Genomic DNA, 57,671 nt, shown 5'->3' on the forward strand with positions numbered 1-57,671 from the left:
GATGGTTCCCAGCTTGGCTCGCAGGTCCATGATTTCGTTTTCCTGAATGGCTGCGTCAATGTCATTGATCAGCCTGATTTCAGCTTCCAGATCGGGGTTTTCTGCAAGCTCGGCTTCAAATGCGGCCAGTTTTTCATCGGTCAGTTCCAGGTTGATGTACTGATCGATTTCCTCCATTTTCTGAGTGGTTGAAGCCTCTGTTTGTTGGATGGACTGAAGACTTGCCCGAAGATCCATGATGTCGGTTTCGGCTGCCGCCTGATCAATTTCTTTATACAGTTCGATGTCTTTTTCCAAGTCGCTGCAGAGCAGAAGTTCCTGTTCGAAGTCAATGAGTTGCATTTCGTCGAGCTCGTTGTTGTTGTATTGCTCAATTTCCTGAGGGGTACGCTGATGCGCCGGGATGTTGGCCGCAATTTGCTTCAGGTTTGCTCTTAAATCCTGGATGTCTTTTTCCTGTAAAGCCGCCTGAACGTCTTCAAAAATGGCTTCGTCAGCGGGACTTAATGTAAATTCCTGGTCAGGGGCGGAATGTTGTTCCTGTTGTTCTTTGTAAAAGTGATGGATATTTTCTTTGGCTGCAATGTTGTGCTGGGCCAGGTGAATTTTGGGCAGGCTCTGGCTCAGATGCATAAAATCGTTAAGGTTGACCGGTTGACTGAATTCTTTGAAAGATGATAGTTCTTCGGAAAGCTCAAAGCTGAAGACTTGTTCTTCTGGGTTGGAGCGTGCCTGTTTGTCTGCCTTTTGCTCCTGGCTGATAATGTTTTTCAGGTTCTCACGCAGGTTTATGATGTCTGTTTCCTGCACGGCCTGTTGAATTTCTTCCTGTAGCCTGACTTCTTCGGCCAGCTCTGTATTGTAGGCCAGTTCAGCATTGAATTCGCTAAGCGCGTCGCCGGTCAACTCCCCGCTAAGGTACTTCTCAATTTGTTCGAATTTATTATTGCGTATCATCTTTCCCAAAATTAGTTATTCTAATATCCTTCTCTTTTTGTAAGAACTGCATCCGGATTTTTGTTCAGTGTTAGCTTTTAGCTATTTCCGGAATTGGTCTAATAATTACTCGTTCTTTGAAATCCGTTGATCTCAAGTCACACATGGTCCGTAAAATTGGTTGCTGAGCAAAATTGTAAGATTGGATTATCGAGACGATCATTTGAACAGGAGTGTCCTGCCGTTGAGACGTGCCGAAATCTTGCAATTCAATGTTCTTGTAGAATTACGTTGGAATCAGAAGCCACCAGTATTTCGTGGGAAATTACCGGATCGTGTATTTTATCATTTTCACTTCTTTATTCCGGAATTGCCCAAAAGGTAACCCTTGTTTTGAGTTTTTTTCGCTTGGATGCCTTTGTGGATTTGCTTTTCAGCTCATTGCATGTGAAGAAAAACTGACCTTAATCTGTAATTGAAGGTTAGTCAAAGCAATTAAGCATTGTCTTCCAGGATCTTTTTGTACTCAATATCCTGTTTGATGCTTTTCACCAAATACTCTTTACACTTGTACTTCCTTTTCTTGGCGTATTTCTCGCTTTGGTAGCCCATGACCTGTGCAATTTGTTTTAATGGTACTTTATCAAAAAAGAGCTGGAGTATTTTTTGACAGTCTTTGCCGAGATTTTTGAAATGCTTTTGATACAGCTTGTATTTTTCATTCATTTCAGCTGTTTCTTCAAAGCCACTGTCGTAAATGTCTTCGTTGAATTCGTGGTTGTCTTGAATCTTTTCACGCTCGTTTTTACGTTTTTCAAGTTGTTTCAACCACAAAAAACGGCAAACAGAGTAGATATAGGTTTCGAATGAGCAATCGAGCACGAGATCGTTGGCTTTCAATTTTCGATAGATGATAATAATCGCTTCCTGGAAGATGTCATTGGAATCTTCATCATCCCCGCTATTCTTTTTTATAAAGAAATTAATCTTATAAAAGAAATTCTTATAGATGTACTGGAGAATTAAATTGTCGTTCCTAAGAATTCCGTGAAGAAGTTCTTCATTCGTATAATTAATCATTTTCTCTATTTAATTCTTTATAATGTCTTTCCAGCTCGTTTTCTCATTCTCTCGGGTTTTCTGAAGGTGTATTATAGCATAGTTAATGCGTTCTGAAAACTTCCGATTTCGTGTTAAATATGCTTATAAAATGTTGAAAATGCAAATAGGTACATGGGCGTTCTCTGCTTCATATATTGGCGTTTGGCTAATTGTTTTAGTTGAGACTGAGAATAAAAGTACAAAATTAGTTGACTCAAAATGCTGAGGGTTTAAAATAATTTGTGTGGTCTTGAAGGGCCTGGGTTGAATTGAACGAATGTGATAATATGGCGGATTTGTCGTTTTATTTTTAATGAGGATAATTCGGGATAGCCTTGTTGGATGAGGTCGATTTGTGTCGTCGAGAAACTCCGGAGATTTAATTGCAGAAAGTGACTTTGAATTGGAGGAGTGGAAATTTCAAAAGGGGATAAAAACAAAAAGGTAGACCCTCTGGCCTACCTTTTCTCACTAAACTAACTAACCTAACTAAACCTAAACTTATGAAAAAAAACGTACTACAAAGATATGCTTTAAAACATTAACTCGAGTTAAAAATCTGTTAATTGATGTTAAAAAATTGTTTTATCTTACAAAATTCCGATTATTGAGCCACAAAGGTGTAAGAAATGGTGCCTTTTTGTTGGGCGGGAGCCGACTTATCTGTGTTAAAAACAGTTCGTTCTGCAGCTTGCTTGGCGTAAACCTCCAGCATGGGGTCTTTGAGGTTTGCATTTTTCCTTACTTCGGCTTGAATGACTTTGCCTCGTGGATTAACAACAATATCAACCACGACAAGTCCTCCTCCCTGTGCCAGATAAACCGGAATTGGCAGACGCAGGTGGTAACGATTCTCAAGAAAATAGTGAATGTTGCTTTCGCCGGAGTAAATGGTATTTTTAATGGAGTCCGGATCCATGCCTTCGGTTGTTTCTTCAGGCATCGCAAATTCCTCCAGTTGCTTGACTTCCTTGGCAAGTTGTTTATTTACATCGGCTACGAGTTTCTGTGCCTCTGCAATTTCTTTCTGGTACTCTTCATCAAAAAACGGATCTTTCATTGGCGCATCATTCACGGCTTGGTTGCTTCTGGAGGACGCTTGCGTCTGCTCAGTTTCATTAGCAGGCGTGTTTTCATCTTCTTTTTCTTCCGCCAACTCTTCAACTACTGGCTCTTCCAGTTCTTCCATGTCGGTAAAATCAAGAATGATGGGTTCTTCCTTCACTTCGCCTTTTAAGTTTACCTCGGCTAGTAAAAAGCTGCTTACCAGTAAAATGTGGAAGCATAATGTTCCAATTATACCGTAAATGTTTTCTTTGTATAGTTTCTTAATCTTTGACATGCAAGGGCAAAGTTAATAACAAAAGAGCCTTGTCGTGCCTTCCGGTATTGAATTTTGATGCATGTTTTTTATCTAAATATATTTCGGGGTTTACTGATGTGTCATTTTTTAATGTATTTTAATGGAAGATAAAAGACTGGGGATTTATTACTGCTCTGTTGAGCATTAAAAGATAATTCGAACCCAATTTTATCGTTTGGTAATAACTAGGAACATGATTCTAAAAAAAGGTTTTTGTGAATTGGCAGCTTAAATGGATATTATTTGGTGGGCTCTGGTTGTTTGTGGCTGGGGGATATGCACAGGAGCAAAAGCAGGATTCTGTTTTGAAAGCAAACACTTCGGAGCAGTTTTATGACAGTTTGAAGCATAAAGCCTATCGTCATCGGTTTACCCGGCTGATGTATGATAATTTAATTACCGATGGGAAGACGAAAGATCAGCAACAAATAGAACAAGAACTTTTACGTATGGGGGCTTTGGAGGGAAAAACCATCGCCTCTGTGAAAATTAAGCAGTTGGATATTATTGGCCCATCTTTCTCGGATACAGCAAGGGTGAGTCACAGCTGGCTAGGACAAACAGCCAATAAACTGCATACGCAGACCAATGAGCGGATTATTCGGAAAAACATTCTGGTACATCCGGGCGATACGCTGAATGTAGATTATTTGTTGGACAACGAACGGATTATCCGGAGGTTGCCCTTTATTAAAGATGTTCGAATTTTGGTTGACCAGGATTCTTTAATTCAGGATCACGTTCATGTGACAGTGTTGACCAAAGATGTCTTCTCATTTGGTGTGGGCGGCTATTTGGACGGACTGCGCGCTGCCAGTCTTGAAATGTATAATCAGAATATTTGGGGAATCGGTCATCAGTTGTCAGCTAAGGTCGTCGGTCATGTGGAGGAGCAACCATATATTGGCTTCGAGGGATTTTATACGATTAATAACATCGGCGGTAATTTTATGAATATCTCGCTAGGGTATGCAGATACATACCGCCGGAAAGGATTGTCCTTCGTTTTTGATAAAGAGTTTCTGCGATCGACAACCAAGTGGGGAGGCGGTTTTACAGCTGCGCGCTGGAATCGGGCTGACCGGCTGATTGATGACGGCCCGATTATCGTGAACTTTGATGAGCTGGATTATCGGTATTACGATGTGTGGGCCGGTTATGCTTTTCAGTTATTTGAAGGCGAGTTAAATAGAAATAAGCAGCTTGTTTTTTCCGGGCGGGCGCGTTTTTACGATTTTTTCAAACGCCCGGAGCCTGATCCGATGAATAATCAATATTTTGCCGATTCAAAATTCTACCTGGCAAGCCTGAGCTTGTCCAAGAGGCGCTATTTTCGCGACCACTTAATTTACAGCTATGGAATTACGGAGGATATTCCTAAAGGCTACCTGCATGAGTGGGTGTTGGGCTTTGATGACAATGAGTTCAACAATCGTTGGTATTCGCATTTGTATTTTTCTTCTGGAAATTTCATCAAATACAAACCATCCTATTTGCATGCCTCAGCTGGAATTGGTGGCTTTTTTCGATCGAACAGGTTTGAGCAGGGCCAGATTGAAGTTGACGGAAGCTATATTTCCAGGCTTTATGCCTTCGGGAATAAAGGGTTCAGACAGTTTATCAAGCTGAATTACCTTTTAGGTATTCGGCGTTTTGAGCTTGAAGAGTTGTCATTAAGAGGTGAAGACGGGATTCGGGGCTTTGGAAGCCGATTACCTCTAGGAAAGCAACGTTTGCTTCTCTGCTTTGAGTCTGTGGTTTTTCCGCCCAGGCACGTGCTTGACTTTAATTTTGCGTTCTTCAGTTTTGTTGATCTCGGAATTATCGGATCAAACAAGCACTTAATTTTTACCCAGGATTATTATGCCGGTGTTGGGGCTGGTGTGCGCATTCGAAATGAAAACCTGGTTTTTCAGACGTTGCAGCTGCGTTTGTCCTGGTTTCCTAATCACCCGGCAGATATTGGAACGTTTGGCTTTGAACTTAATGAACGGACCAAGAGCCAGTTTTATAATTTTCAACCCCGAAAACCAGACATGCTTCGCTTTGAATAGTTCTCATAGGATGATTGGAAGGTACGGTTGAGCTTATCCGAAAGCCGGTCTTTCAAAAGTGGTCGATCCATGAAGACTATCGTGTCATAGTCTTCATGGATCGATTGTATTATAAGTAGTCGAAAAAATACTGGCTTATTTTATTCATCAGGTGAAGGCGGTCTTTGCCGTATACATTATGCTCATGTATCGGGTAGGGGAAGAAGTCAACTGGTTTGTTTTGTTTCACACATTCACGTAAAAACTTCATGCTGTGCTGCATCACCACCGTTTCGTCTTGTGCACCATGAATCAGCAATAATTTGCCTTGCAGGTTTTCAACATGGTTCACCATATTGGTTTCCTGGTAACCTTCCGGATTTTCCTGGGGAGTGTCCATGTAGCGTTCGCCATACATAACTTCGTACATGCTCCAGTCGACAACCGGACCACCGGATACACCAACCTTAAATGTTTCGGGATGGCGCAGCATCAGGTTTAAGGTCATAAAACCGCCGTAACTCCATCCATGTACTCCGATTCGGTCGGCATCAACATAGGGAAGGTTCATTAGGTAGTTGGCTCCTTCCATCTGGTCTTCGGTTTCTGTCAGCCCCAACTTGCGGTGGATAACATTTTCAAAGGCTTCACCACGATTGGCAGATCCCCGGCTATCCACCGTAAACAGAATGTAGCCATTGGATGCCATATAATATTGCCACCAGCTTACGGCATTGTGCCAGGTGTTGTTTACCAGTTGGGCGTGTGGGCCACCGTAGACGTAAATTATGGCAGGATATTTTTTAGACGAGTCGAAGTTGGGGGGCAAAATCATTCGGCAGTACAAGTCTGTTGAGTCATCGGCTGCTTTGATGGTGAAAATTTCATTTTTACCAAAGGCGTAGTCCGCAGCCGGATCTTCGGCCGTATGAATGTTGCTCACGAATCGTCCGTTAGTGGCAATCAGGTCTGCCTTGCCCGGAACTGCATACCCGCTCCAGTTGTCAATGAGGTAGTTTTTATCGGGAGAAAAGCTGCCGCGGTGTGTTCCTGCTGCTTCATCCAAGCGGGTCATGACTCCATTGGAAATTTTCACGCGGTATAAATGACGCTCCGTCGGATTTTCCTTGGTGGCTTGAATATAAACAAACTGGTTGTCGGCTCCATAAAAATCAGTTACCTCCCAGTTGCCACGAGTGATTTGCTTGATTTGTTTCCCAGTGGTGTCGTACAGGTAAAGGTGAAACCAGCCGTCTTTCCGTGACCAGTAGTAAAACTGCTCCGGATTTTTTTCAGAAAAGACAATCGGGTGCTGAGGTTCAACGTAAGTTGTGCTTGTTTCTTCAAATAATGTTTTAACCTTTTCGCCACTTGCCACCGCGTATTGGTTTAGCTGCATGTGGTTTTGTTCGCGGTTAAGCTCGGCCAGGTAGATGAAGTCATCCTGCGGCCCCCAGCTGATGTTGGTGAGGTAGTGGTCATCGGGTTGTCCAGTGTTAAAAAAATGAGTTTTTCCGGTTGTCATATCATAGATGCCCACGGTTACCTGGTGGCTGGTCATGCCGGCCATGGGGTATTTTACAGGCTTGTGTTCGGCTTGGCGGGCCATGTAATCAACCAGCGGATAATCCTTTACCATGCTTTCGTCTTTTCGGTAAAAAGCAATTTTGGTTCCGGTGGACGAAAAGAAAATACCTTTACTAATGCCAAACTCCCGACGATGAACGTAATGTCCATTCAGAACTCCTTCGGCTGTGTCAAACGTAATTTGTTTCTCGCCTTGAGCATTTTTCATATACAGGTTTTGCCCTTTTGTATAGGCCAGGCTGAGACTGGCGTCGCAAAAATCAATGTTTTGAGCCGTTTCGGGAAGCGACAGCTTCTGATCAATTTTCTTGTCTGCGAGATTGAAAAGAATCATCTGGCGCGACTTCCAGAAGCGAATGGTATTGGAGTTTACAAATGAAAAAGACGGAAAGCTGGAAAAAGACCAGTCTTCCTGATTGGATTCTGCTTGTGTCAGGTCGTTCAGTGTAAGTAAAACTTCTTTTTGGTTTTTGGGCACCGAATACTGAAACAGCGTGTCGTTTTCAACCAGGACATAGTGTTTGCTGTCCTGCCATTGCAGTGACCTCGGAGATTCGGGGCGTAAGTAACTTGATCGGCCAATTACGGCATCTTCCAGGGTTAATGACTTTTTCTGAGCAAAACTCAGTGTTGAAATCAGAAAAAATAAAAGGGTGTATTGTACTATTTTCATTATTGATTGGATTTTAGTCGTTGAAATGGCAAAACTATGGCTTTTTTGTTTTGTTGATCATGAGTTCGCTCAGGCTTCATTTTGTTACACGGATCCTGAAAAATTAGCTCAAAAGGTTCATGATCTCTTTTTGAGTAATGGCCTGGAATGGGTTATTGGAATTGATAAACTTCTCGGCCAAAGACGATTTTCGTTCTTTTAAAAGTTGTATTTTTTCTTCGATGGAGCCTTCGGTGATGAAGCGGTAAACGAAGACTTTTTTGTCTTGCCCAATGCGGTGAGCCCGGTTGATGGCCTGGTTTTCGGCGGCCGGGTTCCACCACGGATCAATGATGAAAACATAGTCGGCCGAGGTGAGGTTTAATCCAACTCCGCCTGCTTTTAGCGAAATAAGAAAAATCCGGTTTTCGGGATCTTCCTGAAAGCTTTTAATGACTTCCTCCCGTTTGCTGGTTTGGCCGGTTAGCAAGGAGTATTTCCACTTTTGAGCTTCAATTTTTTCTTTTAAAAGATCTAAATGTTTCACGAAAGAAGAGAAAATTAGCACCTTGTGTTTTTCAGCCATCAGGTTGGATAAGCTGCGGAAAATCTCATCGAATTTACCCGATTCAGCTTGCTCGTCATCATTCAGCATGGATGGATGATTGGCTAATTGCCGGAGCTTTGTGAGCCCCTGAAGAATAACAATGGCCGACTTTTGGATGCCTTCCTGTTCAATGTTCTGCAAAATGTTGTTGCGAATAATTGACTTTTCCTTGTCGTAAAAACGTTGTTGTTCTTTCGACATCCCGCAGTAACGTATTTGCTCGGTCAGGGGCGGAAGATCGCGGGCCACATCCTCTTTTTTGCGTCGTAAAACAAAGGGGCGAATAAGGGTTTGAAGTTTTGCCTGTTTGTCCGGATCGTTTTTCTTCTCGATGGGCGTAATGAATTCACGTTTGAAATAAGCCTGATTGCCCAGCAGACCCTTGTTCAGAAAGTTGATTTGCGACCATAAATCTGAAAGCGAATTTTCAATGGGAGTTCCGGTAAGCACCAGCCGGTGTTTGGCTTTTAGCTTCGTGATGGTTTGGTAGGTTTTCGAACCTGAGTTTTTAATATTCTGACTTTCGTCCAGAATCAGGTAGAAAAACTCATGTTCTCTTAACAGTTCGTGGTCGTTGCGAACCGTTCCGTAAGTGGTCAGTATAATATCGTAGTACGAAATCAGACCTTTCAGGTTGAGTGTTTTTTTGCGTTGAATACCTACATGTTTATATACCTTTAAAGAAGGTGTAAATTTTTTAATCTCATTTTCCCAGTTGTGAACCAGCGAAGTGGGCATCACAATCAGCGAGGCGGCCTGCGTTTCTTCTTTAGGGGGCTGTTCGTTGTTGAAAATAGCCAATTGCTTGTCCGATTCTGTTTGTTCTGGAACAATGATTTGTCGTTTCATGCGCTTAAGCTTGAGCAGCAAAGTCAGTGTTTGAAGCGTCTTTCCCAACCCCATGTCGTCGGCCAGGCATCCGCCAAACTGGTGTTCGTACAGGCGGTACATCCACGAAAAACCTTCTTCCTGGTATGTGCGAAGTTTGGCCTGAATGTTGGCCGGAACCGCCACCGGCTCGGAAGCTGACTCACTGATTTTGTCCAGGCGTTGAAAAAAGCTTTTATCAATGCCTTTCACCCTTTTTTTGAGCAACTGGTAATGGTGCTTTTGCAGCTGCATGGCGTGCCCTTCCTGTTTTACAAATGGAAGCAGGTCTTCATATTCGGCGAACCATTCCTTGGGTAAAATTGCGACTTCACCATTGGGAAGTTCAAACTCGCGAATGCCGTTCAAAATATTTCGCTTCAGCTTAATGAAGGGAATTTCGTAGTCGCCAAAACGAACCTTGGCATAAATATCAAACCAATCTTCTTTGGTTTTTATTTCGACTTGCAGGTCCTGGCTTTCGGTCGAGTAGCGCTTCTCGTATTGGTTTTGTTGTAATTCGAATCCAGCCTCCAGGAGCGTCTCTTTGTGTTTGTTCAGCCACTTGAGGAGTTCAAACAGCCGGTCGGTGCCATCAAGCAGGTCAGCCCCTTTGGGGAAATAAATGCCATCCTTTTCCTGAAGCCCCAACTCCTGAAGCAGATGTAGCAACTGACCTTCCCACGAATGATCACGCATGTATTTTTTGAAGGTGTAGTTATCCTGTTCTTTTTCGAGGGTGACAGACACCGATGATTTGCTGTTGGCCAGGTACTCCGTGTCGCCGTAGTTGAATTTGGGCAGAAACACCGCTTCCAATTGAAGGTTGGGCTCCAGCGATAACAGGGCTTTTTTGTTGCCGGAACACTCCTCGATACTAAAACCCGAAGCGCGTACCGGGTAGGTTTTAATCATGTTCAGCACAAAGGTTTGGAAGTATTTTTCTTCCACGGCTTTGGGGATGAAGATAATGTCCTTTTCCATGAAAGGAACCAGCTTTTTGGCACTTATGTGTTGAAAAAGGTAAAGCTGGTTTTGCAAAACAAAGCTGCAGGGCTGGCTGGTTACGATGGTCAAGTTTTTATGAAGAATGTTCAGTGGCTTGTTGTTGTGCTTTATTTCAAGCGAATAGCGGGTACCTTCGGCTGTCCGGTCAAAACAAAAGGTCGCCCTCGAATACTGTTCGGGCACCTTGATCTGATCTTCTTCATACAAATTGGCATATTTAGCTTGTTTGAAAAACAGCCGTGTATTTTGCTCCATTAACAAAAGTGAAATTTGCCGCATGTATCGGTCAATATAAGGGCTGATGTGTTCCTGAAAAAGCCCCTGATCCATCTGTTGAAAAAACTTAGAGGATTCTTTCTTCTTCGAGAATTTTTTAACCAGATTCTCATCACTGTACCGGTCGGTTAGCCGCACCAGTTCCTGCTCCTGGCTGCTTAGTGTCAGGTCATTCAGATCATGCGGTTTTATCAATTTGATGATGCTGTAGAAGGAGACTTTTTTTTCGATTAAAAAAGCCTGGTATAAGTAGCCAAATGTCCGGTGTTCGGTGAGTCCAATGATTAATTCTTGTGCCATCTAATAAAAGCGGATTAAAAAGAAACAGCCTGTTTTTGAAAAAAACGAACCTCAAATATACATGAATTTTGGGCAGCCCTTTTGCTTTATGGGCAGATTTTGCAATAAGATTAATTTAAACGCCCAATCCGTTGGTTAGTCATTGTAAGAATGAATATAAATTAGCATGAAATGGCCAGGGGGCCCCCTGATTTTACGAAGACATTACTATTTTTGACCTGCCAAATTAGGCTTAAAAATAAAAATAGTGATTTAACGATGTATCAAATAGTTGAAAAAGAGTCGTTTTCGGAAAAAGTTGTGAAATTGGTTGTTCATGCTCCGCGGATTGCCCGTGCACGAAAGCCGGGACACTTTATCATTTTGCGGATTGATGAGCAAGGAGAACGAATTCCGCTGACGATTGCTCAGGCAGATAAGAATGCAGGCACGATTACCCTGGTAGTTCAAAAAGTAGGCGTAAGTTCTACCCGTTTGTGTGAAATGAATCCGGGAGACAGCATCCTGGACTTGGTGGGGCCGCTGGGAAAAGCAACACACATTCACCAGGCCGGAACCATTCTGGCTTGTGGCGGTGGGGTTGGTATTGCGCCTTTGCTGCCGATTGTGGAAGGGTTTAAAAAAGCAGGTAACCGCGTTGTAACCGTGTTGGCAGCCCGCTCCAAAGATTTGATAATTCTGGAAGATGAAATTCGTCAATGGTCCGATGAGGTAATTATTATGACCGATGATGGATCATACGGAAATAAAGGGTTGGTAACGACTGGTGCCGAAGAAGTCATTAAGCGCGAGCAGATTGATGAGTGCGTGGCCATTGGACCAGCTGTGATGATGAAATTCACTGCCTTACTCACCAAAAAATATAATATTCCAACACAAGCCAGTCTGAATGCGGTGATGGTGGATGGAACAGGTATGTGTGGCGCCTGCCGAGCCAATGTCGGAGGTGAAACCAAATTTACCTGCATTGACGGACCTGAGTTTGACGCCCACAAAATTGATTTTGATGAGCTGATTCAGCGCCTGGGCGGCTATATGGCCGAAGAAAAAGAAGCCTGGGAGCAGGCCAATGGATGATTGCACGACCATCCAGTTGCTGGGTGAGTCTTTGTTGGAATTGCATTAAACGGAAATTGAAATGAAAGAATACTTAAAAATAGAACGCGATACAGAATGGCGTGTAGAGCTCCGTTCACAACTTAAAAATAAAGAACGGACCATGCGCGAGCGGGTAGTGATGCCCGGTCTTGATCCGTTGGAACGAATTAAATACCAGGATCGTGAAGTGAACCTCGGGCTGGACGAAGCCAGTGCCCGTGCTGAGGCCTCACGCTGTATGGACTGTGTAAACCCAACCTGTATTGAAGGTTGCCCGGTTAGCATTAACATTCCAAAGTTTATTAAAAATATTGAGCGTGGCGAAGTGCTTGAAGCAGCTAAAACGCTTAAGGAAACTTCGGCCCTTCCGGCGGTGTGCGGACGTGTTTGTCCACAGGAAAAACAATGTGAAGCCCAGTGCTTTTACACGCTGAAACTGAAAAAAGAACCGGTAGCCATTGGTTATCTTGAGCGTTTTGCGGCTGATTATGAGCAAAACAGTGGTGCGGTTTCTGTGCCTGAAACGGCAGCTAAAAACAACATCAAAGTGGCTGCGATTGGCTCTGGACCAGCTTCCCTGTCTTTTGCCGGCGACATGGCCAAATTGGGATATGATGTAACTGTTTTCGAAGCGCTGCACGAAATTGGTGGCGTATTGAAGTACGGTATCCCCGAATTCCGTTTGCCCAACCGCGTGGTGGATGTGGAACTGGAAAGCCTTGAAAACATGGGTGTGAAATTTGAACGGAATTTCATCGTTGGACGTACGGCTTCTTTTGATGATTTGAAAGAAGAAGGTTATCAGGCGTTTTTCGTGGCCAGTGGAGCAGGCTTGCCTCGCTTTATGAATATCCCGGGAGAAAACTACAATGGAATTTTGTCTTCCAACGAATACCTGACGCGTGTGAATTTGATGCATGCAGCCGAAAAAGAATTTGACACGCCAGTCCTTCGCGGTAAGAACATTGCTGTAGTAGGTGGTGGAAATACGGCCATGGACTCGGTGCGTACTGCCAAGCGTTTAGGTGCCGAGCGAGCCATGATCATTTATCGTCGTTCGCGGGAAGAAATGCCGGCCCGGGTTGAAGAAGTTTTGCATGCCGAAGAAGAAGGTATTGAGTTTTTGAACCTGACCAATCCGGTTGAATATTTTGCCGATGAAAACGGACGGGTAAACCGCATGCGTGTTCAGAAAATGGAGCTGGGTGAGCCCGATGCCTCAGGACGTCGTCGTCCGGTGGTGGTTGAAGGATCAGAATATGACATCCCGGTGGATGTGGTTGTGGTTGCTATTGGCGTTTCGCCGAACCCGCTGGTGCCATCTGAGTTGCCTGAACTGAAGGTGAGCCGTTGGGGAACCATTGAGGTTGACCCGGAAACCATGCAAAGCTCTATTCCGGAACTGTTTGCCGGTGGCGATATTGTACGTGGAGGAGCCACAGTAATTCTGGCCATGGGCGACGGACGTAAAGCGGCTGCCGGCATGAATAACTACCTTCAGGGAAAATTGAAGGAGCGGGCAACAGAAGCTTCCGGCAATTAACTGGAGCAGGTAAATAATAAGGTCGGTTTTTGCTTGCTAAAAGTCAGAAACCCCAAATATGAATCAAGAAAAAACAAGCATATGGCCAATTTAACAAGCCAATTCTTCGGATTAGAATTAAAAAGCCCGGTGATTGCTGCCAGCAGCAGCATGACTGGAGATCTGGAACAAATCAAAAAACTGGCTCAAGCCGGTGTGGGAGCGATTGTCCTTAAATCGTTGTTTGAAGAGGAGATTGATGCCCAGCTTCAGGAGGAGTTGTCCAAGCGCAAAGCTTTGGAACCCGATCCGGAGTACATGGATTATTTTGATTATATCATCAGAGATGAAAATCTGAAAGATTATACCAGCCTGATTCGTCAAGCCAAGCAGGCGGTTGATGTGCCCATTGTGGCTAGCGTAAACTGCGTTAGCACGGTTGATTGGGTTGTTTTTAGCAAGAAGCTGGAAGAGGCCGGAGCGGATGCCTTGGAGCTGAACCTGTTTGCCTTGCCTTCGGATGTGACGAAAAGCAATGAAGCCAGCGAGCAGTTTTATTTCAAAACAATTGCTGAAGTATTGAAAACAGTGTCTATTCCGGTGTCGATTAAAATCAGCCATTATTTCTCCAACCTGGCCGGAATGATTCAGCGATTGTCTGAAACAGGCGTCAGCGGAATCAGCTTATTCAATCGTTTTTATTCGCCTGACATTGATATTAACCAGGAAGAAGTGGTTGGTGCCGATGTCCTCAGCAACCCGAGCGATTACTTAATGCCTTTGCGCTGGACCGGAATTATGGCCTCCAAAACGGCTTGTCCTTTGGCGGCAACAACCGGTGTTCATTCGGCCGAAACAGCTATCAAGTTTTTGCTGGCAGGTGCGAATGCTGTTCAGATTGCTTCGGTATTGTATACCAACGGAGCGGCTGTGGTGACGGAAATGAACCAGCAAATTGCGGCCTGGATGGATGAAAAAGGCTATTCTTCAGTTGCCGATTTTAAAGGGAAACTGGCCGTTGGCGAAGCCGATGCCACCCTGTATGAGCGTGCTCAGTTCATGAAATATTTTAGTCAGAAGAGTTTCTAGCAAGGCGGTGCGAACGTACAATTAAATGCTTTTTAACACGTTCTTGGGGTGAAGATCAATCGAGAAATCTTATTTTTGTGAAATTGCAAAAATGGGTCATTAAGTTTGACCATGCTAAATCGAATTTACAACAATGAAGAATCGCATTATAATTACCCTTCTAGTATTTTTCTTAGGATTTCAGCTTTACGCACAAGAACGACGAATTCAGGAAGATGGTCAAACCTTCCTGATTCATGTGGTTGAAAAGGGAGAAACGATCTTTTCGCTTAGCAAAGCTTATTCGGTGGATCGCAAGGATTTGCTCAATGCGAATCCGAGTTTGATTTTTGGCCTGAAAACCGGTCAGGAATTGCGCATACCGGTGGCTGAAAGCACCGAAACGGTTGCCCCAAAAACGGAAGAGCAGCCCCAGTTGGACGAGCTGCCTTCGTTTCATTCTTACCGGGTGAAGCGGAAAGATGCCTTGCACTTTATTGCCAAAAGCTTCAACCTGGAGGTGGCCGATATCGTGAAGTACAATCCGCAGTTGGAAGAAAAGGGCTTGAAAAGAGGACAAACCTTGCTTATTCCGGATGCGAATGATTTGAAACGAATTCGTGAAAACCGGGAAGCAAGACGTGCCAGAGCGGAGCAGGAAGTTACCGCACCAGTAACCAAGCATCGGGTGGTGGGTGATGAGACACTTTATTCGATTGCCAAAAAATACAACTGTTCCATTGCTGATCTGATTAAGGCTAACCCGAAGGTGAAGGAAAGCCTGCGTATTGGCATGGAGCTCACCATTCCGGAAAAAGCGTTCGAAGCGGTGACTGATGTTCCGGCAGGCGAGGAATTCTTTATTCATTTGGTGGAATCGGGAGAAACCTTTTGGAGGCTGGAGCGTGAATACCATGTGACGCGCGATGTGCTGGAAAAATACAACCCGGCACTGGAGCATGGTTTGCAGGCTGGCTTACGCATTAAGATTCCGGTTACCGAAGAGGTGCCCGATATTCAGGTGGCACCGGTTAACGAGGAGGCCTTCACCAAGCACGTGGTTGCCCGTGGCGAAACGCTTTACAGCATATCCAATCAATACCAGGTCAAGATTACTTCCATTAAAAAGAGCAATCCGGTGTTGGGCTACCGCGGCTTAATGGCCGGCGAAACCATTTTGATTCCGAATGAAGTGGAAGCGGCGCCTCAGCCAATGGTTGCCGAGGAGGCGCTTGAGGAGGAGGAGCCGGAAGAAATGCCGCGGGAAGAAGCTCCGGCAAGGCTACAGCCTTTGGACTACTCGGTGCAGGTTGTTGCTCAGGAGCGTCCTTTAGCTTGTGAGGCGAGCGACCAGGCACGGTTTAAAAAATACGATGTGGCTTTGCTTTTGCCCCTGTACCTGGAGGCCAATGATACGGTAAACCGGGTACGCATGACCAAAGAGCAAATGCTGCAGGATGCCGATTTTATGAGTCAGTTTGCCAGCCCGGAAGAGCTGCCGGCTGATACGTTTAAAATCCGCAATGAAAAGATTATTTATCCCCGTTCAGAAAATTTCGTTCATTTTTACGAAGGCGTTTTGCTGGCGGTTGATAGCTTGCAGCGGGCCGGCATGAATGTGCAGTTGCACGTGTTTGACACCAATCAGAAACAGGCGGTGGTGGATTCGCTGATTCGCCTGGACGTGTTTCAGGAAGTGGACCTAATCATTGGGCCGGTTTTCCCGGAGTTGCAGGGACCGGTTGCTGATTTTGCCCTTCGGAACCAAATCCCCATGGTGTCGCCGCTGTCATCGGCAGGCGATTTTGAAACCCGCAATCCGTGGTACTTCAAAATTAACCCAACCAAGGATTACCTGGTGCGGGAAACCGCGGATTACATCGGAGAAGAATATTTCAACAAGAACCTGATCGTGCTGGAAATGGGGGAGTATAAGCATTTGCCCGAAGCCACGCTGGTTGACCTGTGCCGGGAGAAATTTTTTGCGTCGGCCTTTTTAGAGGGCGACCGCGATGTACGTTTTCAGGAATACAATTTCAGTCGGGAAGGCTATTGGGGCTTGCGCCGCATTTTGAGCAAAACGCGCGAGAATGTCTTTATCATTCCATCGGCCACAGAGGCGCAGGTGAGTGTGGCGGTGTCCAACATCAATTCGCTGGCCGAAGATTATCCGGTGACCCTGGTTGGCTTGTCCAACTTTCAGCGATACAACAGTATTCAACCCGAGTATTTTCATCATACCAACCTGCATTTGCTGAGCCCGTATTATATCAACTACCAGGCTCCGCTGACGAACCGGTTTGTTGAAAGTTTCCGGCGTAATTTTTCAGCCGAACCCAACCAGTTCAGCTTCCAGGGGTATGATGTGGCTTATTATTTTATGTCGGCCTTGTTTCAGTATGGCGAAAACTTTACCGATTGCCTGCCTTATCATCATGTGGCCTTGAACCAGGCGGAATTTTATTTTGACCGGGTGAGTCGCTATGGCGGATTTATGAACCGGGGCTTGTACATTCTGAATTACAAACACAATTACGAAATTGCGGTGGATGGGCTGGAAGGTATTCCAAGCTTGTTGCTGACCGAAGAATAGGTGCTTTTTGAAAAGCATTGGGCAGGGCCTTGTTTCTTTTTTGTTGAAACAAGGCCCTGTTCTTTTGGCAATGTCCCTGCGGTGTGAGGCCGAAAAAAACCTGCAGAAGGTAAAATCCTGCAGGTAAAACAAAAAGAAAATCAACTAAACTCAATAATTCTCCTAAACAGATTGTCTTTTCCCAAACATCAAATTATTTAAACCTCTTTCATTTTTTCTTTGGCATCCTTACGGCCACTGCGGGCAGCCAGTAGGGTTTTGTATGCTTTTATAACCACATTGAGTTCTTTTACCAGGTTTTGGGCTTCGGGCGTGGCCACATTCAAAATGATGGCGGCATTCAAGGTATCTACCAGTTCCTGGTAAATCGGATCAACGGTTAGGCGGATGCCCCGCACATCGCCCTCCTTACGATCGGCCAGCTCACTCACCCGTTCCTGGGTAATGGCCTGAAACTGGTCATTTTCATTTTTTAATGCCGTCACCCATGACTGAATGCCCAGGCGGTTCAGGTGTTCCTCGTTGACCGGTAACAGCAAATCGCTCACCAGGTTGGTAAGGGCCGAAGTTTCTTCCTTATAGGCCATTTGCCGAATGTTGCCGTACAAGTCGATCACCCGCATCAGCACCTTGGCACTTTCCGATTCTTCGGCAACCGGGCTTAGCAGGGTCGATTCCACTCGTCCACGCAGCGCACTCCAAATCTGGTCGCGCCGGACATCGCTTTCGCCAAGCGTTTCGGTTTTCAAGCTGCCTTGCTCCACCCGCAAAGCCTCATCTTCTAGGGTCAGGGCCTCTTTAAACCGGGGATACACGTTATTCAGAGGAAGTAATTCGGTAGGAACAACGGTGACCAGCTGATCCACTTCGGTCATAAATTGAAAGTGCTCATTGTTGCGCAGATTATGTGGGGTGAAGGGAATAATTTTAGTCATTGTCGGAGAGTTTTAAATTAACTACTTGCAATTCTTATGCAAATTAGAGGATTGAAAAACGAAAGTCAATACCAAAACTATGTTCATCAACATATTTTTCGAGGAGGCTGATGATTTTGCATCTGGTCCCCGAAAAATAAAATGAAGACTGAAGCTCATGGCAAAGGCTCCCGGTAAGCCATGCGAACAAGCATGGCCTGTGGAAGGAATCCGCAGTTACGGAAAGCTTCCCCATGGCGTGGGCAACCAATCCGCAGTTACGGAAACCTTGCCCATGGCATGGGCGGACAATCCGCAAAGCCGGAAATCGTGCCCATGGCATGGGCGGAGAATCCGCAAAAGTGGAGCAGCTGCGCAGGGTATGGGCCTGATTTTTCGGGAAGCGGGAGGGCGTATTCAGGGCGATGAAGGTCAAATCCACACGGTTGGAGAGTGGGGGGATGGCTTAGATCATGCATTCCGGCGGTGTTGAGGTATGTTTTTAGGGATTGGAGGTAATTCGCTGGAAAACAATTGCGTTGAGCGTTTGTTTTTTTAGCATCATAAAAATAGTTGGATTGATCTTTCAGATTGATTTAAAGTGTAATTTTACTTCCGGAATAAATGGGTAATCCACTTGTTCGTTTATTTCAATATGAACCTTTTAAAAGGAAAAATTATGGCAAAATCACACGATGCTAAGAAAAGCGAGAAGAAAGAACCTCTCAAAACAGCTAAAGAAAAGAAAGCCGAGAAGAGAGAAAAGAAAGCAAAGCGCTAAGTCGTTTTGATGTAAATAACATTAAACCCGGAGCCAGCCTTTAAAAAAGGTTGGCTCATTTTTTTTATAAAAAAAAGGGAAGCACCCAGCTTCCCCTTCAACATGAATACATGTTGTACACTAAAAACCAAACTCGTCAAATGTTTTTTTGATCCGCTCAATGGCTTCCGTCATCTGCGCTTCATTAATAATTAACGGCGGTGTAAAGCGGATGATGTGCTCGTGGGTGGGCTTGGCCAAAATCCCGTTTTCTTTCATGGCCAGGCACACATCCCAGGCGGTTTTGCCTTTGAGGGGCTTAATGGCAATGGCATTTAATAAGCCTTTTCCGCGCACGGTTTCAATCATTTCAGAAGGAATAGCGCGCATGGACTCGCGAAAAATCTCGCCCATTTTGGTGGCATTCTCCGCCAGCTTTTCTTCCTGAATAACATCCAAAGCCGCCATGGCTACCTTGCCTGCAATGGGGTTGCCGCCGTAGGTCGACCCATGTTCGCCGGGTTTAATGGTCAGCATAATTTCATCATCGGCCAGCACACACGACACCGGAAACATGCCTCCGGAAATGGCTTTGCCCAGAATTAAAATGTCGGGGCGCACATTTTCGTGGTCGCAGGCCAGCATTTTGCCGGTACGGGCCAGGCCGGTTTGTACCTCGTCGGCCACAAAAAGAACCTGGTACTTTTTACACAGCTCGGAGGCATTCTTCAGGAAACCATCCTGAGGAACATAAACCCCGGCTTCGGCCTGAATGGGCTCCACTAAAAAGCCGGCCACATTGGGATCTTGCAAAGCTTGCTCCAGGGCCTGCAGGTCGTTGTAGGGGATGTTAACAAAGCCCGGAGTGTAAGGACCGTAGTCGTTGTAGGCATCCGGGTCGGATGACATGGAAACGATGGTGATGGTGCGTCCGTGGAAATTGCCGTTGCAAACCACAATTTTGGCTTCATTACGCGGAATGCCCTTGACCTTGTAAGCCCATTTGCGCACCAGTTTCAGCGCGGTTTCGTCGGCTTCGGCTCCGGAGTTCATCGGTAGCATTTTGTCGTAACCAAGCAGCTTGCACATGTATTCTTCCCATTCGCCCAACACATTGTTGTAGAAAGCACGCGAGGTGAGGGCGAGGGTTTCGGCTTGCTGGCACAGGGCTGCTACAATTTTAGGATGGCAGTGTCCCTGGTTAACGGCCGAGTAGGCAGCCAGAAAGTCCATGTAGCGGTTGCCTTCCACATCCCATACGTAAATGCCTTCGCCACGCTCCAGAACAGCCGGTAGCGGATGGTAGTTGTGTGCTCCAAATCGTGCTTCACGATCGATGAAAAATTGTGCTGATTGAGTTTTCATAACGACTAAGAGTTAATGCATTTATTTTTTAACAGATTTACGGATTATCCTTTGAACCACAAAGCGTTTTAACCTGTTAGAGAAAACCTGTCGGTATGACAAAACTATTTCCGAATTACATATTTTTTACTTTTGCCTGCTTGCTGCTATGATTTCAAAGATTCTATTCGGTTTTGTTTTATATTTGCATTCGATTCAGTGTAACCTGCTGTCCGTCATGAATAAAAAAGTAATTCCTTTTCTGCTTTTTATTGTTTTTTCGCTCCCTGTTTTTAGCCAGTATGCACCTATCGATTCCTTGAAAGCTGCTCTTGCTGATAAAAAGGCGAACCGGCTTGAGCTGCTTTTAGAAATTGGCGATCAGTACCTGGATTCGATCCGCTACCATGATTTTGTGGTTTCGTGTTTGCAGGAGGCTTTCGATGAGGCCGTAAGCCAGCAAAACGACTCGGTACAGGTGGTTGCCTGCAACTGGCTGGGACTTGCTTGTTTCAATGTGGGCAACTATGAGCAGGCTACCAATCATTTTTACCAGGGGCTGAAGTTATTGGAACAGGTTCCCAATGAGGTGTTGCAGGCAAAAGTGCTGAATAATCTGGGGATGATTTTTAATGAGCTGGAAGATTACGAGCGTTCGCTGGAGTTTTACCAGGAGTCGTTCCGGATAGACAGTTTGGCTAACAATTCCGTCGGGTTACTGAGCTCCTACATCAACCTGGGGATTAGCTATCAGAACCTGAAGCAGTTTGACCGTGCGCGCGATAATTATGAGATGGCCTATCAACTGGCCAGGAACCAGCAAGACCGTTTGGCGATGATTCATGTGTTGAATAATCAGGGAACGCTGGAATACGATTTGGAAAACTACCCCAAGAGTTTGGCCTATTATCAAAAGGCTTTGGATTTGTATCATGAAGCCAGAGATAAGGAAGGAATTGCTTTTGTTAAAAGCAATATGGGACTGGTTTATATTGAACTGGAAGATTTTGAAAGGGCCAAAGCCGCGCTTGATGAATCGTTGACAATTGCCCGCAAATTGGACCTTTACAGTTTAAGTGCCGAAATTTTGGGTTATTTGTCAAATTATTACGAAAAAACTGGCGATTACAAGCAGGCTTTTGAGTATTATCACCAGTACAACCAGGTGTACGACAGCCTGCTTATTGAGAAGCAAAATAAAATGATTCAGAAGCTGGCAGGGCAATACCAGTTTGAAAAGAAGCAACGCGAAATTCTGGAGTTGAAACAGCTTACTCATGAACAGGAGGTGTTGTTGAACGATACCCGGAACCGGGAGGGCTATCTGTATGTGATTATATTTCTGGTGGTCATTTTTTTGGCTGTTTTATTTTTACTCCTGAAGAAGGAAAGACAGCTGGCCCGCGAGTTGCAGGAAAAAACCAGGGAGCTTAAAAAACTGAATGTTTCCAAAGACCGTTTTTTCTCCATCATTGCCCATGACTTGAAAAATCCGTTCAATGCCTTGGTGAGTTACACCAACCTGCTGCGCTTCAACTTCGAGTCGTTTAGCAAGGAGGATTTAAGTCAGATCATCAACGACATGAATGATGCGTCGGAACAAGGCTTTGCTCTGCTGGAAAACCTGTTGTACTGGACGCGTTCGCAAACCAACCGGATAAAGGTGTATAAAACCTTCTTTAAGCTGAAGCTGATTGTGGATGATGTGGTAAGTCTGGCCAACCCAAATCTGGCTGCCAAATCGCAAACGGTTAACGTTGAGATTGAGAATGACCTGCAGGTTTTTGCCGATAAGGATATGATTGCTACCGTACTTCGTAACCTGGTTTTCAACTCCATCAAGTTTTCCTATCCCAACACCGAAATCCGGATCGAAGGCCGGAAAGTGGGTAACAGCATTCAGGTTTCGGTAATTGATCAGGGTGTAGGTATTGATGCCGATAAACAGCAGAAGTTTTTCAACTACGAAGAAAATACCACCACAGTCGGAACTGCCGGAGAAACCGGTAGTGGCTTGGGGCTAATCATCTGTCGTGAGTTTATTGAAAAAAACAATGGGCTTATCTGGGTGGAGAGCGAAGCCGGAAAGGGGGCAACCTTCCGGTTTACCATTCCTTATGTTGAACCTAAAAAGTAGGGCAAAACAATTTATCTTGATTTTTATGTTATTTCCACAACCTGGCAATCAGTGTTTCGGCGGCCAGAAAAAGCAATGTTAACACTAAAAAGTACTGCCACAATTCAACGCCTTTGTTCGTTTCCTGGATTGCTGTCTCAAAACTCGATTCCTTTTCGTCAATCACCTGCATGAAATTTAAATTGCTTGCTTGCAGCTTATTGGTTAGTTCTTCTGCAGGGATTGTGGGGGATAAGGATTCTTGCCGGTTGTAATTAAAAGCCAGCGTTTGCGTGTTTTCAGGGCTAAGCGTTAATCGGTAAAAACCCGCTTGCCGGATGATGTTGTGCAGGTCGATTCGAACTTGATTGGCGTAGTTGTTTAAAACTGAAAGCTGAACGGGCTTATCCTCATGGAATGGGCTGATGGCTATTTTTTTGGCAATCGGTGCAGACCCGTTTTGCGGGATGGTTAAAACCATGTTGTTGCTAATTTCATGCTGAATTTCCTGCGGGGTGAAACTGTTGAGCGCCATATTATAAAGCAAAGGAACAAAAAGAGCTTGTTGGGCAAAGTCTGTTACGGTTTCGTCCAGCGGAAAACTAAAGTTCAGCAAACTTCCTAAGCCCACCGGGAAACCGGATAAAGCAGCTTGCTTATTGTTGAACCCGATGACTTGGGTTTGTTGGCTCTGGCTCGACCGGGAAAACCGGTAGCTGTAATTGACCTTAGGGAGATCGAGGTTCGATTCTTCATGAAGAAACACCTGCTGCAACAGGGGATGGTTGTAGTTTAGTGCTTCCATGCGCAGGGCTGCCGAATCCGCTTGCTCAATCAGGTCGGTTTTTAGCTGACGGTACAAGGCATTGTAAGAATTGATGTTGGCATTGATCCCCGGAAAAATGGCCAGAGAGCCGCCCCGTTTGACAAATTGATCCAATGCATTGATCAAGCCGGAGCTCATCTCCTTGAGGTTAAGCAGGAAAATGCATTGGTATTCGGGAAATTGACTGAGCTGGATTTGTTTGGAACCCGTTTGTTCAAAGTCAATGTTTTCATCATTAAGAAACAGGGCTTTCAACTTGTTTATAGCCGGGTCTTCTTGTTGGTAAATCGCCAGTACCTTATTCTTAGCCCGAACGTCATAGCTAAAAAAGAACTGGTTGTCATACACCACCGGGTAATCGTCCAGCTCCACCAGCCCACGATGCGTGCCAGCCCGGTTGTTTTTATAGCGAAGTTCAAGATTTTGACTGGTTTCCGGGGCAATGCTTATGTTGCTGATTGCTTTTATAGTGTCGTTAATTTTTAAACGAACCGGCAAGTTCTGGTAGCTTTGCCCGGATTGGTTCTGAATACGAACCCAAAGCGCCTCTTCCCGGTTTTTCTGACGTCCGGGAGTTTCAAACCAGCAACTGTCGATAAGCAGGTTGTTGGTGCTTGTGGTGCTGGGAAGTGGAATAAGGATGGTGCTACGATTGGTATCGTTCTCCATTTCCGATAAATCGCTTGTGTATTCCTGAAAGTCGGAGATTAGATAAATGACTTCTTCTGCCTTTAGCTTTTGTTTGTCCAGGTGGTTGATCAGCAGTTTTTGAGCTTTTGACAGGGGAAGCGACTCGGGGCTTTCGCTGATGGCTCCCAGTTGACTGATCAGTTGGGCTTGGGTAAGCAATTGCTGCTGGCTTGGCAAATTTTGGTTGGTCAGCAGCAGAAAATTGGTTCCGGGGCCATAGCTGTTTGCAATGCTCAAGGCTTTGGATTTGGCCTGCTCCAGCAGCATGCCGCTGGCCGTTTCCCGTTTCATGCTGAATGAGTTGTCCACATAAATGGCTATCAACTGGCGGGCTTTATGGCGTTCCTGCTGGTTGACGGGGAAATAGGGCTGTGCAAATACAAAAACCAAGGCAATAACCGCCATTACCCGGCATATTAAAATGAGCAATTGTTTCAGGTTGTTTTTTTTCCTGGTTTCTTCCTTGATGGTTTTCAGAAAATTAACTTGGCTGAAGTAAACGGTTTTGTAGCGTTTGAAATGAAGAAAGTGGATAAGTATGGGAATACTTATAAAAAGCAATGCCGGTAAAAATTCAGGATAGATAAACCTCATTTCATACTACTTAGGATTGAAGATCAAAAATAGTGGAATTGTTTAATCCCGAAAATTATTTCAGACTTCTGTTTTCCACCTTTTAAATCCTATTTTTGTGTTTATTGTTTTTGCGCGATGTTTAAACAAAAGACCCCTAGCCTTGTTAGATGTATTAATTTTGCTAGTTATTTCAAGAGCTAGTCATTCGATGATTCTCTCGCTTTTCAAAGCGATTGTTTGAGCATTTTATATTTAAATCAGTTGGTCCATGAACTATTATACGATAAAGGATTTGGAAACGCTTTCCGGTATTAAGGCACATACCATCCGGATTTGGGAAAAGCGTTATGGCTTGCTCGACCCCCAACGATCCACAACAAATATCCGGTATTACAGCGATAATGAATTGAGAAAGTTGTTGAATGTGTCGATGCTGGTCAAGCACGGATACAAGATTTCCAAAGTTTCCGTATTTGAAGAAGAACAGATTCAGGAAGAGGTGCTGAAACTGAATGAAAAATCCCTGTCTTCGAAGGGAGTGATTGATCAGCTGATTGTGCATATGGTGAACTTTGATCATCAGAAATTTGAAGAAGTGTTGGAGCAGGAAATTGCAGCGCTTGGCTTCGAGGACACTTTTATGACCATTGTTTTTCCCTTGTTTGAAAAGATTGGCATTTATTGGCAAATCGGCTCAATTTTTCCGGCACAAGAACACTTTGTTTCCAACATCACCCGACATTTATTGGTTCGCGCTTGCTCTAAATACACCAATTACGACGCCACGGCTTCCGTTTTATTTTATTTGCGGGAAGGTGAAATGCATGAACTGAGCCTCCTGTTTTACCAGTACTTAGCACTTAAAGCCGGGTACAGAACGGTTTATTTGGGGCAGAATGTGCCACTTGACGATTTACTTAAACTGGAAGGGCTGCAGAAGATTGACCGTGTGTTTACAGCTTTGATCAATGGCATGGAATCGGAAGAACTGGAAGCTTATGTGCAGCGAATGAGTCAGGTTTTTAAACGCAAGAAAGTATTTCTTACCGGTGCCCAGGTGGCACAAATCAAAGGCAAACTGCCATCAAACTTCAAGGTGATATCTGACGTAAGGGCCTTTAAAAAATACTTTGGCTCTTTTGGAAACAACGATTGAGTGATACCACTGGTTTAAAATAGTCATTTGTAAAAGTCCGGTTAAAAATGGATTCGGACTTTTGGAGTGGGTGCCCCAGGTTGTTCTCCCGTGTTTCGAGCTGATTTGTACTTCGTTTTTCTTGATAAAAAGTCCCGGATTTTGTAACTTAAAGACAGTCGTTTCTTGCTTTTAAGTGCTCATGAATGCGGTGGTTTTTCTGCTGTTTTGGTTTTTGTAAATCCGGGCGAATTGCCATCAAAAGAAAAGGGAGGTTGTCATGTCAATCGTTCATCAGTTGGATCAAATCGCGATCAATGTTAAATCACATCGATTATTAAACCGGTTACTGAAAGAGAATCCGATACTCGAAGAGCTTATGCGAAATTCGCGCAATGAAACGGAAGCATTGATTGGAGTTCGTAATTGGGTCATGGAAGAACTGCGGCAAAAACCGAAAGCTTTTCAGTTTTACCGTCAGGGCGGGGAGGCTGTTTCTACTGATCAGTTGGATTGGCCGGATTTGGCAGCAATTCGAATTCTGGACTATATCGATTATGCCGGGCACGAATATGAGGACCTGAACTTGCATGGTGAGGTGGCCGTTAGTAATCCGATAAAAATGATCTGGCTGGCGGTAAATTATGGTACGGGTGGGGCGAAACCTTTCTTCTTTGAAGATATGCTGGAGCTTTTTCGCCAGTACCGAGGAGAACGCGAGCGCCAAATCCCGTCCCGAAAGCAGGTTGAAGCGTGGATGGAACGGTTTCCTTCGGGGCTGGACCCCCGGATTGTGAAGCTACGGGAAGAAAACCGGGATCGCATAATTAGGGTCATTATAAAACAAGTGGAAAAGGGGCTGGTAAAAAGTGATCAGTTCAAATTTCAGGCGGGCCTGTCTGATGAGCAGAAATACTTGCAGGTGCTGGACTGGTGGAGCGATCCTCGTTTTCATTTGAAGTTTGCCGTTCGCACCCCTGAGTTGCTCAACGAAATGCTTGGCTATTCGCTTGACCCGGATACCATGAAAGTACTTTATGATGCTTATCAGGCGGGTATTCCCTTCTTTGTCAATCCTTATTACCTGTCCTTGCTTCATGTTCGTGTGCCGTATTTTGCAATTGGTGCTGACTTGGCAATTCGCGACTACATTGTTTATTCCAGACAGCTTGTTGACGAGTTTGGGAACATTTCGGCCTGGGAAAAAGAAGATGTTGTTCGACCGGGAAAACCCAATGCTGCAGGCTGGCTGCTACCCTCTTACCACAATGTGCATCGACGCTACCCGGAAGTAGCTATTTTAATTCCGGATACGGCCGGCCGGACGTGTGGTGGTTTATGTGCTTCGTGCCAGCGGATGTTCGATTTTCAGAATGGGAACCTCTATTTTGATCAGGAGAAGTTGAGGCCCGGCGAAAAATGGGATGAAAAGCTGGAGCGATTAATGTCCTACTTTGAAAACGATTCGCAGTTGCGCGATATTCTGATTACGGGAGGCGATGCGCTGATGAGCTCAGATCAGGCGCTGGAGCAGCTTTTTGATTCGGTGTATGCCATGGCCAAGCGGAAGCGGGAAGCCAACCGAAAACGGAAGGACGGGGAGAAGTACGCCGAAATTGTGCGGGTGCGGCTGGGCACTCGTTTACCAATCTACTTACCTCAGCGAATTACTTCAAAACTTGTTGCTATTCTGGCCGAGTTTAAGCGTAAGGCATCTGCAGTTGGCGTGCAGCAATTTGTTATTCAGTCGCATTTTGAATCACCTATGGAAGTTACTCCGGAGGCCAATGAAAGTATTCAGAAGCTCTTGTCTGCCGGCTGGACCATTACCAATCAGCTGGTATTTACAACGGCTGCATCCCGTCGCGGACATGCCTCCAAATTACGACAGGTATTAAACGCTATTGGTGTGCTTTCTTATTACACTTTTACCGTGAAAGGCTACATGGAAAACAACCATAGTTTTGCGGTGAATGCACGTTCTGTTCAGGAGCAAAAAGAAGAAAAGGTTATTGGTCAGATTCCGGAAAAATATTACGATACGATTCGGAATTTACCTATGGATGCCGAAAATATGGTGGATAAAATCAGCCAATTGCAGGAGCAGGCCAACCTTCCTTTTTTAGCGACAGACCGGAATGTACTCAACCTTCCGGGAGTGGGCAAGAGTATGACTTTCCGGGTGATTGGAATAACCCGCTATGGGCGTCGAATTCTGCAATTTGAACACGATTCAACGCGAAAGCATAGTCCCATAATTCATAAAATGGGGAAGGTGATTATTATCGAGTCCAAATCAATCAAAGAATACCTTGACCAGCTGGAGGGGATGGGCGAAATGGTGAGCGAATACGAAGGCTTGTACGGGTATTCCATTGGCGAAACTGAAATGCGCATGCCAATTTATGAATACCCGGCTTATGATTTTAGGCCTACCGAAGAAATGACCAACCTGGAGCTGGGATGATGATTAAGTTTTTTAGTGGGTGGCGATGGCGTAAGCTACAGCCAATTTAAACCGATAGAGCGAATAGCTGGCACCGCTTACGGCATCCAGTTCCTGCAGGTTTTGTTGTTCCATCAAGGCATTCTCATAAATGGGATAAGCAATGGCTGGTGTTGTGCCCGAGGTGCTCATCTTTTCACCATACTGCTCATCGGCTTCCTTGGCATGTCCATCTGCATGAATTTCATCGTAATCAAGCTGGCCGAGTTTCCCGTTTTTTACTTCGAACCGAATTACGTGCCGATAGCCAAAATCATCAGCCGGTGTTTCTCCGTGGTAGGTGCCATCCGGTAAATTTAGCTTTGAAGCCGGCAGACCGGTTGCCTGCATTGTTTTGAAGTATTCTGTTTCCAACTGGGCAACGGGCGAGTGCTCGATGAAAGCATGCAACTGTTCTAGTTGTTTGATTACCTGATGCTGATTGCTGTCCTGTGCGGTGGTGCTGGCCATGAGTGAAAACACGACGAGAATGAAAAGGCTCTTTTTCATGAGAATAGGTATTGGTTTTTCAGAAAGACAAGCGAAGGCCACTTTTACCCTTAATCCGGAGATTGCATCTGGGTTTCTTATCCTTTCCTGCGGTTTGAAATGATGGCTGAAGTTGTAAGTTGTTTCGTTTTTGTGTGCGCAAACATTATCTTTATGAAAGTAGAATGAACTTTAGAATAAATCATTGGTTGGACGAAATATGACGGAGTATAAAAACATAAGAATCAAGGATATTGCTCAAATGGCCGGGGTTTCGGTGGCAACAGTCGATCGCGTGTTGCATAAAAGAGGTAAAATTTCGGAAAAAGCCTTTCAGAAAGTGATGGAAGCCTTGGAGAAAACCGGCTATAAACCCAATTTAATGGCCAGTACCCTTGGTGCAAAAAGGAAATATAAAATTGCCGCTTTGGTTCCCAACCCGCTACAGGATGATTACTGGAACCAGTCGGCTTCCGGAATTTTGAATGCTATTTCGGAATGGGAGCAATACAATGTACAGATTGAAACATTTTACTTTAACCTGTACGACCGGACTTCCTTTATTGCCATGTCAAGAAAGGTGCTGAGCCAGCGGCCTGACGGAGTTTTGCTGGCACCAATCTTTCATCAGGAGGCCAACGAGTTTTTTGACGAACTGAAAGCCAGTTCAATTCCCTATGTGCTTTTCAATACCAATATTCCCAATGCCACTCCGATCAGTTTTATTGGACAGGATTTGTATCAGAGCGGTCGGGTAGGGGCCGAAATGTTGCATACAAAATTGTCCGAACCCGGCAACATTGCTGTTCTTCATGTTTATGAAGCCATCCAGAATGGGGTTCATTTAAGTGAGAAAGAAAAAGGATTTCGGGATTTTTTCAGGGATAACCGGCTGGATGATTTTACGATCCTGAGCTATGAGTTTGAAAACACCCATGAGTCTGAGTTTAGTCGCGAACTGATGACCATCATCACCCGTGACAAGCTAAAAGGAATTTTTGTGTCCACTTCGAAAGGAGCTTATTTAACGGCCTCAGTTATTGATCAGGCCGGAATCAAAGGCATAGCCTTGGTTGGCTACGATTTGTTGAAGAACAATATTCACTATGTGTATGATCGGGTGATTAATTATTTGATCAACCAGAACCCCCGGAAGCAGGCTTTTTTAGGAATCAGTTACTTAGTTAACTATTTGTTGTTTCGAAAAGTACCTCCGGCTAATGTCTTATTTCCCCTTGAAGTGATTTCTCGGGAGAATATAAAATCGTACCTGAACTCAGGCTTGAATTAAGCGTTGATATGGCTCTGGAAATCGTATTTTGATGAGAACATTACTTGTGCATTAAACGTTATGTGTGCGTACACACTTTGAGTGATGATGATGGAGCAGTCGGTGGAAATAACCGGGCCTTTAGGCGCCAAAGTACCGCTTCACGTAATTACAGATGATTACTTAAATAATGAATCCAATGAATAAAACATTTAACTACATCGAGAAGACAGTTGAAAAACTGCCTGTTCAAGTCGTTGACAATCCACAAGAAGGCGCGCTTCTTATCGCCAAAAGGATTGCGGAGCTGATTAAAAAGAAACAAGCAAGCGGCCAAAAGGCTGTGCTTGGTTTGGCAACAGGTTCATCTCCGGTTCAGATTTACCGGGAGTTGGTTCGTATGCACAAGGAAGAAGGTTTAAGCTTCAAAAACGTAATCACGTTTAACCTGGATGAATACTACCCGATGGATCCGAAAAGTGAAAAAAGCTACGTTCACTTTATGCACCAGCACTTGTTCAACCATATCGATATTCAACCGGAAAATATTCACATCCCTGATGGAAGCTTACCGCTTGATCGGGTTGGCGAATTTTGTGCGGACTACGAAGCTCAGATTGTGGCTTCAGGCGGTATCGATATTCAGTTGCTCGGAATTGGTCGTTCAGGCCACATTGGATTCAATGAACCGGGCTCAACAGCCAATTCAACCACACGCCTGGTAAAACTGGACAGTGTGACCATTGCTGATGCGGTTAAGGATTTTGGAAACGAGGAGGCGGTGCCACACCGTGCCATTACAATGGGAGTGGATACGATTTTGGGCGCTCGCGAAATTATTTTAGCCGGTTGGGGAAAACTGAAGTCCCCGGTTTTGAAAGCGATGATTGAAGGGCCTGTTACAAGCAGCTTGCCTGCTTCGTTTTTACAATTGCACTCTAAGGTTTCGGTTTACCTCGATGAGCCGGCTACGGCTGAGTTTACCCGTACAAAAGCACCGTGGTTGGTTGGTGTTTGCGAGTGGACACCCAAAATGGTTAAACGAGCTGTAATCTGGCTAAGTCAGAAAACTGAAAAGCCGATTTTGAAACTTACCGATGATGATTATAAAAAAGAAGGACTTCGTGACCTGTTGGCTCAGTACGGCGGAGCTTATGATTTGAATATTAAAATATTTGGAGAAATACGGGATACCATTACCGGCTGGCCGGGAGGTAAACCGGGAGCAACAGAAAAAACGCGTCCGGAACGCCCGGAGCCTGCCGTGAAACGATCCCTGATTTTTAGTCCACACCCGGATGATGATGTGATTTCAATGGGTGGAACGTTGCTGCGCTTGGTTGATCAGAAACACGATGTGCATGTGGCCTATCAAACTTCCGGAAACATTGCGGTATTTGATGATGATGCCATTCGCTTTTCGCAATTCACCATTGATTTACTGGAAAGCCAGGAAGTGAAAAATGAAAAGCTTATCGAGGCACACAAAGGCCTGATTGAATTTTTGAAAAACAAAAAGCCGGGTGAAATCGATATTCCTTTTGTGAAGCAGGTGAAAGGCTTGATTCGAAAAGGAGAAGCCGAAGCTGGCTGCCGGTTCTGCGGGGTAAAAGATACCAATGTTCACTTCTTGAACTTGCCGTTTTATGAAACCGGACAAGTGGAGAAAGGCCCCATTGGCGAAGCCGATGTGAAGTTGGTAGTTGACCTGCTGCGTCAGGTGAAACCACACCAGATATTTGCTGCCGGAGACCTTCAGGATCCGCATGGCACGCACGAAGTGTGTTTGCAAATTATCTTTAAAGCCATTCGTCAAATTCGGGCTGAAGGAGATGCCTGGCTGGATGATTGCTACCTGTGGTTGTATCGTGGTGCCTGGCAGGAATGGGATGTAGAAGATATTGAAATGGCCGTTCCCATCAGTCCTTCAGAATTGCTGAGAAAGCGAAAAGCAATTTTTAAACACCAGTCGCAAAAAGATTTTCCGGTGTTTCCGGGCGAGGATAAGCGCGAATTCTGGCAACGGGCTGAAGACCGTAACCAGGAAACGGCTAAAGTTTATGACCAATTGGGCTTAGCGGAGTACGAGGCTATCGAAGCTTTTGTGCGTTATCCGTTTGATGATGAGGAGTCTTTTCTGAAGTAAATTCAAGTTAACTCGCTTGTATAAAACAGGCCGGGCATGCACCTGATTACAGTAGGCGCATTCCCGGCCTGTTGCATGTACACTCCTCAATTCACTTAAAGAGTTTCGAGGGGTGTAAGTTAGCGCCTTCATTTCTTTTTTATATTTTTGAGTCGCTTTAAAAAATAGAATGACCATGCTGAATCGTTTTCAAACACTCCTGTATAGTTTACTCCTTTTATTCGTTTTTCCGGCTTTTTCACAGCAAGTTCCGCCTTCTCCGTCCAACCAAACACGCCTGGTTGTGGTGGTTAATGTGGAGCAGATGCGTACCGATTATATCAGTCGGTATTGGAGTCATTTTCAGCAGGGAGGATTTCGCCGGCTGATGTTGGATGGAGCGGTTTGTTCAAATGCTGCCATGGAATTGCACATTCAGAAAAACACAACCGGAGTGCCTACACTTTTTACCGGAGTTTATCCCGATCGGCATGGAATTGTAAATGATTCCTGGTATGACCGTTTGCGCCAAAAGGAAATCGATGCCTTGGAAGATGATTATTATATCACCGTTGGAAGTGACTCCCGCGAAGGGCAGTTGTCGGCAGCAAACTTGCTTAGCCCAACAATTGGCGATGTGCTGAAAGTCAGCACCAACAAAGCGTCCAAGGTTTTTTCGGTAGCTCTTAATTCGAACAGCGCGGTGTTTTCGGCCGGGCATGCGGCAGATGGTGCTTATTGGATGGATGAACTGACCGGAAACATGATTAGCAGTTCGTATTATGTTGATCAGTTTCCGGATTGGGTGCGTCAGTTCAACGATAAAAAATTTGCTGATTTCTACATTGAGCGTGACTGGAGCCTGCTTTTGCCTTCAAGCAGCTATACCGAAAGTTTGGCGGACGATTACTTGTTGGAGCCGGGCTACTATGGAAAATGGAATACGTTTCCGTACAATATGAGTAAGCTGAAAAAACAGGCAGGGAGTTATAAGATTCTTAAAACAACCCCTTTTGGAAATATGATGGTTAAGGATTTTGCGCTTGCACTGATTGAATCCGAGCAACTGGGGATGGATAGCACGCCCGATCTGCTGGCTGTCAATTTTTCCTCCATGGATTACGAACAAGGTGCTTTTAGCCCCAGTTCGGTGGAAATGCAGGATTTGTATCTTCGACTTGATCGCAACATTGAACACCTGTTGAATTTTCTGGATCAAAAAGTTGGTCGGGATAAATATGTGATGGTGCTTACTTCGGCCTGTGCCTCCAGCTATCCGGTAAACTATCTGAAAGAAGAATTTAATATGCCTGTTGGTTTTGTAGCACCGGAAAGCATGGTTGCCTTGTTGAAGTCCTTTCTCAACATTAGCTATGGGCAAGGCGATTGGGTGGAATTTGTGAGTGATCAGCAAATCTACCTGAACCGTGATTTGATAGAGAAAAGGGATTTGAATTTGGCCGATATGCAGGCAAAAGCGGCTTCCTTCATTAATCAATTTGAAGGGGTAAAACTGGCTTTGCCCGCGGTGGATTTTGAGCAGGGCGATTATGTGAAAAGCCAATTGGCCCGTATTTCCAGCTCATTTAACTTCAAGCGCTCGGGCGATGTGCTTTTTGCCCTTGAAGAAGGCTGGCAGCCGGAGTTTAAATACAAACGCACAATCTACAACGACAACAGTCGTATTCCAATGATCTGGTTTGGACAGGGAATTAAGCGTGGCTCAACCCTGCGGCGAGTTGATGCGGTGGACCTGGTGCCCACGCTTCTGCATTTGTTGGGCTACGAAATTCCATCGCACTGCATCGGCCAGATTGTGAATGAGGTGGTTGATTAGTACTTCGTCAAGCCTTGGCGTTAGTAGCGTGTGGAATAATAAAAACCTAGAGTTATTGTGAGCGTTTGACGCTTCAGATCGTACCAAATGTAATGATTCGGATCGAAGTTTTCTCCTAGTTCGAAATCCCATAGCCATTGCTTATTGTGAAAACCGTGGAAGCCCGCTTTAATAACCCAGAAATTGTTTCGTTGAATGCGATGGCGGTAGCCAATTCCAGCTTCGTAAAGAAGTCCTTTGTCCTGGCTTTTGTGATTAAACCGAAGCCCATACCCAACTTCAGCATAAACCAGTGGTGTATTGGCACCTTTACTTAAGTAGCCTTGCCCATTCACCAACAGGGGGAAGGTTAACATGCCCGGAGATTCATAATTGAGAACACCCGCCGTAAGCCCGGAAGAGAAATGGAAGCCCGAAAACCAATTGGCCGATACTTTAAGTCCGTAGGAAGAGGGCGAGAAATTAGCGACATCATACCTATGGGTTGAACTGAGGCTTGTACCATGCCCATAAAAGCCTTCAACACCATAAAAAAATCCTTGGTTGCGAATAAGTCTGCTTTGTGCCTTTGCTGTTGTTGTAGAAACAGCCATTAGCGTAATAACTGTCAGCGTTTGTAAAAGGGTTTTCATTGCAGTGAAACTGAAAAAAGTTAATGAAATGGAAAGATATGTAAAATTATTCAAGACTCAGAGAAATTTACAGAAGTGTGATTGTTTTTGTAAGTTTGTGACTTTCGATTTTTGATAAGGAATAGAAATGGCAAAGAAATTTAAACCGCTTAATTCAGTTTTAATTAAACCTTCAGGACCCGATTGCAATTTGAATTGTTCGTATTGCTTTTACCTGGAAAAGTCTGAATTATTTGCTCAGAATAAAACGCACCGCATGAGTCCGCAGGTGCAGGAAGAAACTATCCGGCAGGTGATGCAGCAGTCGGGTGAGAATGTTTCACTGGCATGGCAGGGAGGAGAACCCACCTTGATGGGACTGGAATTTTATGAACGGGCAATTGAACTGGAAAAAAAATACGGACACGGCCAGATGGTGGGTAATGGTTTGCAAACCAATGGGCTTTTACTGAACCGGGATTGGGCTAAATTTCTGAAAAAATACGATTGGCTGGTTGGATTATCTTTGGATGGGCCTCAGTTCATTCATGATCATTACCGGTTTGATGTGGCAGGAAAAGGTACTCATCAACGGGTGGAAGATCGTGCTAAAATGTTGCTTGACGAAGGCGTTTCGGTTAATGCGATGTGCTGTGTAACCAGTCATTCGGTGAAGTATCCGGAAGAATTGTACAACTATTACAAGGAGATGGGACTGACCTTTATGCAGTTTATTCCTGTAGTTGAAACCGATAAAAATGACCCGACCAAGGCTGCTGACTTTTCCGTATCGGCTGAGGCTTATGGGCATTTTTTGAATAAATTGTTTGACCTGTGGTTGGCTGACTTTAAAGATGGTCAACCCACCACCTCGATCCGTCACTTTGAGTCGGTTTTTTACACCTATGTTGGTCTGGAGGCTCCGGAATGTACGATGATGAAAGAATGCGGCCCCTATGTGGTTGTTGAACACAACGGCAACGTATATAGCTGTGACTTTTTTGTAGAGCCCAAATGGAAACTGGGAAATGTGATGCATGACCGGATTATAAACATGCTGAACTCGAAAAAGCAAACGGTTTTTGGAATGGCCAAGACTCAGCTTCCGCGGGAGTGCAAGCAGTGCAGCTGGCTTACCAAATGCTATGGTGGTTGTACTAAGGATCGGATAAAAGATCCGCGCGATCAACGCAAACCACGCTTTTGTACGGCCTATAAGTTGTTTTTTAATCATGCTGATCCAACCTTGTCGGACATGGCTGTGCAGTGGCAGCAAAATCAGCATGATATGCAACAAAGCCAGCAAAGTGGGGGTGTTTACAATGCTTTTGATGATTTTATGAAGTAAGCTAAACGCTTGATGGCGGACTTCAAACTGGCAAGAGGCCTTTACGCTTGAACCTGTTTCGACGAATGCTGTTATTCATCCTGTATGATTCAACAAAAAGAAATACGATTACCGGAATTTAGGAGAGGATTTCATCTGATTACTGATTTGATAAGCCGGGAACTGCCGGATTTGCCCGAGAAAGGTTTGCTTCATATTTTGATTAAACACACCTCAGCGGGTTTAACCATCAATGAAAATGCTGATCCTTCGGTGCGGACGGACTTCGAATCCTTCATCAACAAGCTGGTTCCCGAAAACCATCCTGTTTATACGCATACCTACGAAGGAGCTGATGATATGCCGGCCCATCTGAAATCATCGATTTTAGGTGCAGAAATAACTGTTCCAATCACTCATGGACGGCTCAATCTGGGAACCTGGCAGGGCATTTACCTGGGAGAATACCGCGATTATGGTGGCTCCCGAAAACTGGTACTGACCATCTATAGTTAAAACCTTCGAAGCAAAAAGAAGCTGACCACTTGGAGTGATCAGCTTCTTTTTTGTATTGAAAGTGGCTTTCTTTAGATCTCAACTTTGAGGATGGTGTCCACCTCATTTCGTTTGTCTGCTGGTAATTGCAGAATAACCCCATTGGCTGTTTTCTTGAATTTTACTTTGGTGTCATCATCAAAGAAACGGATGGATTTAATCTTTTGATCAAAGGAGGGGAGTTCCAGCGTTTCTTCTTCCAAATTCAGAATATGAACATAGACGGTGTTACCTTTTTGGGTTGTTGCGCCCCATTTGCTCGGACTGATTGGTCCTTTGCGTGTTCCATAAATTGACTCCCCGTATTGTTCCATCCATTGGCCCATAATCATCAGGGTATCGATGTTTTCGGGTTGAATTTCGCCGTTGGGCATAGGGCCGGTATTCAGCAAAAAGTTAGCGCCATAACCCGCAGCTTTTACCATGGTTTGAATAAGTTGTTTGCTTGATTTGTAGTTGGTGTCGGTAAGGTTGAATCCCCAACAGCCATTCATGGTTTCGCACATTTCAAGGGGAAGTTCGGAGATTGTTCCGGTTTGATTGAATCCCATGGTGTTTTCTCCCGGAAGGTCGCGCTCAAACATCTGGAAGTCTTCGCCCGGATAAGGTGCTTTATGATGATTGCTGCCAATCAGGGTTCCGGGCTGTAGTTGGTGAATCAAACTGTAGGTTTCCTCCAGATACCAATTGGCATCGGGTTTATCCCACATCCCGTCAAACCAAATTCCACCGACTTCGCCATAGTTGGTTAACAGTTCGGTTAACTGAGCGTTCATGTAGTCCAGATAGTCCTTCCAATTTCCCTCATCGGCTCTTCCGGTATAATCGCCACCGGTGCGGCCGCGTGGGTAATAATCCGGATGACGCCAGTCGAGTTGGGAATAGTAAAAGAATAATTTTACTCCTTGTTTGTCGCATTCTTCCTTTAAGGCTTTCAGGATATCCTTGCCATAAGGCGTTTGATCAACAATGTTGTAATCGCTCACTTTCGAGTCGTACATGGCAAAACCATCATGATGCTTGCTGGTTATGGTAATGTATTTCATACCTGCTTTCTTTACCATCGATACCCATTTGGCCGGGTCAAAGTTGGTGGGATTAAAAAAGGAAGGCAGCTTTTCATACTGAGCAATTGGGATCTGCTTTTGGTTCATTATCCATTCAGCTACTCCCGAATCGCCACCACCGGCCATGATGGAGTATACTCCCCAGTGAATGAAAAGGCCAAACTTGGCATCCAGAAACCATTCTCGGTTTTCCAGGTTTTCGTTGGTGGGCGTATAGCCTTTTTGTGCGTAAGTCATGGTCGACAAAAATACCAGTAACAATAGGTAACTAAGTTTTTTCATTGTTTGTTAGTTTAGATTTGCTGTGCTGTATTGTGCTGTTAAATTTAATGGAAAGTTTTGAAATACAAAGAATCTCATCATTTTCTTTTGTTTAGCAGAATAGCTTGTACAGCAATAGTGAAGTTTCTCCTGAATCCTTTAGCCCAGCGAATGTTGGCCTTTTATAGGTTCTTGAGGCTTTTATCTTTTTTCGATTCATCGAACGGATGTTGAAGGAATCAATTGACTTGAATTGGAGTTCTCGGACCAAGGTATTTTTTCATTTTCCTGAATATACTGATGGATTTCCTGATGTAAATCCTGGTAGTATTTGGAGCTCTCTGAAAGCGGAATCATTTCATGCGGATCAGTAGTTAAATTATACAACCTGAATTTTTCAGAAGGATGATTTTGCATGAGTTTATAAGCTCCACGTCGAGCGGCATAAATTGCTTTACCGTTGAAATCGTCTCCTTTTCGATAAAGCCAGAACAACGTCCGGTTTCCAGGCAAAGGTTCGTCGTTGAAAATGCAGCTTGTTAAGTCTTTTCCATCAAAGTTTTGGTCTGACGGAGTTTCGCAAAGCTGGCTCAAGCTCGGGAAAAGGTCCATGGTTAGGGCCACCTGATGACTTAGACGTCCTTTTTTGATTTGGCTTTTCCAAAACAGACAGGTGGGCACCCGAATGCCGCCTTCGTACAAGTCCTGGTGTCCTCCGCGTAAGGTCCTGTTTGAGGCGCCATGCGCTGTGCTTCCTCCAGTATGCGCGCTAAATACGATGATCGTATTTTTTAGCTGATTTGTTTCGTTCAGTTTCGTGATCACTTTTCCGATACCGTCATCAATCTGTTCGATTAGGGCAATGTAGTTTGCTCTTTCTGAGCTTAATCCATGCTGTCTTTCCCGGACTTGATTTAAATAGTTTTCGACGGGCTGAAGCAAGGTGCCGGGAGCGTTAAAGGACAGGCATAACAGGAAGGGATTGTCCGCATTCTGCTGGCTTTCCACAAAATTTACAGACCAATTGGTAAATAAATCCGTGGCATGTCCTTTCGTTACAATTTCCTTTTTATTGAAGCGCAAGTAGTTTTTGCCCTTGCTGTGGTGGGTAAAATAATCATCAATCTCATCGCCCATATACCCCATGAATAAGTCGAATCCCCGTTCGTTTGGAAGATTTGGCGACTCAAATCCTAAGTCCCATTTTCCAATCAGGGCAGTTGTGTAGCCGGCTTTGCGAAAATGCATGGGCAAAGTCGATTCCGTTTGAAAGTATCCCCAGCTGTTTTCTTGGTTGTCGCGAATCATGCCATGAACTCCAACAGAGGCCGGGTAGCGCCCGGTGAGTAAGGAAGCCTGGGTTGGCGAGCTGGCCGTTGAATTTGCATAAAATTCATTGAAAATAAGTCCATTCATGAAGAGGTCATCAATGTTGGGGGTTCGAATGTCTTTGGCTCCGGTGATTGAAAGGTCTCCATAGCCGAGGTTATCTGCCATGATGATCAGTACATTGGGCTTTTTAGTATTTCTGCCTGTGGCAGGGCTAGCCTGTAAGGTTGTAAACAATAAAGTGATGGTTGTTCCCCAAAAGAACAATTGTTTGATTTGTTGTTTCATTGCTTCGAAAGATAGGATGCGCTATTTCCTATAAAGTTATTAAATACTAACCAGCTATTTATCATTTTACTTATAATTTATTTTTAAGTTTCTGAAATAAGGTGTTTGTCACGCAAACAATCATTATATGCTGCATTTGGGATCGGGAAGAATGGCTGTTTCAATCAGGCGTTATAGCGTTTTTTGTTATTTTGTTTCATTTTTTAGCTAAAAGATTAAACAAACTTAATTTTGTCTTGTTGGTTATTCTTGAAAACATACGGAGAAAAGACAATGAAAGTAAATGGTTTTATAAAAACGAATCACCAGGTGTCTGACTTAAATGGATACAAGAATGGAATGAAAAGTAGTAATTTGGTGGATGCTGATGTGATTGGAGACAACCATATTGCCACTTCTATTTATACTCCCATGCGTCCGGATGCTTTTGATTTGAGCGATGAGCAGAAAATTAGCATCATCGAATCGAAGTTTAGAGACATTATGGATACGCTTGGTCTGGATTTGAATGATGATAGTTTGAACGGAACACCGCATCGGGTGGCCAAAATGTTTGTGCAGGAAATTTTTAAGGGTTTGAATCCGCAAGCCAGTCCAAAAATCTCGGTCTTTGAGAATAAATTTCAATACCAGGAAATGTTGGTTGAAAAGAATATTAACTTGAATTCAACCTGCGAACATCACTTTTTGCCAATTATAGGAAAAGCGCATGTGGCTTATGTTTCAAGTGGAAAGGTTATTGGTTTGTCCAAAATTAACCGGATTGTTGATTATTATGCCCGCCGGCCGCAGGTGCAGGAGCGTTTGACGGTTCAGATTGCCCGTGAGCTAAAGCGGGTACTAAACACGGAAGATGTGGCTGTTGTCATCGATGCTAAGCATATGTGTGTGTCTGTTCGAGGAATTGAAGATGAGAGCAGCTCAACGCTCACGGCTGAGTATGGAGGCGTTTTTAAACAACAAAATCGACGCGAAGAATTTTTAAAATATCTTGCTTTAGGGAAGTAGACCAGATGAATCTCGATTCAGAAAACCTCTCATCGTTTTGGGAGGTTTTTGTGCGTTTGTCAAAAATTGTGCGTTATTTCTTTCGGACTAGATGAAACCTTTTTGGAATAGTTCTTGTCTAAGCAACTATAAACAGGACTGAACTATGAAGGAAATTCTACTTACACTCACATTTTCATTGTTTTTACTATTTAGTGGCGGGCTAAAGGCCCAGGATCTTTCTAAATCTGATAAACTGGACTATCAAATTGATAAAGTTTACCCCAACCCGGCCCGGGAGTTTGTTTTTGTGGAAGTGTTTTCTGATAACTATGGCACGATCCGTTTTGAGCTTATTGATATACTGGGAAATACCGTGAAAAAATGGGATAAAAAAGAGCTTACGCCAGGTACTCAAAAGATACGCTTCGAGCTGCAAAAATTCAGCTCCGGTTTCTACCTTTTGAAAGCCGACAAGCAAGGACAAATTATAATTAAGCGTCTTCGTAAACTTTAGTTTGTACTTGTGGTCACACGTCCTGTTTATATGTCCTGTTTTCAATTGATTTTCTATGAGTTACTCACTTGTTTCGCTATGACGACCTGAACCTTAGGGGCCAATAATTACCATAAAGATTCAGCCTGTATGATTTATGACAGTTTATTTCTCCGACTTCTTTTTTTATCTTGTATAAAAATCCAGAGTAATTGAGATGAAGGTAATTTTGGAAAATATCAAAGAGTTGGTTCAAGTTGAAGAACAGGCTCGAACATGGGTTGCCGGCAAGGAAATGAAGGAGTTGTCGGTATTGAAGGATGCCTTTTTGGTGATCGACGATGATCAGATCGAAACCTATGGTGAGATGAAGGATTTCAGCGAATTGCTTGTTGAAGGAGCAGAAATGGTGATGGAAATCGATTGTGCCGGTAAAATTGTGATGCCTGGCTATTGTGATTCACACACCCATCTGGTTTTTCCCGCCAGTCGCGAACAGGAGTTTGTAGATCGAATTAACGGACTGAGCTATGAGGAAATAGCACGTAGAGGAGGGGGCATTTTGAATTCGGCCAAACGAATGGAGCAAGCTTCCGAAGAAGATTTATTTTTATCAGCCATGTTGCGTTTGGATGAAATTAAGCAGCATGGAACTACCGCTGTGGAAATCAAAAGTGGCTATGGACTTAGTCTGGAGTCAGAACTGAAAATGTTAAGGGTAATCAAACGGTTGAAAGAAAGTAGCCCGCTCATGATTAAGTCCACTTTTCTGGGAGCACATGCTTTGCCGGTCGGTTACCGTAACAATCGGCAAAAATACATTCAATTGATTATAAACGAAATGCTTCCGGCAATTGAAAAGGAAGGTCTGGCAGATTATATGGATGTGTTTTGTGATCAAGGCTTTTTTACGGTGGAAGAAACGGCTCAACTGCTTGAGGCCGGACTTAAATATGATTTACAGCCCAAGATTCACGCCAATGAACTGGGATTAACCGGGGGAGTGCAGGTAGGAGTTCAATATGGAGCGCGCTCAGTTGATCATCTGGAATATATGGAGGAGCCGGAAATTCAGGCGCTGCTGGGCTCCGGAACCATGCCAACTGTTTTACCCGGAGCGGCCTTCTTTTTAAATATGCCCCTCTCGCCGGTTCGGAAAATGATGGACGCCGGATTGCCTGTGGCCCTGGCATCAGACTACAACCCTGGATCGTCACCTTCCGGAAACATGAATTTTATTCAATCTTTAGCTTGCATTAATTACCGGATGACACCGGAAGAGGCTATTAATGCCTGCACCATCAATTCGGCTTATGCCATGGGGGTAGAACATTGCTGTGGAAGTATAGCCAAAGGCAAATTGGCCAACCTGTTCATTACCCGGGAACTTCCGAGTTATTTAGCCATTCCTTATTATTTTGGCACTAACCCGGTGGAAACCGTTATCATTAATGGGGAAATTTATTAAGCTGACACTTCAATCAGATCACCTGATCCTGTAATCAATAAAAAATAAAAACGATGAACCAGTTAATTGAATGCGTACCAAACTTCAGTGAAGGAAGAAATCAATCAATTATCAAGCAAATAACGGATGCAATTGAACGAGTGGAAAATATTAAGCTGCTCAATGTCGATCCGGGTTATGCAACCAATCGTACGGTAGTGACCTTTGTTGGGCCTCCAAAGGATGTGGTCGAAGCTGCTTTTCAGGCCGTGAAAATGGCCTCGCAGTTAATTGATATGAGCAAGCATCATGGAGAACATCCGCGTTTTGGGGCTACCGATGTTTGTCCATTGGTGCCTATTGCAGGTATTTCGATGGAAGAAACGGTAGCATATGCCCGACAACTGGCTCAGCGCATAGGTGAAGAGCTTGAAATACCGGTTTACTGTTATGAGTTTGCCGCACAAAAGGAGGAACGTCGAAGTCTGGCCAACTGCCGGTCGGGCGAATACGAAGGCTTGCCCGATAAGCTGAAGGATGCCAATTGGAAACCTGACTTTGGCCCTGTCAAAATGAATGTGAAAGCTGGTGCAACAGCTGTCAGTGCCCGGAATTTCCTGATTGCCTACAATGTCAATTTAAATACAACTTCCACCCGGCGGGCTAATGCGGTGGCATTTGATGTTCGCGAGGCAGGTCGGGTAAAGCGCGAAGGAGATCCGGTAACAGGCAAAATTGTAACCGATGAACAGGGCGAACCGGTACGTATTCCGGGAAGCCTGAAAAAGGTTCGCGCCATTGGTTGGTATATTGAAGAATATGGGGTTGCTCAAATCTCGATGAACTTAACCGATATTACCGTTACGCCTATTCATGTGGCCTTTGATGCTGTTTGTAAGAGTGCTGAAAGCCGGGGCTTACGAGTAACCGGATCAGAACTGGTAGGTTTGATTCCGTTACAGGCCATGCTTGAAGCCGGAAAATACTTCCTGCGCAAGCAGCAACGCTCGACAGGAGTTGCCGATTCCGAATTGATCAAAATAGCCATAAAGTCGATGGGGCTGGATGAGCTTGGTCCATTTAACCCACGTGAGCGTATTATTGAATATTTGCTGGAAGATGAGACTAAAAAACTGGCAGATTTAAGTTTGAGTAGTTTTGCCAATGAAACCGCTTCTGAGTCTCCGGCTCCGGGAGGTGGCTCTATTTCAGCTTATGTTGGTGCTTTGGGAACTGCTTTGGGGGGTATGGTTGCCAACCTTTCGGCACATAAACGGGGTTGGGACCACCGGTGGGAAGAATTTTCAGATTGGGCAGAACAAGCAAAAGCCTTTCAAAATCAATTTCTTCGCCTGGTTGATGAAGATACGAATGCTTTTAACCAAATTATGGCAGCCTTTGGTTTACCTAAAGGAAGTGAAGAGGAGAAGAAGGCTCGTAGCGAAGCAATTCAGCAAGCAACTTTGAATGCCATTCAGGTGCCACTTGAAATAATGAAAACTGCCTTGCGTTCGATGGAGGTTATTGAAGCCATGGCTGCAATTGGAAATCCCAATTCGGTGTCGGATGCCGGTGTTGCTGGCCTTTGCGCAAAAACAGCGACTCATGGGGCTTACCTGAATGTTTTGATCAACCTGAGTGGGCTGAAAGATGCTGACCGGAAGGCTGCCCTAAAGCATGAAGCCACGGAGCTTCTGTATCAGGCCGAAACCAAGGAGCAGCTTATTTTGAAAACCGTTATGGAAAAAATAAACGGGGATTCCTGAAAGAAAATAGTTTTGCAAGGCAACAAGTAAAAGCTTGTTTGTTTGGCCGCAGTAGTTGATTCGCTTTTTCATCGTTTTATACCTTGAGAAAGCGAATCTTTTGGTTTTACAGGAAATCAGCGATTCGTCCCAGATCATCCACTTTGTCTTGATAGCCCAAGGAGTCGTAGCTTTCAATCAGACTTTCCAGCAGCTTCTTTATGATCAACTTGTCTTCGCAAGGGGTATTGAAGTCATTGATATCGTACTGGTCATTTTTGTTGAGGAAAAAGTCAATTTCTTTCCGTCCAATAATGGCACCCTTATTGGATGGGTTGATGTAGAATAGAATGGATGACTTGTAATCTTTACCATGAACTTCTTTGGCCAATTCCGGATCGATATAAGCCAGTAAAGGCGTTTTGGGAAAATTGATGAACTGGACGGGGAACTTGAGTTCTCGGGCAATCAAGGCATATAAAATGGCAATTGAAATGGCATTGCCTTTTTTGGTTTCGAGTATTTGATTTAAGTAGCAGTTTTGTGGCGAACTGAGGTTGTTCAGGTTAACCGAAAATTGGTTGGTATCATAGAAAATATGATTGAGCACAGTAATTTTCTCCAGCGAAGTGAGCTTGTTGCTGATTTCAAGCCAAACGTCATTTGATATTTTCTGAAGTTTTGACCTGACTTGCTTTAACTTCAGATCAGGATATTGGTATTGACTGATCAGGAAGAAGCCCTCAAACAGGTCAATTTGTTTTTGATTGGCCCAGTTGAGGATTTTGGTTCTGGTTTCTGCAAATTGGATTTGTTGAATCAGGTTCTCTATTCGATTTTGAATGAGTTCATCCAGACTGGTTTCCCATATTTGTTCCAACTGGTCAACAATTCGTGCATCCTCGCAGAGTAATTGTTGCTCTACCGCTTCAAAGACCGTCTCATCCGGATCATCCAGTAAGGCAATTAAAGCTTGTAAACGGTCATTTTTCATAACTACAAAACAATTTAAGTTGATAACGTATCCAAGACTATTTTAATCAGCTTTTTCATTTCGGGGTGGTAGTTTTCGTTTGCTTCTTTGGTTGTTCGGTTGGCAATGATCAGGCAAATGGTAAGTGCCTGATGCCCGAGCAGGGCCGAAAGCCCGTAGATTGCCGAACACTCCATTTCGTAATTTGTTATTTGCAAGTCGTTGTAAAAGAAACATTCAACTTTTTCATTCAGCTTTGGGTCAGCCGTATTCAACCGTAGAATGCGTCCTTGCGGGCCATAAAATCCGGGCGCGGAGATGGTTACTCCTTCAACAAAGTGCTGATTTTTGAAACGATCGAGTAAAAGGGGTGATGAATTGACAACATAAGGTTTGCTCAAAAGCGAGTTCCAGTCGGTATGATTGATGAAGTTTCGTTCAAAATCCATGTCTGAAATCTGTTCCCGGTCAGCATAAAAGTTAAGCAAACCATCAAAGCCAATGGCTTTGCGGGATATCACGTAGGAGTTAACCGGCAAGTGCTTTTGCAGCGCCCCCGAAGTTCCGATTCGGATAATGTTGAGCGAACGCTTTTCCTCTTTTATTTCCCGGGTTTCCAAGTCAATATTGACCAGAGCATCCAGCTCATTGATCACAATGTCAATGTTGTCTGTTCCAATGCCTGTTGAAATTACGGTAATGCGGGTGTTTTTATAGGTTCCTGTGGTTGAAACAAATTCCCGGTTCCGGATGGTAAATTCAATGTTGGAAAAGTGTGATGCGATTAACTCAACGCGGCCGGGATCGCCAACCAGCAAAACATGGTCGGCTATATGTTCTGGCTTAAGGTGCAGGTGGAAGATACTCTTGTCGTTATTTATAATAAGTTCTGAAGAACCAATCATATAATAGGGGTTTTGATGAATTTCAAATCTAATTAAAAAAAACTGATTATACCATACCCTTGTCGTTCTGAATCAAGCTCGTTAAGTGGATTTTGTTAACATTTGACTGTTTTGTTAAGGAAATCCTTAAAATTCTCTTACATTTACTTTTTATCATTTTAAAAATTTCATACCAATGGATTTTAATTTTAAAAAGTCGTATCTCATTATTGCAGCAATTGTCGTTTTTGTTTTGCTGTTTTTTGGAAGTAGCATGTTTGTGACCATCCAGCCCGGTGAACGAGGAGTTATTTTCCGGCCTTTTACTTCAGGCTTGGACAAGGATAATATTTATATTCCTGGTTTTCATATTGTGGCTCCCTGGAATACTTTATTTGTATATGATGTAAAAGAGCAACAACGGGAAGAGACCATGGATGTTTTGGATAAAAACGGATTATCGGTTAATGTTGATGTTTCTGTGCGTTTCAACCCAACTTATGATAAAATTGGGTATTTGCACGAGATTTTTGGAAAGCGCTACATCGACCAGTTAATAACTCCGGAAGTTCGTTCGTCGGTTCGTCAGGTGGCGGGGCGTTACACGGCCGAGGAAATTTATTCGACCAAAAGAAGCGAGGTGGAATCGTCCATTATTGAGGAAACAGAGAAGGTGCTTAATAAGAATAACATCGACATGAAAGCGCTTTTGATTCGCTCAATTAACCTGCCCGATAAAATTAAGCAGGCGATTGAGAAGAAGCTTGAAGAAGAACAGGCATTCTTAACTTACCAGTATACGCTGCAAACAGCAGAACAGGAAGCGGAGAAAAAGCGGATTGAAGCCGAGGCAATTGCACGCTATAACCGTATTATTGATGCTTCATTAACAATGAATATTCTGAAACAACGCGGGATTGAAGCGACGTTGGAACTTTCGAAATCACCCAATTCCAAGGTTGTTGTCATTGGAAGTACGAAAGAAGGTCTTCCCTTAATTCTGGGGAATAATTAAAATATTTCGAATCTCATGAAGCCGGCAAATAGCATTATTTGACCGGCTTTTTTTTCGAAAAATTGTTGTGTTGAGCAATAGCCGAGAGTGGATAGTAATGGGGCAATAGCCAAAGATTGAATGGTAGTGATTCAGCAAGGCCAAGCTTGAACATGAAACAACCAACTTTCAACAGTTGATTTTGGGAAACAAATTTGTTAGGAACAGAAGACGTATTAAAGCTCAGGAGTTTCTAAATCTTCAAGGAAAGGAAACCAGGGAGCTGTTTTTTCATTTGAACCAGTGCTTTTTAAGGTATCAGCTTTATCCTCATTGATCTGTGGCTTTTCTTCCGGTTTTTCCAGCTTGGGAAGCTGAGGTGCTTCTGCTGGTGCACTGATTACGGTATCGGTGGTGAATGGCTGTTCAATTTCGACCTGATGCGTCAATTTCAGTCCTAATAAGTAAAAAATAGAAGATGTGAGGATGATTAATTTCATAGCTTATTTCTTGATACAACCAAAATTATACTTTTTTACTTAATGTTTGGAAGAATTATCGGTGAATGGCTTAATTTTTTCTTTAAATAATGTTAATATGTCTGCAAACAGGCCTGGTAAATCTTCATCAAATGTGCTACCTGCTGCTGACTGTGGATCAGTTCAAGGCCAGCAGCAGGTAGCACTGTTTTGTTTTTTTATAACAAGCTGTTAGGCCTACTGGTTTGCCGGGAAATCATGTTGGGGATAAACAATACCGGCATCAGCTCGCACCCGATCCAGCGTGTCCATTAAGTCAAGCGTAATGGCGAAGGTCATCATGTCACTTTCAATTCTTCCTTCATCCAGGCATTTCATCACATGTGCCGCTTCAAACTGATAGCCTTTTCCTTCGATTGGAGGTACTTCCACAGGTTCTTCATGCTCCATGCCTTGTTGCCAAATACAAATTTGGGCATTGGCAAACCAGCGTCGGTTTAGGCGCAGGTAGCCTTTTTCGCACCAAAATTCGGATTGGATGGAGGAATGCGAGGCAAAGCTCGAAACCAGCGAAGCCATGGCTCCATTGGCGTATTTGAAACTCATTAGAATGGATTCTTCGCTATTGGTAAAGCTAAATTGGGGGAGCGTTTGGATGGTTTCCGGTTTCCCTAAGGTCATAAGAGCTGCAAAAACCGGATAGATGCCAATATCAAGTAGTGATCCTCCGCCCAGGTCAATATTGTACAAGCGCAGGTCTGCATTTTTTTCTGCATTGAAGGCAAAGTCAGAGCGTACCATCTTTAATTGGCCCAGCTTTCCGGATTGAAGAATTTCCATGGCTTTCAGGAAACCGGGTTGAAAGCGGGTCCAGAAAGCTTCCATCAAAAAGGTATTGTTTTGCTTGGCGCAGTCGATCATTTCCCGAGCTTCGCGTGCGTTCATGGCAAAGGCTTTTTCGCACAATACAGCTTTTTGGTGAGTCAGACACAAAAGCGCATGCTCGTGATGATGGGAGTGTGGAGTGGCAATATAAACGATGTCTACCTGCGGATCTTCAACCAGTTCGTTGTAGCTTCCATAGGCTTTCTCAAATCCCAATTGGTTGGCAAACTCCTGAGCGCGATTCAAACTTCGCGAAGCCGCGGCATAAAGCTTGGCATTGGGAAGCAGTTTTAAGTCTTCAGCAAATTTTTGTGCAATTTTTCCACAGCCTAAAATGGCCCAGTTGTATTGTCTTTTCATGTTTGATTATTTTGAAGGACAAGATAATGAATCTTACATAAAAAAACAGGGAAGGGAGGCTCGGATTTGTGAAGGTGTGAAGTTGGTTTTGGAGTGGTGTTTTTTCCCAATCGAAAGTGGCAAGTAGTGAAGCAAAGACTAGCTTACAAGTTTTTTCAATTCCTGTATAAAGAAACTTAATTCTTTTTTATACAGCTGAAAATAGGAGCTGAGGTCATCAATTTTCTCCAAGATAAAATCATTCAGTTCATCATCCGTTGAAATTTTGGAGAGCTTATCCAGGAACTCCCACCGATGCCCTTCAAACCAATTTTCATCGCGCAGTTTTCGGCGACCCCCATAGCGGCTAAAGTAATAGATATAAACGTTGGCAATGTGTTCTTTGCTTGGGTTTTCAAGTACCCGGTTCAAACCGCCCGAAACCGATCTTAGCAAAAGCCAGTAACGGTTAAACTCTTCACTGTATTCGCTGAGGTATTTCAGGTTTTTAACTTTAATATAGAATTCATGGATTTCATGCTTAAGCAGATGGGTTTCGAGTTCATCCATTATTTCAGGAATTTGGTTGATGAATTCTTCGATGAACGCATTTTTTTTATCAGATGGCACATCGCCTTCCGAATAACCATACGCTCGGTTGAAATATTTATAGAACCTCTCTGCAGGCGTCATGTTGAATTCTATTGGTAAGCTAATTTCATACATTTATTCTTAATTGTCAATTGGTTATAGCCAGGAGTTATTGAAACAGTAGTTTTGGTTATCAATGTGGTATATACACTGACCAAAAAAAAGAGTTGTTTGTCGGAAAAATCCTAACAGGAGCTGAAAGCGCTTCTGCAATCCTTTTTGATCCAGTTGCTGAATCATGTTTTAAACCTACGCTCCAGTTGCTGTCATGCTTATGAAACAGGGGCTTTTACAAAATGTTTAAGCCTTTCATTCTATTTAACGAATACCTATCTTTTGTATTGTGTTTGATTTCTTCTAGGGTGGCACGGATAAAAAAAGGGAGCCTCATATTGAGATTCCCTTTTTTTATCTTGTACAAATTGTATTAATGGAGCGGGAAAATTGAATTTTCACGAATGTATTCAATGACCAAATCCGGGTTTTTACCGTTGTTTGTCGGATCAAGTTTCAAGGCAGCGTCCTCCGGTGTTTCAAACGGAAGGTCTACTCCTGGAACATATTTGATGGTCTCATCGGCATAAAATTCAGGTTTATTCTTTTTGCAGAATTCCATCGAAGCATCCATCAGGAACAAGTGGAAACGGTCTTCTCCGATAATATCGGTTACTTGTTTCCGGATGGCCTGATCGGGCGAAATAAAGGAACAGATGGTAATGATGCCTTGGTCGTTGAGTAAGCGGCAAACTTCGGCTACACGACGCAGGTGCTCGGCACGATCGGTAGGTGAGTAGTCCAGCTCTTTTGAAAGGCCTGAACGCACCGAACTTCCATCGAGCAGAACAACGGTAGCTCCCATGTCGAACAATTGCTTTTCGAGGCTGAATGCAAACTCATTCTTTCCAGAGCCATGCAATCCGGTTACCCAAAGGGTTGCTCCTTTTTGATTGTAGCGGGTTTGATATTCGCTATCAGAAACCAGGCCTTGTCCTTTGCGAATCAATTCCCGGTGTTGGTCGCTGATTTTTGAGGGCAGGTCATCTGGGCTCAGTTTGTCGATAATCATTCCAACCGCAACCGTGTTATTGGTTACAGGATGAATCAATACAAATGAACCGGTGTTTTTGTTTTTCTTGTAAGGATCAAAAAACAGCGGTTTATTGGTGGTCAGCACGGCACGTCCAATCTCATTCAACTCCAGAAAATCAACTTCTGATTTTTGAAGCGTGTTGACATCGGTTTTGTATTTGATTTTATCAATACGGACTTTGGTGCTGTTGTTGGCGTGTTTGATAAAAAACTGAATTGACGGATCCATGGGCTTTTCATCCATCCACACTACCGTGGCTTCAAAATGACGCTCAATGCGGGGCAGATTGTCCGGATAAACGATCATATCGCCTCGTGAAACATCGACTTCATCATTTAAGGTGATGGTAACGGCTTGAGGCGGGAATGCTTCATCCAGCTCGCCATCGTAAGTCGTGATGCTTTTGATGGTTGATTTCTTCCGGGAGGGAAGTACCATAATTTCTTCTCCTTTGCGGACGATTCCGGATGCAATTCGGGTTGAAAATCCCCGGAAATCACGGTCTGGACGCAGCACATATTGTACGGGGTAGCGTAGGTCATCGAAGTTGCGGTCGGAGCTGATATGAACCGATTCCAGGAACTCGAGCATGGCCATGCCTTTGTACCAAGGCATACGCTCGGAGTGATCAACCACATTATCTCCTTTTAGCGCGGAGAGTGGAATGTAGGTGACATCCGGAATGTCGAGCTGGGCCACAAAGTTTTTATATTCTTCACAAATGTCATTAAATACTTGCTGGTCAAAATCAACCAAGTCCATCTTGTTCACTGCCAGCACCACGTGTTTAATGCCCAGTAGCGAAACCAGGAAGGTATGACGCCGGGTTTGAGTAATCACGCCTTTGGTGGCATCAATCAGAATAATGGCCAAATTGGCCGTTGATGCACCTGTTACCATGTTGCGCGTGTATTGCTCGTGTCCAGGGGTGTCGGCAATAATGAATTTCCGTTTGTTGGTTGAAAAGTAACGGTAGGCTACATCGATGGTAATTCCTTGTTCGCGTTCGGCTTTCAATCCGTCAAGCAATAAGGCGTAGTCAATGTCTTCGCCGGCATGTCCCACGCGCTTGCTGTCGCGCTGCAGTGCGGCAAGCTGGTCTTCATAAAGTCGTTTACTGTCAAAAAGTAACCGGCCAATCAAGGTCGATTTTCCGTCATCAACCGAACCTGCGGTCAATAAGCGTAATAGGTCCTTCTTTTCGTCCTGATCAAGAAAAGCCTTTATATCTATGGGTTGTGTCATGTTCAAAGTTTTAAATCAATTTTCAGCGTTGTTGGTTGTTGCACTCTGTTGAAGTCTAGAAGTAACCTTCGCGCTTTTTCTGCTCCATACTACCTTCCTGGTCAAAGTCGATCACACGGGTAGTTCGCTCGGAAACAGTCACCGTCATCATTTCTTCAACAATTTTCTCAATATTATCGGCTTCTGAATCAATTGCTCCGGTGAGTGGGTAACAGCCAAGTGTCCGGAAACGAACTTTTCGCATTTCTGCTTTTTCTACCAGTTCTTTAGGCATGCGCTCATCGTCAACCATAATCAGGTTGCCGTCCACTTCAACAATGGGGCGTTCTTTGGCATAATACAAAGGAACGATGGGGATATTTTCCAGGCGGATGTACTGCCAGATGTCGAGTTCAGTCCAGTTCGAAATCGGGAACACGCGAATCGACTCTCCTTTATGTACTTTGGCGTTGTAAATGTCCCATAGCTCCGGACGTTGGTTTTTGGGATCCCATTGGTGAAATTTATCACGGAAAGAGAAGATTCGCTCTTTGGCACGCGATTTTTCTTCGTCGCGACGAGCACCTCCAAAGGCGGCGTCAAACTTATATTTTGAAAGGCCTTCCAGTAGCGCCTGTGTCTTCATCACATCGGTGTGCACTTTACTTCCGTGTGTAAATGGGCCTACGCCGCTTTCAAATCCTTCCTTGTTGTAATGAACAATCAGGTCCCAGCCATTTTCCTTGGCGTAATTGTCGCGGAATTCGACCATTTCCTTAAACTTCCATTTGGAGTCAATGTGCATGAGCGGAAAAGGAACTTTTCCGGGGTAGAAAGCTTTTTCGGCCAAGCGAACCATTACGGATGAGTCTTTCCCGATGGAATACAGCATGACGGGATTTTCAAATTCGGCTGCCACTTCACGAATGATGTGAATGGCCTCAGCCTCTAATTCACGCAAGTGGGTCAGAGTATATTTATTCATGATTAGGATTTTTAAAGCGCAATTTGCATCAAGCAAATTTGTGAAAACTAATTAGGGGGACAAAAATAGGTTATTCTGCGTTAATTCTAGTAGGTATTAACTCTTATTCCTCTTATTTAGAACGGCCAGATGATGGGAATAAGAATAATTGACATAATGAAAGCGACAATGTTTAAGGGGAGTCCAACTTTGGTGTAGTCCCCAAACTTATAGTTTCCTAAGCCCTGAACCAGTAAATTGGTTTGGTAGCCAATTGGTGACGAAAAGCTTGCTGAAGCAGCAATACAGATGGCAATGAAAAAGGGTTTGGGATCGACCCCAAGTTGATTGGCCGCTGAAAAGGCAATCGGAAATACAAGTGCGGCCGCTGCGTTGTTTGTAATTATTTCGGTGAAAACAGTGGTGATCAGGTAAATGGTGATTAAAACCCCTAAAGGGCCAAACGATTTGGAAAAGTTGATGGCAGTATTGGCAATGGCATCGGCTGCTCCGGAGTTCTGAAGGGCCTTGCTTACACCAAACGCGCAGGCAATGGTTATCAGTACGTCCCACGAAATGGCTTTGGTGTATTTTCGGTTGGGCAGCACATTGATCCAGGCCATCAGAACGGCTACAATCGCTGCAAAGTAAAACATGTCCAGCCGATTGCCTCCAACTTCAGGGAGGTAGCGGCCTACTGTTGCCCCAACAATCATGAACAAAACAAGCAAGATGGCCAGCAAGCGTTGCCCTTTGTATCGGGGAGGAGGGATTTCGCCAATAAACGAGGTCAGGTAGAATCCGGTAGATTCTCCCCAGTTTTTAATGAAATTTTCGTTGGTTAACAGCACCAGGCTGTCGCCGGCTTTCATGCGGAAGGAGCCAACATTGGTTGAAATTGTTTCGCCATTGCGGTATACGGCCAGCACTTCGGCCTGGTAGTGGTTTAAAAAGTCAAATTCATCCACGGTTTGATTAATACCAGGGAAGCGGGGAGCAATAACTGCTTCAATCTGTTTGATGTCGGTACTCTTGTAAAATTTCCCAAATCCTTTTAGTGCCTTGAATTCCAGTTTTCGCTGAGGAATCAGGTTTTCTAAGACTTCCGATTTTACCGCAATTACAAGCTTGTCGTCTTGTTGCAGCACGAACTTTCCTTTGCGGGTGTCCAGCGTTTCTTTGCCGCGTTGAATGGAGTGGATAATAATGTTTTTCAGTTGGTGGCTGCGCCCGTTGGTGATTTCTTCACCCACCAGCGAACTGTTGGACGGAAGCGTAGCATCCAGAAAATATTCTTTGTAGTCCAGGCTGTCGCGTTTGTTGTTGTCCTTTTTCCCGGGAAGCAAACGGTGTCCCACAAAGGAAAGGTAGAAAAAACCAGCTAAGGCAATCCAGATTCCAACTTTTCCCAGCTCAAACATAAATAGACCATCAAATCCATTCTCCAGCATTAAACCATGCACGACTAGGTTAGTCGATGTTCCAATCAAAGTACACATGCCTCCGAGGATGGTTGCATAAGAAAGTGGAATCAAGAATTTCTGAGGTGAGAGATTCATCTTTTCAGCCCAGTTTTTGATCATTGGTGCGAAAATGATGACAACAGGTGTATTGTTTAAAAAAGCTGAAATAAATGATACCGGAACCAGAATTTTAGCGAGGGTGACTGGCATTTTACCGCGGCGTTTGGGAAGAAAGGCCCGTGCAACAATGTTTAGCGCTCCGGTTTGGCGAACCCCCTCGCTGACCAAAAACAAAACGGCTACCGTAAGCATCCCTTTGTTTGAAAAGCCGGCCAGACTTTCAGTGGAGGAAACAACCCCTGCTGCCATTAGTACTACCAGTGCAGAAAAAACCAACAAACCGGGGCGCATCCAGTCGTTGATGAGTGCTATTATCATTAAGACAATAACAGCAATAACAAAGTAACCTTCAAAAGTCATTAACAGGGATTTTTTCAAACAAATGTAAGTTTATTTACTAAATCTCCTATGGAGTGAAATACTTATTCGGAGAGGGAGCATTTTTTTTGAAATTTTTATTGTTGTCTAAGTTTCTCATATCCTTTGGTTTGTTTTTGGAGGGTGCTTTTTTTTGAAAAAATAATGAGAAAATGTTTTGCATTTTAGGTTCAAAAGCATACTTTTGCAACGCCTTTAAAACAAAAAGGCACTACACATGATGACTCAGTAGCTCAGCTGGTAGAGCACATCCCTTTTAAGGATGGGGTCCTGGGTTCGAACCCCAGCTGAGTCACCAAGTAAGACAGAAAGCCTTGCAAGTAAATAACTTGTGAGGCTTTTGTTTTTTTAGTGCTTTTTCAGCTTCATGGTAATTCATAAATGGCTTTGGTGGAATCGAGCCTCTAAATTCTTCCCTGTATTATTCGTAATTAATTTTTAGCTTATAATAAAGTCTTTTTTTGGGACTTCATGATGGTGGAAGTGTTTTTGGTTGTAAAATCAGTTTGGTTAAAATGGAGAGTTTTTGAGGTGGAGTCAGGAGGGTTTCTGGTTCGCAAAATAGCTTTTGTTTGGTGTTGGTGGAGTTTCAGGTTGACTGATTGTGTTGATTGATGTGGCGGGTAGAAAAGAAAAAACCCAAACAATTGACATGCAATTATTTGGGTTTTAGATGGGTGGATGATGGGATTTGAACCCACGACCCCTGGAACCACAATCCAGTGCTCTAACCAACTGAGCTACAACCACCATGTTTTGATGCTTTAGACATCGTTGCTATTCGTTAGCGGGTGCAAATATAGCATTTTTATTTCTCCTGAAACAAAAAAGAGATTTTTTTGAGCAAAAAAAATGCTCTTTTTTTTCCTTCCTGAAGTAATCAGCAATGATGTGTCAGGGATGGGGAAGAAGAAGGTTTGATCGAAGGTCTTGGTAAACAATTGCTTATTTGTTTTTCTGTTTTCAGGCGAATGTTTTCTGCATTTTTATTCGACTTTTTGGATTCAGTTCGAAAATGTGAAAAATTACTAGGTGCGAACGAAAACGGATGGAAAATAAGCTGCGATTACCAGGCATGTCACCCCTTTTTCGATTCTTTTGTTCTGCCTGAAGTTGAAGAAACAGCTAAACAAAAAGGTGAATCAATTGATTCACCTTTTTTGTTTGTACTAAACCGAGGTCTTCGGTTTCCTGTAAGCGTATAAAGATAGGTTCTTGCCTTTAGCATCCGCCTTTGGCAGCCACTGTTTTTATCTCTACCGGTTTGTTGAGGTTGCTCATGGCTTTGACCAGCTTGTCCATGTCCTGCGCTAGTTTTTTCCTGTATTGATAAGTATTTGTGATTTCTTTGGAGGCATTAGCCTGCGGAGGCGTCAGGTTGGTGTAAAGCTTTCTGAAATTCTCTGGCGAATCCTTCAATAGAAAATTGCTTGACCGTCCGGCGTAGTTCGATAATAAATACGCCTTTTTGGCGAGGCTGTCGGTGTCGGCATAGAAATAATTGGATTTAATGCGCTGCTGAAAAATCTTTTGCCATTTTCGATCCATAATTTCCTCTGCCGGAATATTAATGGCCAGTGGAAGGTGATAGGCTTCGAATTCTTCCGGTGAACGGACGTCGATAATATTGATCTGGTGAAAATTATTCGCAATTTCAAAAGCCAGCTGATCTGAAGTTACTTCATTAAACGCATAAGAAGCATGACGTTTGGGTGAGCTTACTCGCTGTTCAACAATCTCTTCCTTGGAGGGAGTGAACCCGACAATGCCAATCAGGAAAAATCCGAGAACCCCGGCAAGCGCATAGTTGATTCGTTTTTTGGGGGTAACTTCGGTTGGGCGCCGGGTAACTTTGTTTTCAATCAGGTGTGTCAGGTAGAAGGCGGCAAGCGCCACGGCGGTAAGCAGCAAGGCAAAAAGCGGTTTTGACAAGCCTAGTTCTTCGTTGATGAGCAAAGGTCCCCAGTTTTCGGCCAGGTAAATGTTTTCAAGCAAAGGGAAGCTTTCGGCAAAAGCCACAATGCCGAGGGCCGAGCCAAATACAAAGGCTACACCGTCCAGTTTGCCAATGGCGGCCGCGCAAATGCTGGTTCCGGGGCAAAAGCCGCCAATTATAAATCCAAGGCCCATGATGGCACCCCCAAATAAGGCAGACCATAGGAAGGTCGGGTTGATGTAGATTAGGCTCAGGTCGAGTATGCCCCAGTGCGCGAAAAGAATTACGCCGATCATGGCTGTAACTCCAGCCGTGAAAAAGACTTTCAAAACGGTGAAATCATAACCGTAGAAAAGTCCTGCCAGTTTCTTGGTGGATGAAAAACCCGCTTGTTCCAAAACAAAACCAAAGCCGATGCCTGCAAGTAAGGCGATCATCAAGTTAAATTCGTTGCTGATAAGATAAGGTACTAGTGGTCCCATAATCTATGAATAATTGATTTTCTGAATGATTGAATTAAAGGCTAGAGCCAGAGTTTGCGGAAAAAATAGGCGAAAAAGTAACCGGTTCCGAAAATGGCCAGCATGGTGATGATGCCTCCCAGTGACATGACGCCCATGCCACTCAAGGCCGCCCCGCTGGTGCATCCTCGTCCCAATTGAGAGCCCAGCCCAAACAAAAAGCCACCAATGATTGCCGCAATAATTCGGGTGCGGTTCGTGATTCTTGGTCCACGCTCAAGTTTTAAACCCATGCGGTTGCTGATGACTCCCGAAAGGAAGGCCCCGATAAGTACGCCGACGATTTCAAAGAACAGCCAGTCTTTCAATGGTCCTCCAGGATGAGTTTCAGCGTAGTTGGCCAGGTAGGGCGTATTGGACGTGTGAGATGGGGCAACATCTGAGATGAGTGTGAGAACAACACTTTTTACACCGCCGCTGGCTCCCAGTCCACGACCGGTAATGTAAATGGTAGTTAGCAGAACCAGTCCCAGAAGGAAGCCGGCTAGATAAGGATTCATGTATGGTTTGGCTTTCATTGTATTAAATTGTTTTAGGTGATTCATTCGGTGTTTCGGAATCTTCCAAATCTTCGTAGCCGGTTAGCATGGCTTTGATGTTAGAGGTAGGGGTTTCGCCGGTTGTTGTCATGTAAACATGAACAATCAGAAAAACCATTAGCAGAATTGCTCCCAGAGTATGCCAAAACGCAATACTTTCCAACGGGAACTCTTCAACAACCACCAGGTTATTCTGGTCGATGGTTTTGTAAAGCATGTAGAAGATGCCGGAAATAATTGTCATTGGAATCAAAATAACTTTGAAGCTGAGGTAAACGATGCGCTGCAAAGGGTTTAGCTTGCTGAGTTCCGTTTTGGTTGTTGGGTGTTTTTCGCCTTTAAAAATTCCGGACAGGTAATAGAGAATTTGTTCTTTGAGCTTTTGGGTGGTTGGAATGTATTGCTTCCATTCGCCAGTGGTGATGTGCCAGAAGATGGCAAACACAATCAGGCCGATGAGCATCCACGAGGCTGCCCGGTGGAATTGGACTGCTTTTTCAAATCCAAAGATTTCAAATGTTCCGTGCACTTCAAAACCGG

Annotated in this window: 42 protein-coding genes and 2 tRNA genes (1 of these 44 running past the window's edge); 20 read left to right on the forward strand and 24 right to left on the reverse strand. The window is 44.1% G+C overall.

The features are described from left to right. The 3 genes from ACRD6K_RS15290 to ACRD6K_RS15300 form a co-directional block, all read right to left on the reverse strand. A partial coding sequence (locus ACRD6K_RS15290; RefSeq protein ID WP_430973961.1) for a hypothetical protein occupies positions 1-957 on the reverse strand: 957 nt, incomplete at its 3' end. Between the two features lie 474 nt (positions 958-1,431). Beyond that, positions 1,432-2,016 carry an RNA polymerase sigma factor gene (locus tag ACRD6K_RS15295; RefSeq protein WP_299576039.1) on the reverse strand — a complete coding sequence of 195 codons (585 nt, stop codon included), beginning with the start codon at positions 2,014-2,016 and terminating at the stop codon, positions 1,432-1,434. A gap of 625 nt (positions 2,017-2,641) precedes the next feature. Further along, positions 2,642-3,379: a hypothetical protein gene (locus ACRD6K_RS15300; protein ID WP_299576041.1), complete on the reverse strand. Its 738-nt coding sequence runs from the start codon at positions 3,377-3,379 to the stop codon at positions 2,642-2,644. A 236-nt stretch (positions 3,380-3,615) separates the two neighbouring features. Here ACRD6K_RS15300 and ACRD6K_RS15305 point away from each other — a divergent pair, with 236 nt between their 5' ends. Continuing rightward, complete coding sequence (locus ACRD6K_RS15305; protein WP_430973962.1) at positions 3,616-5,454, forward strand: BamA/TamA family outer membrane protein; 1,839 nt, start codon at positions 3,616-3,618, stop codon at positions 5,452-5,454. A 109-nt stretch (positions 5,455-5,563) separates the two neighbouring features. On the opposite strand, the gene ACRD6K_RS15310 is transcribed toward ACRD6K_RS15305, so the two are convergent. Beyond that, on the reverse strand, positions 5,564-7,693 hold the full coding sequence (locus ACRD6K_RS15310; protein WP_430973963.1) for a S9 family peptidase: 2,130 nt from the start codon (positions 7,691-7,693) through the stop codon (positions 5,564-5,566). A 103-nt stretch (positions 7,694-7,796) separates the two neighbouring features. After that, positions 7,797-10,730 (reverse strand): DEAD/DEAH box helicase, encoded by a 2,934-nt coding sequence (locus tag ACRD6K_RS15315; protein ID WP_430973964.1) that lies wholly within the window; start codon positions 10,728-10,730, stop codon positions 7,797-7,799. 258 nt (positions 10,731-10,988) lie between these two features. On the opposite strand from ACRD6K_RS15315, the gene ACRD6K_RS15320 reads away from it, so the two are divergent. The 4 genes from ACRD6K_RS15320 (at position 10,989) to ACRD6K_RS15335 (ending at position 17,011) form a co-directional block, all read left to right on the forward strand. Then, complete coding sequence (locus ACRD6K_RS15320) at positions 10,989-11,807, forward strand: sulfide/dihydroorotate dehydrogenase-like FAD/NAD-binding protein (RefSeq protein WP_430973965.1); 819 nt, start codon at positions 10,989-10,991, stop codon at positions 11,805-11,807. Between the two features lie 61 nt (positions 11,808-11,868). Then, positions 11,869-13,371, forward strand: a complete 1,503-nt coding sequence (gene gltA, locus ACRD6K_RS15325) for an NADPH-dependent glutamate synthase (RefSeq protein WP_430973966.1) — start codon at positions 11,869-11,871, stop codon at positions 13,369-13,371. 81 nt (positions 13,372-13,452) lie between these two features. Next, positions 13,453-14,439 (forward strand): dihydroorotate dehydrogenase-like protein, encoded by a 987-nt coding sequence (locus ACRD6K_RS15330; protein WP_430973967.1) that lies wholly within the window; start codon positions 13,453-13,455, stop codon positions 14,437-14,439. A gap of 133 nt (positions 14,440-14,572) precedes the next feature. Beyond that, entirely contained in the window at positions 14,573-17,011 is a 2,439-nt protein-coding gene (locus ACRD6K_RS15335) for a PBP1 and LysM peptidoglycan-binding domain-containing protein (RefSeq protein ID WP_430973968.1), read from the forward strand. Between the two features lie 197 nt (positions 17,012-17,208). Here ACRD6K_RS15335 and ACRD6K_RS15340 read toward each other — a convergent pair whose 3' ends face one another. Further along, positions 17,209-17,946 (reverse strand): DUF6261 family protein, encoded by a 738-nt coding sequence (locus tag ACRD6K_RS15340; protein WP_430973969.1) that lies wholly within the window; start codon positions 17,944-17,946, stop codon positions 17,209-17,211. 157 nt (positions 17,947-18,103) lie between these two features. On the opposite strand from ACRD6K_RS15340, the gene ACRD6K_RS15345 reads away from it, so the two are divergent. Further along, the gene (locus ACRD6K_RS15345) at positions 18,104-18,418 is read left to right on the forward strand and encodes a hypothetical protein (RefSeq protein ID WP_430973970.1); all 315 of its coding nucleotides are present in this window, start codon (positions 18,104-18,106) and stop codon (positions 18,416-18,418) included. A gap of 408 nt (positions 18,419-18,826) precedes the next feature. Here ACRD6K_RS15345 and rocD read toward each other — a convergent pair whose 3' ends face one another. After that, positions 18,827-20,050, reverse strand: coding sequence for an ornithine--oxo-acid transaminase (gene rocD, locus ACRD6K_RS15350; RefSeq protein ID WP_430973971.1), 1,224 nt, complete (start codon positions 20,048-20,050; stop codon positions 18,827-18,829). Between the two features lie 217 nt (positions 20,051-20,267). Here rocD and ACRD6K_RS15355 point away from each other — a divergent pair, with 217 nt between their 5' ends. Then, complete coding sequence (locus ACRD6K_RS15355; RefSeq protein WP_430973972.1) at positions 20,268-22,166, forward strand: sensor histidine kinase; 1,899 nt, start codon at positions 20,268-20,270, stop codon at positions 22,164-22,166. Positions 22,167-22,194: 28 nt separating this feature from the next. Here ACRD6K_RS15355 and ACRD6K_RS15360 read toward each other — a convergent pair whose 3' ends face one another. Further along, entirely contained in the window at positions 22,195-24,255 is a 2,061-nt protein-coding gene (locus tag ACRD6K_RS15360) for a BatA domain-containing protein (RefSeq protein ID WP_430973973.1), read from the reverse strand. Positions 24,256-24,505: 250 nt separating this feature from the next. On the opposite strand from ACRD6K_RS15360, the gene ACRD6K_RS15365 reads away from it, so the two are divergent. Both ACRD6K_RS15365 and ACRD6K_RS15370 read left to right on the forward strand, forming a co-directional pair. Beyond that, positions 24,506-25,393, forward strand: a complete 888-nt coding sequence (locus tag ACRD6K_RS15365; RefSeq protein WP_430973974.1) for a MerR family transcriptional regulator — start codon at positions 24,506-24,508, stop codon at positions 25,391-25,393. A 259-nt stretch (positions 25,394-25,652) separates the two neighbouring features. Beyond that, entirely contained in the window at positions 25,653-27,839 is a 2,187-nt protein-coding gene (locus ACRD6K_RS15370) for a KamA family radical SAM protein (protein WP_430973975.1), read from the forward strand. A gap of 12 nt (positions 27,840-27,851) precedes the next feature. Here ACRD6K_RS15370 and ACRD6K_RS15375 read toward each other — a convergent pair whose 3' ends face one another. Further along, entirely contained in the window at positions 27,852-28,367 is a 516-nt protein-coding gene (locus ACRD6K_RS15375; protein ID WP_430973976.1) for an FMN-binding protein, read from the reverse strand. Positions 28,368-28,566: 199 nt separating this feature from the next. On the opposite strand from ACRD6K_RS15375, the gene ACRD6K_RS15380 reads away from it, so the two are divergent. From ACRD6K_RS15380 to ACRD6K_RS15390, 3 genes are all read left to right on the forward strand, one after another. Next, complete coding sequence (locus tag ACRD6K_RS15380) at positions 28,567-29,637, forward strand: LacI family DNA-binding transcriptional regulator (RefSeq protein WP_430973977.1); 1,071 nt, start codon at positions 28,567-28,569, stop codon at positions 29,635-29,637. A gap of 178 nt (positions 29,638-29,815) precedes the next feature. Beyond that, positions 29,816-31,762: a glucosamine-6-phosphate deaminase gene (gene nagB / locus ACRD6K_RS15385; RefSeq protein WP_430973978.1), complete on the forward strand. Its 1,947-nt coding sequence runs from the start codon at positions 29,816-29,818 to the stop codon at positions 31,760-31,762. A gap of 175 nt (positions 31,763-31,937) precedes the next feature. After that, positions 31,938-33,578: an alkaline phosphatase family protein gene (locus ACRD6K_RS15390; RefSeq protein ID WP_430973979.1), complete on the forward strand. Its 1,641-nt coding sequence runs from the start codon at positions 31,938-31,940 to the stop codon at positions 33,576-33,578. Positions 33,579-33,598: 20 nt separating this feature from the next. Here the strand turns inward: ACRD6K_RS15390 and ACRD6K_RS15395 are convergent, their stop codons facing one another. Next, positions 33,599-34,210 carry a hypothetical protein gene (locus tag ACRD6K_RS15395; protein ID WP_430973980.1) on the reverse strand — a complete coding sequence of 204 codons (612 nt, stop codon included), beginning with the start codon at positions 34,208-34,210 and terminating at the stop codon, positions 33,599-33,601. Between the two features lie 127 nt (positions 34,211-34,337). Here ACRD6K_RS15395 and ACRD6K_RS15400 point away from each other — a divergent pair, with 127 nt between their 5' ends. Together ACRD6K_RS15400 and ACRD6K_RS15405 are read left to right on the forward strand one after the other, a co-directional pair. Then, positions 34,338-35,537 carry an anaerobic sulfatase maturase gene (locus tag ACRD6K_RS15400; RefSeq protein ID WP_299576082.1) on the forward strand — a complete coding sequence of 400 codons (1,200 nt, stop codon included), beginning with the start codon at positions 34,338-34,340 and terminating at the stop codon, positions 35,535-35,537. Positions 35,538-35,621: 84 nt separating this feature from the next. Beyond that, positions 35,622-36,032, forward strand: a complete 411-nt coding sequence (locus ACRD6K_RS15405; protein ID WP_430973981.1) for a secondary thiamine-phosphate synthase enzyme YjbQ — start codon at positions 35,622-35,624, stop codon at positions 36,030-36,032. A 71-nt stretch (positions 36,033-36,103) separates the two neighbouring features. Here ACRD6K_RS15405 and ACRD6K_RS15410 read toward each other — a convergent pair whose 3' ends face one another. Further along, positions 36,104-37,420, reverse strand: coding sequence for an alpha-L-fucosidase (locus tag ACRD6K_RS15410; RefSeq protein ID WP_430973982.1), 1,317 nt, complete (start codon positions 37,418-37,420; stop codon positions 36,104-36,106). A 195-nt stretch (positions 37,421-37,615) separates the two neighbouring features. Further along, complete coding sequence (locus tag ACRD6K_RS15415) at positions 37,616-39,016, reverse strand: sulfatase-like hydrolase/transferase (RefSeq protein WP_430973983.1); 1,401 nt, start codon at positions 39,014-39,016, stop codon at positions 37,616-37,618. 339 nt (positions 39,017-39,355) lie between these two features. Here ACRD6K_RS15415 and folE point away from each other — a divergent pair, with 339 nt between their 5' ends. The 4 genes from folE (at position 39,356) to ftcD (ending at position 43,712) form a co-directional block, all read left to right on the forward strand. Then, entirely contained in the window at positions 39,356-40,024 is a 669-nt protein-coding gene (folE, locus tag ACRD6K_RS15420; protein ID WP_430973984.1) for a GTP cyclohydrolase I FolE, read from the forward strand. A gap of 145 nt (positions 40,025-40,169) precedes the next feature. Then, on the forward strand, positions 40,170-40,520 hold the full coding sequence (locus ACRD6K_RS15425; RefSeq protein ID WP_299576092.1) for a T9SS type A sorting domain-containing protein: 351 nt from the start codon (positions 40,170-40,172) through the stop codon (positions 40,518-40,520). 196 nt (positions 40,521-40,716) lie between these two features. After that, positions 40,717-41,967 carry an imidazolonepropionase gene (hutI, locus tag ACRD6K_RS15430; protein WP_430973985.1) on the forward strand — a complete coding sequence of 417 codons (1,251 nt, stop codon included), beginning with the start codon at positions 40,717-40,719 and terminating at the stop codon, positions 41,965-41,967. A gap of 53 nt (positions 41,968-42,020) precedes the next feature. Further along, positions 42,021-43,712 carry a glutamate formimidoyltransferase gene (ftcD, locus tag ACRD6K_RS15435; RefSeq protein ID WP_430973986.1) on the forward strand — a complete coding sequence of 564 codons (1,692 nt, stop codon included), beginning with the start codon at positions 42,021-42,023 and terminating at the stop codon, positions 43,710-43,712. A 106-nt stretch (positions 43,713-43,818) separates the two neighbouring features. Here the strand turns inward: ftcD and ACRD6K_RS15440 are convergent, their stop codons facing one another. Together ACRD6K_RS15440 and ACRD6K_RS15445 are read right to left on the reverse strand one after the other, a co-directional pair. Next, on the reverse strand, positions 43,819-44,685 hold the full coding sequence (locus ACRD6K_RS15440) for a transglutaminase-like domain-containing protein (protein ID WP_430973987.1): 867 nt from the start codon (positions 44,683-44,685) through the stop codon (positions 43,819-43,821). Positions 44,686-44,699: 14 nt separating this feature from the next. Continuing rightward, positions 44,700-45,569 carry a nucleoside phosphorylase gene (locus tag ACRD6K_RS15445; RefSeq protein WP_430973988.1) on the reverse strand — a complete coding sequence of 290 codons (870 nt, stop codon included), beginning with the start codon at positions 45,567-45,569 and terminating at the stop codon, positions 44,700-44,702. Between the two features lie 175 nt (positions 45,570-45,744). Here ACRD6K_RS15445 and ACRD6K_RS15450 point away from each other — a divergent pair, with 175 nt between their 5' ends. Next, positions 45,745-46,563, forward strand: a complete 819-nt coding sequence (locus ACRD6K_RS15450) for a prohibitin family protein (RefSeq protein WP_299576102.1) — start codon at positions 45,745-45,747, stop codon at positions 46,561-46,563. A 215-nt stretch (positions 46,564-46,778) separates the two neighbouring features. On the opposite strand, the gene ACRD6K_RS15455 is transcribed toward ACRD6K_RS15450, so the two are convergent. The 6 genes from ACRD6K_RS15455 to ACRD6K_RS15480 all read right to left on the reverse strand — a co-directional run bounded on the left by ACRD6K_RS15455 (position 46,779) and on the right by ACRD6K_RS15480 (position 54,117). Beyond that, positions 46,779-47,042 (reverse strand): hypothetical protein, encoded by a 264-nt coding sequence (locus ACRD6K_RS15455; protein WP_430973989.1) that lies wholly within the window; start codon positions 47,040-47,042, stop codon positions 46,779-46,781. A 216-nt stretch (positions 47,043-47,258) separates the two neighbouring features. After that, entirely contained in the window at positions 47,259-48,266 is a 1,008-nt protein-coding gene (locus tag ACRD6K_RS15460; protein ID WP_430973990.1) for a Gfo/Idh/MocA family protein, read from the reverse strand. A 138-nt stretch (positions 48,267-48,404) separates the two neighbouring features. After that, on the reverse strand, positions 48,405-48,938 hold the full coding sequence (locus ACRD6K_RS15465; protein WP_299576108.1) for a hypothetical protein: 534 nt from the start codon (positions 48,936-48,938) through the stop codon (positions 48,405-48,407). 385 nt (positions 48,939-49,323) lie between these two features. After that, positions 49,324-51,231 (reverse strand): sulfate adenylyltransferase subunit CysN, encoded by a 1,908-nt coding sequence (gene cysN / locus ACRD6K_RS15470; RefSeq protein WP_299576110.1) that lies wholly within the window; start codon positions 51,229-51,231, stop codon positions 49,324-49,326. Positions 51,232-51,286: 55 nt separating this feature from the next. After that, positions 51,287-52,195: a sulfate adenylyltransferase subunit CysD gene (gene cysD, locus ACRD6K_RS15475; protein ID WP_299576112.1), complete on the reverse strand. Its 909-nt coding sequence runs from the start codon at positions 52,193-52,195 to the stop codon at positions 51,287-51,289. A gap of 116 nt (positions 52,196-52,311) precedes the next feature. Continuing rightward, positions 52,312-54,117 carry an SLC13 family permease gene (locus ACRD6K_RS15480; protein ID WP_299576114.1) on the reverse strand — a complete coding sequence of 602 codons (1,806 nt, stop codon included), beginning with the start codon at positions 54,115-54,117 and terminating at the stop codon, positions 52,312-52,314. 240 nt (positions 54,118-54,357) lie between these two features. Between ACRD6K_RS15480 and ACRD6K_RS15485 the strand changes: the two genes are divergently transcribed. Then, a tRNA-Lys gene (locus tag ACRD6K_RS15485) sits at positions 54,358-54,433 on the forward strand. A 378-nt stretch (positions 54,434-54,811) separates the two neighbouring features. On the opposite strand, the gene ACRD6K_RS15490 is transcribed toward ACRD6K_RS15485, so the two are convergent. From ACRD6K_RS15490 to ACRD6K_RS15505, 4 genes are all read right to left on the reverse strand, one after another. Continuing rightward, positions 54,812-54,885, reverse strand: a tRNA-His gene (locus ACRD6K_RS15490). Positions 54,886-55,356: 471 nt separating this feature from the next. After that, a complete protein-coding gene (locus ACRD6K_RS15495; protein ID WP_430973991.1) occupies positions 55,357-56,553 on the reverse strand; it encodes a YeeE/YedE thiosulfate transporter family protein in 1,197 nt (398 codons plus the stop codon). A gap of 41 nt (positions 56,554-56,594) precedes the next feature. Next, the gene (locus ACRD6K_RS15500; protein ID WP_430973992.1) at positions 56,595-57,110 is read right to left on the reverse strand and encodes a YeeE/YedE thiosulfate transporter family protein; all 516 of its coding nucleotides are present in this window, start codon (positions 57,108-57,110) and stop codon (positions 56,595-56,597) included. 4 nt (positions 57,111-57,114) lie between these two features. After that, positions 57,115-57,671 carry the 3' portion of a cytochrome b/b6 domain-containing protein gene (locus ACRD6K_RS15505; RefSeq protein WP_430973993.1) on the reverse strand. Its footprint extends 82 nt past the window's final position, so 557 of the gene's 639 nt are visible here — the last part of the coding sequence; the start codon falls outside the window, past its right edge — the gene reads right to left on this strand; its stop codon occupies positions 57,115-57,117.

Source organism: Sunxiuqinia rutila (genome assembly GCF_050589705.1).
Classification (GTDB): Bacteria; Bacteroidota; Bacteroidia; order Bacteroidales; family Prolixibacteraceae; genus Sunxiuqinia; species Sunxiuqinia rutila.

Bases quoted from the DNA above. Each gene is read 5' to 3' on its own strand.
- hutI (WP_430973985.1), top strand. From the start codon at position 40,717: ATGAAGGTAATTTTGGAAAATATCAAAGAGTTGGTTCAAGTTGAAGAA.
- ACRD6K_RS15345 (WP_430973970.1), top strand. From the start codon at position 18,104: ATGGCAAAGGCTCCCGGTAAGCCATGCGAACAAGCATGGCCTGTGGAA.
- ftcD (WP_430973986.1), top strand. From the start codon at position 42,021: ATGAACCAGTTAATTGAATGCGTACCAAACTTCAGTGAAGGAAGAAAT.
- ACRD6K_RS15310 (WP_430973963.1), bottom strand. From the start codon at position 7,693: ATGAAAATAGTACAATACACCCTTTTATTTTTTCTGATTTCAACACTG.
- ACRD6K_RS15415 (WP_430973983.1), bottom strand. From the start codon at position 39,016: ATGAAACAACAAATCAAACAATTGTTCTTTTGGGGAACAACCATCACT.
- ACRD6K_RS15455 (WP_430973989.1), bottom strand. From the start codon at position 47,042: ATGAAATTAATCATCCTCACATCTTCTATTTTTTACTTATTAGGACTG.
- cysD (WP_299576112.1), bottom strand. From the start codon at position 52,195: ATGAATAAATATACTCTGACCCACTTGCGTGAATTAGAGGCTGAGGCC.
- ACRD6K_RS15330 (WP_430973967.1), top strand. From the start codon at position 13,453: ATGGCCAATTTAACAAGCCAATTCTTCGGATTAGAATTAAAAAGCCCG.
- ACRD6K_RS15370 (WP_430973975.1), top strand. From the start codon at position 25,653: ATGTCAATCGTTCATCAGTTGGATCAAATCGCGATCAATGTTAAATCA.
- ACRD6K_RS15495 (WP_430973991.1), bottom strand. From the start codon at position 56,553: ATGGGACCACTAGTACCTTATCTTATCAGCAACGAATTTAACTTGATG.
- cysN (WP_299576110.1), bottom strand. From the start codon at position 51,231: ATGACACAACCCATAGATATAAAGGCTTTTCTTGATCAGGACGAAAAG.
- ACRD6K_RS15355 (WP_430973972.1), top strand. From the start codon at position 20,268: ATGAATAAAAAAGTAATTCCTTTTCTGCTTTTTATTGTTTTTTCGCTC.
- ACRD6K_RS15400 (WP_299576082.1), top strand. From the start codon at position 34,338: ATGGCAAAGAAATTTAAACCGCTTAATTCAGTTTTAATTAAACCTTCA.
- ACRD6K_RS15295 (WP_299576039.1), bottom strand. From the start codon at position 2,016: ATGATTAATTATACGAATGAAGAACTTCTTCACGGAATTCTTAGGAAC.
- ACRD6K_RS15500 (WP_430973992.1), bottom strand. From the start codon at position 57,110: ATGAAAGCCAAACCATACATGAATCCTTATCTAGCCGGCTTCCTTCTG.
- ACRD6K_RS15405 (WP_430973981.1), top strand. From the start codon at position 35,622: ATGATTCAACAAAAAGAAATACGATTACCGGAATTTAGGAGAGGATTT.
- ACRD6K_RS15450 (WP_299576102.1), top strand. From the start codon at position 45,745: ATGGATTTTAATTTTAAAAAGTCGTATCTCATTATTGCAGCAATTGTC.
- ACRD6K_RS15390 (WP_430973979.1), top strand. From the start codon at position 31,938: ATGCTGAATCGTTTTCAAACACTCCTGTATAGTTTACTCCTTTTATTC.
- ACRD6K_RS15375 (WP_430973976.1), bottom strand. From the start codon at position 28,367: ATGAAAAAGAGCCTTTTCATTCTCGTCGTGTTTTCACTCATGGCCAGC.
- ACRD6K_RS15480 (WP_299576114.1), bottom strand. From the start codon at position 54,117: ATGACTTTTGAAGGTTACTTTGTTATTGCTGTTATTGTCTTAATGATA.
- nagB (WP_430973978.1), top strand. From the start codon at position 29,816: ATGAATAAAACATTTAACTACATCGAGAAGACAGTTGAAAAACTGCCT.
- ACRD6K_RS15300 (WP_299576041.1), bottom strand. From the start codon at position 3,379: ATGTCAAAGATTAAGAAACTATACAAAGAAAACATTTACGGTATAATT.
- ACRD6K_RS15465 (WP_299576108.1), bottom strand. From the start codon at position 48,938: ATGACGCCTGCAGAGAGGTTCTATAAATATTTCAACCGAGCGTATGGT.
- ACRD6K_RS15410 (WP_430973982.1), bottom strand. From the start codon at position 37,420: ATGAAAAAACTTAGTTACCTATTGTTACTGGTATTTTTGTCGACCATG.
- ACRD6K_RS15340 (WP_430973969.1), bottom strand. From the start codon at position 17,946: ATGACTAAAATTATTCCCTTCACCCCACATAATCTGCGCAACAATGAG.
- ACRD6K_RS15380 (WP_430973977.1), top strand. From the start codon at position 28,567: ATGACGGAGTATAAAAACATAAGAATCAAGGATATTGCTCAAATGGCC.
- ACRD6K_RS15425 (WP_299576092.1), top strand. From the start codon at position 40,170: ATGAAGGAAATTCTACTTACACTCACATTTTCATTGTTTTTACTATTT.
- folE (WP_430973984.1), top strand. From the start codon at position 39,356: ATGAAAAGTAGTAATTTGGTGGATGCTGATGTGATTGGAGACAACCAT.
- gltA (WP_430973966.1), top strand. From the start codon at position 11,869: ATGAAAGAATACTTAAAAATAGAACGCGATACAGAATGGCGTGTAGAG.
- ACRD6K_RS15320 (WP_430973965.1), top strand. From the start codon at position 10,989: ATGTATCAAATAGTTGAAAAAGAGTCGTTTTCGGAAAAAGTTGTGAAA.
- ACRD6K_RS15440 (WP_430973987.1), bottom strand. From the start codon at position 44,685: ATGAAAAATGACCGTTTACAAGCTTTAATTGCCTTACTGGATGATCCG.
- ACRD6K_RS15335 (WP_430973968.1), top strand. From the start codon at position 14,573: ATGAAGAATCGCATTATAATTACCCTTCTAGTATTTTTCTTAGGATTT.
- ACRD6K_RS15395 (WP_430973980.1), bottom strand. From the start codon at position 34,210: ATGAAAACCCTTTTACAAACGCTGACAGTTATTACGCTAATGGCTGTT.
- ACRD6K_RS15365 (WP_430973974.1), top strand. From the start codon at position 24,506: ATGAACTATTATACGATAAAGGATTTGGAAACGCTTTCCGGTATTAAG.
- ACRD6K_RS15315 (WP_430973964.1), bottom strand. From the start codon at position 10,730: ATGGCACAAGAATTAATCATTGGACTCACCGAACACCGGACATTTGGC.
- ACRD6K_RS15460 (WP_430973990.1), bottom strand. From the start codon at position 48,266: ATGAAAAGACAATACAACTGGGCCATTTTAGGCTGTGGAAAAATTGCA.
- ACRD6K_RS15360 (WP_430973973.1), bottom strand. From the start codon at position 24,255: ATGAGGTTTATCTATCCTGAATTTTTACCGGCATTGCTTTTTATAAGT.
- ACRD6K_RS15445 (WP_430973988.1), bottom strand. From the start codon at position 45,569: ATGATTGGTTCTTCAGAACTTATTATAAATAACGACAAGAGTATCTTC.
- rocD (WP_430973971.1), bottom strand. From the start codon at position 20,050: ATGAAAACTCAATCAGCACAATTTTTCATCGATCGTGAAGCACGATTT.